This window comes from Myxococcus qinghaiensis, from assembly GCF_024198215.1.
GTDB classification, from domain to species: domain Bacteria; phylum Myxococcota; class Myxococcia; order Myxococcales; family Myxococcaceae; genus Myxococcus; species Myxococcus qinghaiensis.
This window is the reverse complement of the sequence record NZ_JAKCFA010000007.1, coordinates 230,687-288,357: the sequence shown is the minus strand read 5'-3', so window position 1 is coordinate 288,357 and position 57,671 is coordinate 230,687. Positions and strand designations below refer to the sequence as shown.

Annotated in this window: 43 protein-coding genes and 1 pseudogene (2 of these 44 running past the window's edge); 23 read left to right on the top strand and 21 right to left on the bottom strand. The window is 69.3% G+C overall.

The window, feature by feature from the left end:
* The 5 genes from lpdA to lipB all read left to right on the top strand — a co-directional run.
* Positions 1-566, top strand: the 3' end of a protein-coding gene (lpdA, locus tag LZ199_RS15140; protein ID WP_253994387.1) for a dihydrolipoyl dehydrogenase. It extends 832 nt beyond the left edge of the window; 566 of the gene's 1,398 nt are visible here — the last part of the coding sequence; its start codon lies beyond the left edge, outside the window; it ends in the stop codon at positions 564-566.
* A gap of 297 nt (positions 567-863) precedes the next feature.
* Positions 864-1,793, top strand: coding sequence for a lipoyl synthase (lipA, locus tag LZ199_RS15135; protein WP_253994386.1), 930 nt, complete (start codon positions 864-866; stop codon positions 1,791-1,793).
* 56 nt (positions 1,794-1,849) lie between these two features.
* A complete protein-coding gene (locus LZ199_RS15130) occupies positions 1,850-3,112 on the top strand; it encodes a dihydrolipoamide acetyltransferase family protein (RefSeq protein ID WP_253994385.1) in 1,263 nt (420 codons plus the stop codon).
* A gap of 162 nt (positions 3,113-3,274) precedes the next feature.
* Complete coding sequence (locus LZ199_RS15125) at positions 3,275-4,951, top strand: ClpX C4-type zinc finger protein (RefSeq protein ID WP_267145148.1); 1,677 nt, start codon at positions 3,275-3,277, stop codon at positions 4,949-4,951.
* The gene (lipB, locus tag LZ199_RS15120) at positions 4,948-6,033 is read left to right on the top strand and encodes a lipoyl(octanoyl) transferase LipB (protein WP_253994384.1); all 1,086 of its coding nucleotides are present in this window, start codon (positions 4,948-4,950) and stop codon (positions 6,031-6,033) included. The genes LZ199_RS15125 and lipB overlap by 4 nt, the downstream gene beginning before the upstream one ends.
* Positions 6,034-6,060: 27 nt before the next feature.
* Here the strand turns inward: lipB and LZ199_RS15115 are convergent, their stop codons facing one another.
* The 3 genes from LZ199_RS15115 to LZ199_RS15105 all read right to left on the bottom strand — a co-directional run bounded on the left by LZ199_RS15115 (position 6,061) and on the right by LZ199_RS15105 (position 8,967).
* Entirely contained in the window at positions 6,061-6,897 is an 837-nt protein-coding gene (locus LZ199_RS15115; protein ID WP_253994567.1) for an MBL fold metallo-hydrolase, read from the bottom strand.
* Between the two features lie 49 nt (positions 6,898-6,946).
* The gene (gene ribA / locus LZ199_RS15110; protein ID WP_253994383.1) at positions 6,947-7,621 is read right to left on the bottom strand and encodes a GTP cyclohydrolase II; all 675 of its coding nucleotides are present in this window, start codon (positions 7,619-7,621) and stop codon (positions 6,947-6,949) included.
* 113 nt (positions 7,622-7,734) lie between these two features.
* A complete protein-coding gene (locus LZ199_RS15105; protein ID WP_253994382.1) occupies positions 7,735-8,967 on the bottom strand; it encodes a molybdopterin molybdotransferase MoeA in 1,233 nt (410 codons plus the stop codon).
* A 175-nt stretch (positions 8,968-9,142) separates the two neighbouring features.
* Between LZ199_RS15105 and LZ199_RS15100 the strand changes: the two genes are divergently transcribed.
* The 4 genes from LZ199_RS15100 (at position 9,143) to LZ199_RS15085 (ending at position 16,005) form a co-directional block, all read left to right on the top strand.
* Positions 9,143-10,570 (top strand): protease inhibitor I42 family protein, encoded by a 1,428-nt coding sequence (locus tag LZ199_RS15100; protein WP_253994381.1) that lies wholly within the window; start codon positions 9,143-9,145, stop codon positions 10,568-10,570.
* A gap of 111 nt (positions 10,571-10,681) precedes the next feature.
* Positions 10,682-14,620 carry a ribonuclease R gene (rnr, locus tag LZ199_RS15095; protein ID WP_253994380.1) on the top strand — a complete coding sequence of 1,313 codons (3,939 nt, stop codon included), beginning with the start codon at positions 10,682-10,684 and terminating at the stop codon, positions 14,618-14,620.
* A gap of 289 nt (positions 14,621-14,909) precedes the next feature.
* Entirely contained in the window at positions 14,910-15,677 is a 768-nt protein-coding gene (locus tag LZ199_RS15090) for a hypothetical protein (RefSeq protein ID WP_253994379.1), read from the top strand.
* Positions 15,678-15,783: 106 nt separating this feature from the next.
* Complete coding sequence (locus LZ199_RS15085; RefSeq protein WP_253994378.1) at positions 15,784-16,005, top strand: DUF3185 family protein; 222 nt, start codon at positions 15,784-15,786, stop codon at positions 16,003-16,005.
* A gap of 18 nt (positions 16,006-16,023) precedes the next feature.
* Here the strand turns inward: LZ199_RS15085 and LZ199_RS15080 are convergent, their stop codons facing one another.
* The 6 genes from LZ199_RS15080 to LZ199_RS15055 all read right to left on the bottom strand — a co-directional run bounded on the left by LZ199_RS15080 (position 16,024) and on the right by LZ199_RS15055 (position 22,124).
* Positions 16,024-17,304, bottom strand: coding sequence for an MgtC/SapB family protein (locus tag LZ199_RS15080; protein ID WP_253994377.1), 1,281 nt, complete (start codon positions 17,302-17,304; stop codon positions 16,024-16,026).
* A gap of 34 nt (positions 17,305-17,338) precedes the next feature.
* A complete protein-coding gene (locus tag LZ199_RS15075) occupies positions 17,339-18,418 on the bottom strand; it encodes an aquaporin (RefSeq protein WP_253994376.1) in 1,080 nt (359 codons plus the stop codon).
* A gap of 159 nt (positions 18,419-18,577) precedes the next feature.
* Positions 18,578-19,426: an S-formylglutathione hydrolase gene (fghA, locus tag LZ199_RS15070; protein WP_253994566.1), complete on the bottom strand. Its 849-nt coding sequence runs from the start codon at positions 19,424-19,426 to the stop codon at positions 18,578-18,580.
* Positions 19,426-20,538: an S-(hydroxymethyl)glutathione dehydrogenase/class III alcohol dehydrogenase gene (locus LZ199_RS15065; protein ID WP_253994375.1), complete on the bottom strand. Its 1,113-nt coding sequence runs from the start codon at positions 20,536-20,538 to the stop codon at positions 19,426-19,428. The genes fghA and LZ199_RS15065 overlap by 1 nt, the downstream gene beginning before the upstream one ends.
* A 172-nt stretch (positions 20,539-20,710) precedes the next feature.
* Positions 20,711-21,499, bottom strand: coding sequence for a tetratricopeptide repeat protein (locus LZ199_RS15060; protein ID WP_253994374.1), 789 nt, complete (start codon positions 21,497-21,499; stop codon positions 20,711-20,713).
* A 319-nt stretch (positions 21,500-21,818) separates the two neighbouring features.
* Positions 21,819-22,124: a hypothetical protein gene (locus LZ199_RS15055; RefSeq protein WP_253994373.1), complete on the bottom strand. Its 306-nt coding sequence runs from the start codon at positions 22,122-22,124 to the stop codon at positions 21,819-21,821.
* Positions 22,125-22,196: 72 nt separating this feature from the next.
* Between LZ199_RS15055 and LZ199_RS15050 the strand changes: the two genes are divergently transcribed.
* A complete protein-coding gene (locus LZ199_RS15050; RefSeq protein WP_253994372.1) occupies positions 22,197-23,105 on the top strand; it encodes a sigma-70 family RNA polymerase sigma factor in 909 nt (302 codons plus the stop codon).
* Between the two features lie 39 nt (positions 23,106-23,144).
* Here the strand turns inward: LZ199_RS15050 and LZ199_RS15045 are convergent, their stop codons facing one another.
* Complete coding sequence (locus LZ199_RS15045) at positions 23,145-27,074, bottom strand: G8 domain-containing protein (protein WP_253994371.1); 3,930 nt, start codon at positions 27,072-27,074, stop codon at positions 23,145-23,147.
* A 205-nt stretch (positions 27,075-27,279) separates the two neighbouring features.
* Here LZ199_RS15045 and LZ199_RS15040 point away from each other — a divergent pair, with 205 nt between their 5' ends.
* Both LZ199_RS15040 and LZ199_RS15035 read left to right on the top strand, forming a co-directional pair.
* Positions 27,280-28,827, top strand: a complete 1,548-nt coding sequence (locus LZ199_RS15040; RefSeq protein WP_253994370.1) for an alkaline phosphatase D family protein — start codon at positions 27,280-27,282, stop codon at positions 28,825-28,827.
* Complete coding sequence (locus LZ199_RS15035) at positions 28,824-29,276, top strand: hypothetical protein (RefSeq protein WP_253994369.1); 453 nt, start codon at positions 28,824-28,826, stop codon at positions 29,274-29,276. The genes LZ199_RS15040 and LZ199_RS15035 overlap by 4 nt, the downstream gene beginning before the upstream one ends.
* 5 nt (positions 29,277-29,281) lie before the next feature.
* On the opposite strand, the gene LZ199_RS15030 is transcribed toward LZ199_RS15035, so the two are convergent.
* Positions 29,282-30,511, bottom strand: coding sequence for a metallophosphoesterase (locus LZ199_RS15030; RefSeq protein ID WP_253994368.1), 1,230 nt, complete (start codon positions 30,509-30,511; stop codon positions 29,282-29,284).
* A 176-nt stretch (positions 30,512-30,687) separates the two neighbouring features.
* Here LZ199_RS15030 and LZ199_RS15025 point away from each other — a divergent pair, with 176 nt between their 5' ends.
* Positions 30,688-31,458, top strand: coding sequence for an SDR family oxidoreductase (locus LZ199_RS15025; RefSeq protein ID WP_253994367.1), 771 nt, complete (start codon positions 30,688-30,690; stop codon positions 31,456-31,458).
* Positions 31,459-31,503: 45 nt separating this feature from the next.
* Here the strand turns inward: LZ199_RS15025 and LZ199_RS15020 are convergent, their stop codons facing one another.
* From LZ199_RS15020 to LZ199_RS15005, 4 genes are read right to left on the bottom strand one after another with little or no spacing between them, the layout of a single operon-like run.
* Positions 31,504-32,709, bottom strand: a complete 1,206-nt coding sequence (locus LZ199_RS15020; protein ID WP_253994366.1) for an ABC transporter permease — start codon at positions 32,707-32,709, stop codon at positions 31,504-31,506.
* Between the two features lie 29 nt (positions 32,710-32,738).
* The gene (locus LZ199_RS15015; protein ID WP_253994365.1) at positions 32,739-34,211 is read right to left on the bottom strand and encodes an efflux RND transporter periplasmic adaptor subunit; all 1,473 of its coding nucleotides are present in this window, start codon (positions 34,209-34,211) and stop codon (positions 32,739-32,741) included.
* A gap of 43 nt (positions 34,212-34,254) precedes the next feature.
* Positions 34,255-34,974 carry an ABC transporter ATP-binding protein gene (locus tag LZ199_RS15010; protein ID WP_253994565.1) on the bottom strand — a complete coding sequence of 240 codons (720 nt, stop codon included), beginning with the start codon at positions 34,972-34,974 and terminating at the stop codon, positions 34,255-34,257.
* A gap of 8 nt (positions 34,975-34,982) precedes the next feature.
* On the bottom strand, positions 34,983-36,491 hold the full coding sequence (locus LZ199_RS15005) for a TolC family protein (protein WP_253994364.1): 1,509 nt from the start codon (positions 36,489-36,491) through the stop codon (positions 34,983-34,985).
* 509 nt (positions 36,492-37,000) lie between these two features.
* Here LZ199_RS15005 and LZ199_RS15000 point away from each other — a divergent pair.
* Positions 37,001-38,284, top strand: coding sequence for a sensor histidine kinase (locus LZ199_RS15000; protein WP_253994363.1), 1,284 nt, complete (start codon positions 37,001-37,003; stop codon positions 38,282-38,284).
* A gap of 3 nt (positions 38,285-38,287) precedes the next feature.
* A complete protein-coding gene (locus tag LZ199_RS14995) occupies positions 38,288-39,637 on the top strand; it encodes a sigma-54-dependent transcriptional regulator (RefSeq protein ID WP_253994362.1) in 1,350 nt (449 codons plus the stop codon).
* A gap of 49 nt (positions 39,638-39,686) precedes the next feature.
* Here the strand turns inward: LZ199_RS14995 and LZ199_RS14990 are convergent, their stop codons facing one another.
* Positions 39,687-40,277, bottom strand: coding sequence for a hypothetical protein (locus LZ199_RS14990; protein ID WP_253994361.1), 591 nt, complete (start codon positions 40,275-40,277; stop codon positions 39,687-39,689).
* A 98-nt stretch (positions 40,278-40,375) separates the two neighbouring features.
* Between LZ199_RS14990 and LZ199_RS14985 the strand changes: the two genes are divergently transcribed.
* Entirely contained in the window at positions 40,376-40,837 is a 462-nt protein-coding gene (locus tag LZ199_RS14985; protein WP_253994360.1) for a tetratricopeptide repeat protein, read from the top strand.
* Positions 40,838-40,847: 10 nt separating this feature from the next.
* Here the strand turns inward: LZ199_RS14985 and LZ199_RS14980 are convergent, their stop codons facing one another.
* Both LZ199_RS14980 and LZ199_RS14975 read right to left on the bottom strand, forming a co-directional pair.
* Positions 40,848-41,243 (bottom strand): VOC family protein, encoded by a 396-nt coding sequence (locus tag LZ199_RS14980; RefSeq protein WP_253994359.1) that lies wholly within the window; start codon positions 41,241-41,243, stop codon positions 40,848-40,850.
* A gap of 149 nt (positions 41,244-41,392) precedes the next feature.
* The gene (locus tag LZ199_RS14975; protein ID WP_253994358.1) at positions 41,393-43,564 is read right to left on the bottom strand and encodes a M4 family metallopeptidase; all 2,172 of its coding nucleotides are present in this window, start codon (positions 43,562-43,564) and stop codon (positions 41,393-41,395) included.
* A gap of 243 nt (positions 43,565-43,807) precedes the next feature.
* Between LZ199_RS14975 and LZ199_RS14970 the strand changes: the two genes are divergently transcribed.
* Together LZ199_RS14970 and LZ199_RS14965 are read left to right on the top strand one after the other, a co-directional pair.
* Positions 43,808-45,532, top strand: coding sequence for a phosphatidylinositol-specific phospholipase C (locus LZ199_RS14970; protein WP_253994357.1), 1,725 nt, complete (start codon positions 43,808-43,810; stop codon positions 45,530-45,532).
* A gap of 196 nt (positions 45,533-45,728) precedes the next feature.
* Positions 45,729-47,300: pseudogene (locus LZ199_RS14965) on the top strand (hydroxymethylglutaryl-CoA reductase).
* 64 nt (positions 47,301-47,364) lie between these two features.
* Here the strand turns inward: LZ199_RS14965 and LZ199_RS14960 are convergent.
* Both LZ199_RS14960 and LZ199_RS14955 read right to left on the bottom strand, forming a co-directional pair.
* On the bottom strand, positions 47,365-48,132 hold the full coding sequence (locus LZ199_RS14960; protein ID WP_253994356.1) for an ATP-grasp domain-containing protein: 768 nt from the start codon (positions 48,130-48,132) through the stop codon (positions 47,365-47,367).
* Between the two features lie 146 nt (positions 48,133-48,278).
* Positions 48,279-50,684: an endonuclease MutS2 gene (locus tag LZ199_RS14955; RefSeq protein WP_253994564.1), complete on the bottom strand. Its 2,406-nt coding sequence runs from the start codon at positions 50,682-50,684 to the stop codon at positions 48,279-48,281.
* A gap of 75 nt (positions 50,685-50,759) precedes the next feature.
* Between LZ199_RS14955 and LZ199_RS14950 the strand changes: the two genes are divergently transcribed.
* The 5 genes from LZ199_RS14950 (at position 50,760) to nadD (ending at position 55,360) form a co-directional block, all read left to right on the top strand.
* Positions 50,760-51,506 carry a tetratricopeptide repeat protein gene (locus LZ199_RS14950; RefSeq protein ID WP_253994563.1) on the top strand — a complete coding sequence of 249 codons (747 nt, stop codon included), beginning with the start codon at positions 50,760-50,762 and terminating at the stop codon, positions 51,504-51,506.
* Between the two features lie 65 nt (positions 51,507-51,571).
* Positions 51,572-52,876 (top strand): adenylate/guanylate cyclase domain-containing protein, encoded by a 1,305-nt coding sequence (locus tag LZ199_RS14945; protein ID WP_253994355.1) that lies wholly within the window; start codon positions 51,572-51,574, stop codon positions 52,874-52,876.
* 39 nt (positions 52,877-52,915) lie between these two features.
* Complete coding sequence (locus LZ199_RS14940; protein WP_253994354.1) at positions 52,916-54,097, top strand: exo-beta-N-acetylmuramidase NamZ family protein; 1,182 nt, start codon at positions 52,916-52,918, stop codon at positions 54,095-54,097.
* Positions 54,098-54,113: 16 nt separating this feature from the next.
* Positions 54,114-54,785: a hypothetical protein gene (locus LZ199_RS14935; RefSeq protein ID WP_253994353.1), complete on the top strand. Its 672-nt coding sequence runs from the start codon at positions 54,114-54,116 to the stop codon at positions 54,783-54,785.
* Between the two features lie 14 nt (positions 54,786-54,799).
* A complete protein-coding gene (gene nadD, locus LZ199_RS14930; protein ID WP_323389670.1) occupies positions 54,800-55,360 on the top strand; it encodes a nicotinate (nicotinamide) nucleotide adenylyltransferase in 561 nt (186 codons plus the stop codon).
* Between the two features lie 7 nt (positions 55,361-55,367).
* Here the strand turns inward: nadD and LZ199_RS14925 are convergent, their stop codons facing one another.
* Positions 55,368-57,671, bottom strand: the 3' portion of a protein-coding gene (locus tag LZ199_RS14925; RefSeq protein ID WP_253994352.1) for a hypothetical protein. 1,179 nt of this gene lie beyond the right edge of the window; 2,304 of the gene's 3,483 nt are visible here — the last part of the coding sequence; the start codon falls outside the window, past its right edge; it ends in the stop codon at positions 55,368-55,370.

The window sequence follows — 57,671 nt, the reverse complement described above, 5'->3', positions numbered from 1 at the left end:
ACGTGGGCCTGGACAAGACGTCCATCAAGACCGAGCGCGGCTACATCAAGGTCGACACCATGCTGCGCACCAGCGAGCCCAACGTCTACGCGGTGGGCGACGTCATCCCCACGCCGATGCTCGCCCACATGGCCAGCTCCGAGTGCGTGCTCGCGGTGGAGCACATCGCCGGGAAGAACCCGCAGCCCATCAACTACGACCTCACCCCGTCCGCCACGTACTGCTACCCCGAGGTCGCCTCGGTGGGCCTGACGGAGAAGAAGGCCAAGGAGCGCGGCTACGACGTCAAGATCGGCAACGCCCCGTTCGGCGCGGTGACGAAGTCGGCCATCACCAATGAGTCCACCGGCCTCATCAAGATCGTCTCCGACAAGAAGTACGACGAGGTGCTGGGCATCCACATCATCGGGCCGCACGCCACGGAGCTGCTCGCCGAGGCCTGCGTCGCGCTGAAGCTGGAGATCACCACCGAGGAGCTGGCGGGCACCATCCACGCCCACCCGACGCTCTCGGAGATCGTCCACGAGGGCGCCGAGGCCACGCTGGGCCACCCGCGCCACTTCTAGGCCGCGTGTGAGTCCTGGGCTCCTCATGGGAGCCCGCTCAGGCCGTCCCGGAGCCGCGTCTCCGAGGACGGCCTTTTCGTGTCCGGGCGCTCGGAAGCACGGGTGGACGCCTGGGGGGCGGGCCCGCTGAAGGGAGCCGGGGTTGGCCGGCCCGAGGCGCTCCCCAGGGCTGCCCGGCCGGAGCGGGAGCATTAGTAGGAAGACGACGCGCGCGAAGGGCCTGCCAGAGCTGACGCCTCGCGTTAGAGGCTTCAGGCTTGAACGTCTTCCGCCCAAACCATAGAAGGCCCGCGACCCATGGCGACTCCTGATCGGTTCCCGCTGCCCCAGGTGACTGAGACCACCCGCAAGCCGGACTGGCTGAAGGTCCGCCTGCCGCATGGCGAAGGGTACGAGCGGGTCAAGGCCATCGTGAAGCGCACGAAGCTGGCCACCGTCTGCGAGGAGGCCCGCTGCCCGAACATCGCCGAGTGCTGGGGCGGTGGCACGGCCACGGTGATGTTGATGGGCGAGGTGTGCACGCGCGCGTGCCGCTTCTGCCACGTGAAGGTGGGGGCGCCCCCGCCGTTGGACCCGATGGAGCCCATCCACCTGGCCCAGGCCGTCAAGGAGATGGACCTGGAGTACATCGTCGTCACGTCGGTGAACCGGGATGACCGGCCCGACGGCGGCGCCAGCCACTTCGCCTCCGCCATCCGCGAGCTGCGCCGGGAGAGCCCGCGCACCATCGTCGAGGTGCTCATCCCCGACTTCAAGGGCGTGGAGCAGGACCTGACCACGGTGGCCGAGGCGAAGCCGCACGTCGTCGCCCACAACGTGGAGACGGTGGAGCGCCTCACCCCGACGGTGAGAGATCGCCGCGCGAAGTACGCCCAGTCGCTGCGGGTGCTCGAGTATTTGAAGAGCCGTCCCGAGGGCCTCTACACCAAGACGTCCGTCATGGTGGGCCTGGGTGAGACGGACGAGGAGCTGGAGCAGACCTTCAAGGACCTGCGTGGGGTGGGCGTGGACGTGCTCACGCTGGGCCAGTACCTGCAGCCCTCGCAGTACCACCTGCGGGTGGAGCGCTTCGTCACCCCGGCGCAGTTCGAGTCGTACAAGAAGCTGGCCGAGTCCTATGGCTTCCTCTACGTGGCCTCGGGTCCGCTGGTGCGCTCCAGCTACCGCGCCGCCGAGTTCTTCATGAAGGGCCTGATGGAGCGCGAGCGCCTCGAGCGGCTCGCCTGACCGGGCCTTCATTCGTGGCTTGACGCAACCCCCGTTCCTCTCGGAAAGACACCCCCATGGCAACCTTCGAATTCAAGCTCCCCGACCTCGGTGAAGGCGTGATGGAGGGCGAGCTGGTCAAGTGGCACGTCAAGGCTGGCGACGTCGTCAAGGAAGACCAGGTGCTCGCCGAGGTGATGACGGACAAGGCCACCGTCACCGTCCCCAGCCCGAAGGCCGGGCGCGTCGTGTCGACGCACGGAAAGGAAGGGGACATCGCGAAGGTCCACCACCCCCTCGTCACGCTGGAGATCGAAGGCGCGGCTCCCACGCAGGCCTCGGGCCATGGTGCTCCGGCCCCCGCGCAGGCGACGGCTCCCGCGCAGGCCCAGGCGGCGGCTCCGGCCGCGGGCGCTTCGGTGCAGGCCTCGAAGGTGCTGGCCACGCCGGTGACCCGGCGCATGGCGCGCGAGCACGGGCTGGACCTGGCGACCATCCCCGGCAGCGGTCCGCAGGGGCGGGTGACGAAGGCGGACGTGGTGGCGGCGCTGGAGGGGGGCGGGGAGCAGAAGAACGTGGTGGCGACTCCCGCGCAGGCGCGTCCCGCGGCGCCGGCCGTGTCGTCTGGGCGTGCGGACGAGCGCGTTCCCTTGCGCGGCCTTCGCAAGAAGATCGCCGAGAAGATGGTGCGCTCGAAGTTCACGATGCCGCACTTCGCGTTCGTGGAGGAAGTGGACGCGACGGACCTGGTGGCGCTGCGCACCCGGCTCAACGCTCAGCTCGCGGCGTCGGGTGACACGACGAAGCTGAACTACCTGCCGTTCATCATCAAGGCGACCATCGCCGCGCTGAAGAAGTTCCCGCACCTGAACGCCAACTTCGACGAGGCGGCGCAGGAGCTGGTGGTTCGCGGCGAGTACAACATCGGCATGGCGGTGGCGACGCCGGACGGCCTCACGGTGGCGGTGGTGAAGGACGCGGACCGGCTGACGCTGGCGGAGATTGCTCGCGAGACGGCGCGGCTGGGCGCGGCGGCCAAGGAGCGCAAGCTGAAGCTGGAGGAGCTGACGGGCGGCACCTTCACCATCACCTCGCTGGGGCAGAGCGGCGGCCTGTTCGCCACGCCCATCATCAACCACCCCGAGGTGGGCATCATGGGCGTGCACAAGCTCAAGAAGCGCCCGGCCGTGGTGAAGGACCAGATCGTCATCCGCGACATGATGAACCTGTCGCTCTCGTGCGATCACCGCGTCATCGACGGCTCGGTGGCCGCGGACTTCGTCTACGAAGTCATCAAGTACCTGGAGAAGCCGGACCTGCTGTTCCTCGCCATGGCGTGACGTCACGCCGCGCGGTCCCGGGCGGAAGGTTCGTCCGGGTTCCGGGGGCTGGGAAGGCCCCTGGGCCGCTGGGGAGAGGGCTGACCGCTCGCCGGGCATTCCGTCCGGCGGCATGCGTCGAGGCCGGGCGGTGGTCCACCAAGACGGTTAGGCTCTGTCCGTATGGCCGAGAACCCTCGCGAGCTGATCCGCGCCGCGCAGTCCGCCGAGCTGCGGGGTGACGTGACTCGCGCCGTGGAGTGCCTCCAGAAGGCGGCGGCGCACTACCGGAGCGCGGGCAATGCCCCCCGGGCCCTCCAGTTGCTGCGCCATGCGCGCCGGCTGGACACGAGCCGCCTGGATATCCTCGAGGAGGTGAATCGCCTGGAGGGGATGTCGGGGACGGCGTTGTCCTCGGAGGACGAGGACTCTCGCCTGGCGGATGAGGTGGTTCGCTCCATCGAGGCAGTGCCGCTCCCGGAGCTCGCTCGTCGGCAACGGTTGATGGACGAGGCGCTGCGCGACGTGGAGTCGCAGCCTTCGACGAAGTCCCCCGAGCTTGAGGCCTGGGTGCTGGACACGGACGTGAGCGAAGACCTCCAGCGATTGGAGACCCAGCTCGCTCGCGTCGCGGCCTCCGTGGAGCCAGGGCCTTCCGAGGGGCACAGTGCTTCGGTGGCGCTGCCCTTCCGCGCTTCGGAGTTCGTGCGTGCGGAGCGCCCGCGCGGCGCCGTGGATGATCAGCTCTTCGAGACGGCATGGAGGCCAGGAGCGCCGGAGGGAGAGGAGTCCCTCGGAGGAGACCTGGTGCTCGCGTCGACGGGGCAGGCCGATGCGCGTGGCTTGGACTCGGATGCGGAGGGCCTCGGTACGAATGTGTCGGAGGAAGCCACGCCGAGACGACGGCGCGGACCTCGCATCATCGAGCGTGGACCCACTCGCGCGGATGCGGCGCTTGATGCGTGGTGCTCGTTCTGTTGCCGCCCGCGAGCGGAGGTCGGCGACCTGGTCGCGGGACCCGCCGGGGCCTTCATCTGCAAGGCGTGTCTGACGGAGTCCGCCTCTCTGCTCGGGGACGTGGACCCTGTTCCTCGCCCGATGGAGCAGCCGGTTTCGCCGGTGCGCTCCGAACCCGCGGTCCAGTTCGTGGGGCAGCCGGGTTCGCCGGTGCGCTCCGAGCCCGCAGTGGAGTTCGTGGGGCAGCCCGAGGTCCGTGTCGCGCTGGAGCGGGCGCTTCAATCGGGTGCTTGCTGCATCCTGCTCGTGGGCGCCGAGGGTTGGGGGAAGAGCATCCTCCTCCAGACGCTCCAGCGACAGGGCAGGGGAGCCGTCACTCCGGTGGCCTCGCTCACGGAGACCTCATCGACCTCGCCTGTGTTCATCGAGGACGTGGAGCGCCTGGGCGCCGAAGACGCTTCCGTGCTCTCCACCTTCCTGGCCCGTGAGGTGCGTCCCCGCGTGGTGCTCAGCGCGCGAGGACTCGCCGCCGAGCCGGGGAAGCTCCTCCTGCGCGGAGGCGAAGAGCGCCTCGCCGTGCCCACGACGGAGGCTCTGTCGCGCGCGGTGCGCGGGCTCATCCCCGTGGGCATCCTGGAGCACGTCCAGGTGCTGCTCTGCCTGCGTCAGCCCACGCGCGCGGACTACGTGGAGATGGCTCGCGCGCGACTGTCGCTGCGTGAGCCCAAGACAGTGCTGTCCGACAGCGTCCTCATGGCCTTCGCCGCCGAGGCCGAGCGCTCACCCCGCGCTGGCCACGAGATGCGGGCCCTCCTCCAGCGGGTTCCCCCAGGGACGTGGGAACTCGAGAACGTGACGAAGCCGACGCCCCCTCGAAAGGGCCGGCGGAAGGGAACGTCGTGAACACCATCACCGTCTACCGGCTCGGCCGGGTGGAGTACGAGGACGGCCTCAACCTGATGCGCCTCTTCGGCGACTCGCGTCGAGAGGGGCTGAGCGGCGACGTGCTGCTCCTGCTGGAGCACCCCCCCATCCTGACCCTGGGTCGGGGCGCGAAGCGGGAGAACATCACCGCCTCCGACGCGAGCCTCGCCGCCGAGGCCGTGAATGTCTTCGAGACCAATCGGGGAGGCGACGTCACGTACCACGGGCCCGGACAGATTGTCGGCTACCCCATCTTCCTGCTCCCGGAAACGCGCCGCGACGTCCGCCGCTACGTGCGCGATGTCGAGCGCTCCATCATGGAAGTGCTGGCCGAGTGGGGCATCAACGCGGGCCCCATCCCCAAGTGGCCCGGCGTCTGGATTGGTGAAGATGGCGCGCCCGACACGCGGAAGATCGCCGCCATCGGTGTCCACCTTTCCCGGTGGCTGACGACGCACGGCTTCGCGCTCAATGTGAATACGAAGATGGAGCACTTCCGCTTCATCGTGCCCTGTGGAATCCGCGAGGCCGGCGTCACCTCCATGCAACGCGAGCTCGGGCACCCCGTGCCTGTCCCGGACGTTGAAGAGGCGCTCGCCCGGAGCTTCAGCGGGGTGTTCGACAGCGAGCGCGTGGATGCGCCGCCGCCCCTGCGCACCATCAGCATCGCCGTCGTCCGAGGCCACGGTCCGGAGGCGCGCGTGCTGCTCGGGCGACGTCGCCCCGAGCGCGGCGGCTTCTGGCAGATCCTCACCGGCCGCGTGGAGCAGGGCGAGTCACCCGCTCAGGCCGCCAGCCGCGAGCTGGAGGAGGAGACGGGCCTGCGGCTTCCCACGGAGGACCTGGCCTACCGCCATTCGTTCGCCATCGGCGAGACACTGCCGCCCGTCATCGCCGAGGAGAGCGCCTTCGCCGTCCACGCCCCGCCAGACGCCGAGGTCCGCCTGGGCCCCGAGCACGAGGACTTCGAGTGGGTGGACGTGCCCACCGCGCTGGAGCGCCTGCCCTTCGTCGGGCTGCGCGAGGCGGTGAAGCGCGCGGTGTCGCGGCGCGGCGCCTGAGTCCAGGGCCGCGCCCACGTCGCGCGGCTACAGCTTGAGGACCATCGCTTCCTTGGCGGCGATGGCTTCCGGGCGGTGCTTGCGCACCTGCCGCAGCAGCTTGTCCATGGCCGCGTCGTCGCGCCCCGGGTCGTGGTGGAAGAGCACCAGTGTCTTCACCTGCGCGGCATCCGCGGCGGCCACGGCGGCCTGCCACGTGGAGTGGCCCCAGCCCGTGCGCGCCGGCCCACAGCGGCCGTGGTACTCGTCCTCCGTGTACATGGAGTCGTAGATGAGCAGGTCCGCGCCGCGCGCGAACTCGAACATCACCGGGTCCAGCTCACTGCCGTGCTCCACGTCCGTGGCGTAAACCACGGAGCGGCCACCGCACTCCACGCGGTACCCCAGGCTGCCTCCCGGGTGGTTCAGCTCCAGCCACCGCACCTCGGCCGGGCCTATCTGGAGCGTCCCACCCGGCGACAAGTCCCTGTACGTGAGCTTCGCGCGGAAGGTCCCCTCCGCCGTCACCGGGAAGTAGGGCTGAACCATCTGCCCGCTCAGCAGCTCCCGCGTGGTGCGCCCGTTTCGCGACGGCCCGTTCACGGTCAGGTCGCTCGTGGGGATGAAGATGGGCGCGAAGAAGGGAAGGCCCTGCAGGTGGTCGTAGTGGTAGTGCGAGATGAAGATGTTGCCGCTCACCGGACCCGAGCCCGGCGTGAGCAGCGAGTCGCCCAGCGCCCGCGCTCCCGAGCCCAGGTCGAAGATCAGCAGCTCGTCCCCACACCGCACCTCCACGCACGGCGTGTTGCCGCCATAGCGTTGGGTCTGCGGACCGGGGGAGGGGATGGAGCCGCGCACTCCCCAGAAGCGCACCTCGAAGGGCACGCGGGCCTGATTGCGCACGACGGCGTTGCGCCGCCGCGCTGGCGTCTTCTCAGCCGGCCTTGGCTTCCGTGTCGTCGTCCTCGGCGAAGAGCTCAATCAGGTGCCCCGTACGCTCGCGCTTCGTCCTCAAATAGTCGAGGTTATGCGGATTGTGCTCGGTCCGGGAAGGGATTCGACGCAGGACGGGAATGCCTTCCTCCACCATCCCCGCGATCTTCAGGGGGTTGTTGGTGATGAGATCCACCGAGCGTACGTCCAGCGAGCGCAGCATCTCCGCCGCGATGTCGTAGCTGCGCAAATCATCCGCGAAGCCGAGCTGACGGTTCGCCTCGTACGTGTCCAGCCCCTTGGACTGGAGGGCGTACGCCTTGATCTTGTTCCCCAGGCCGATGCCCCGGCCCTCCTGACGCAGGTACAGCACCACGCCCAGCTTCTGCTGCGTGATGAAGTCCAGCGCCCGGTCCAGCTGCTCGCGGCAGTCGCACTTCAGGCTGCCAAAGACTTCGCTCGTCAGGCACTCAGAGTGGATTCGCACCGGCACCCCCTCCACGCCCGACACGTTGCCCGCGACCAGCGCGACGTGCTCCCGGCCATTGCGGCGATCCCTGAACACGATGGTCCGCAAGGGCCCCCGCTGCGTGGGGATGTCCGCTTCCGAGAACCGCTCCAGGTGCTGCGTGGGCTTTCGGGTCGGAAGAACCTGGGGTGAGCGAATGTCCGACATGTTGTTTCAGTCTCCAGATGCGAGGCCCCCTGTTTGGTGCCCCCATGAGCGCAAGTCAAGGCGGACTCACCTGACGTTCCCCGAAGAGATGCACGACGGGCGGATCCGGTTTCTCAAGACCCCCAGGAGAGGGGTAGCAATTCCACCGCGTCCCCATGAGACAAGCTGCTGGCTTCCCTCCCAAAGTGCAGCAGGTGGGTGGCGGCGGCAGCGGAGCGGAGCACCCCCGACGTCTGCGTGGCCAGGGGGCGGGCCCAGAGGTTGCCGTCCTTCCAGGCGGCCGTCACCCGGACGAAATGCGCCAGCCCCGGAGGCTTGGACAGCCGACCGTCCAGGCGCCCGGGAACTCGCGCGGGCTCCACGTCCATGTGGCCGAGCAGTCGGCGGATCGCCGGCCGGACGAACAGCTCGAAGGTCACCAGCGAGGAGGTGGGGTTGCCGGGGAGCCCGAAGAACAGGGTGCTGCCGCGCTTGCCCACCACCAGCGGCTTGCCGGGTTTGATGGCCACGCGCCACAGGTGCTGCTGCACGCCGATGGCGGCGAGGACCTCCTTCACGTAGTCGCGCTCGCCCACGGACACGCCCGCGCTGGTGAGCACCACGTCGAAGCCCTGGGCCCGCGCCAGGAACTCGCCCACGGAGTCGCGGGTGTCCTGGGCGATGCCCAGCAGGGATGGCTGCCCGCCCGCGCGGCGGACCGCCAGGGCCAGCGACGGGGCGTTGGTGTCGACGATGCGGCCCCGGGGCGGCTCGTCCGCGCGGCACAGCTCGTCGCCGGTGGAGAGGATGGCCACCCGGGGGGCGCGGGGGACGGGCGCGGACAGGATGCCCTGGGCCCAGAGCAGCCCCAGCTCGGGGATGCCCAGGGGCGTGCCCCGGGCCAGCAGCAGCGCCCCTTCCTTCGCGTCCTCGCCCCGAGGCCGCACGTGCTGGCCGGGCTCCACGGCCTCCAGGATGTCCACCTGATCCGCGCCCCCGTCCGGCACCGGCCGGGCCCGCTCGCGCATGACCACGGCGTCCGCGCCCTGGGGGAGGGGAGCACCGGTCATGATCCGCACGCAGGTGCCCGGGCGGACCTCCTGGCGCGGCGTGCCGCCCGCGTAGACGGTCTCCAACACCGGCAGTCTCACCGGCAGGGGGCCCGCCAGGTCTCCGGCGCGCACCGCGTAGCCGTCCATCGCCGAGTTGTCCCAGGGCGGCAGCGTGCGCTGGGCGAGCACGTCCTCCGCGAGCGTCCGGCCCAGGCCCTCATCGAGGGCCAGCCACTCAGCGGACAGCGGCGTGGCCAGGGCCAGCACCCGGGCTCGGGCCTCGTCTTCCGGAAGCAGCGTCGCGGCGTCGTTCATGAGCGTCATCTTCAGCCCGGTTCGCACCGAAAGTCCGAGAGAAAATCAAGTGTTAGTTTGACAGCCCATCTGATCATCGTTACAAGCTTCAATCATCGCGAAGCCTGCCAGTCCTCCTGGGGGTGGCGTGGCAACCCGTTGAAAGTACACGGGAACTCTCAAGGAGACAGCGTCGATGGCCAAGCCCAAGTCCGGGGCCAAGAAGGCGACTCCCGCTGGAAAGACTGGCGCGAAGTCCGCCGCGAAGAAGGATAAATCCGCCCGGCTGGACCTGATCAAGAACGCGTCCAAGCGGGTCGCTACTTCGACGACGAAGGTGGTGAAGGCGGTCGGGGAATCAGTGGCGAAGGGCGCGAAGGCTTTGAAGAAGGCGGCCGCCGAGACCGCTCCCGACAAGGAGAAGGTCGTCGAAAAGGACAAGGCTGTCGAGAAGGAGAAGGTCGCTGAGAAGGCGCCTTCCAAGAAGTCAGCGGCGAAGCCCGCTCCTGCGGCGAAGTCCGCCACGGCGAAGCAGCCCGCTGCTCCCGCCGCCAAGGCTCCCGCTGGGACGAAGGGGGCGCCGGGCAAGGGTTCCAAGGCCTCCGCTCCCGCGGTGCCCGCCGTGGAGAAGCCGAAGCCGCGCGCCACCAAGCTGCCGCCCCCGGGCGAGCCGCTCACCAAGCGTGAGATGGAGCAGCTGCTCACCGCCGGCGAGGGCCGCGGCGTGATGGGCGAGGGCAGCCTCAAGGGCCGCCTCGTCGTCCTCAACGAGCTGCCCAACCTGGTGGTGGTGGGACGCGACAAGCGAGAGCTCACCTTCCTGCTCCAAGGGCCGGATCAGGAGGTCCTCCCGGCCTACGTGAATCACAAGGTCTCCGTCAGCGGGATGATCCGCAAGACGACCAACCACGGCGGCGTGGTGGACGTGCGCAAGTACTCCGCCAAGAAGCCGGAGACGGAAGTCGTCGAGGCGCCGCCCGCGGACACCGAGCCCCGGCTGCGTTACCTGTCGCCCGGCGAGGTCTCCATGGTGACGGCGGCCGGCATGGGCGCGGGCATCAAGGGCTTCGCGGCCGTGCGTGGCAACCTCGAGATGAACGGCGAGGAGTTCATCCTCGTCGTCTCCAACGGCGGCACGCGCCAGCAGGTGTCCTTCCTCATCGAGGGCAAGGCCGCCGTCAAGAGCCTGCGCAAGAACGTGGGCCACACGCTGCAGGTCATGGGCGTGGTGGACAAGCTCTCCGGCTGGGGTGGTCGCATCACCGCGGAGAACGTGGAGCCGCGTCCGTCGGAAGCGCGTGCGGTGTCTCGCGACGAGATGGAGATGGTCCATATCGAGGGCGAGGTGCCCACGTCCGTGGACGTGAAGCTCAACCACGGCCTCACGGTGCGCCTGCCCGAGCAGCCTGGGTTCACCTGGGCCATCGAGCCCACGGCGGCCAAGCGCGTGGGCCTGCGCGAAGCCAATTTCGAGCCGGGTCCCAACGGCGGTCCGGCGACCCGCGAGTTCTTCTTCACTCCCCGAAACCCGGGGACTTTCGAGGTGGAGTTCTTCCTGGCCAAGGCGCTGACGCCGGGCCTGGTGGACCGCTCCTTCAAGATCAACGTCACGGTCAAGCCCTGAAGAACGTCGCTTCCCGGAGGAAGGCTCTGGGAAGCAGTCGGTTGCCGGGGGGTTCCCGCCCGGCCGCTTCGGGCTTACCCGTTCCCGTAGCGGCCGAGCCGCGACCCCACCGTGAGCATTTCTTCAGACCTTCTCCAGCAGATCCTCTCCGAAGCCGACCACCCGCTGGGCATCAAGGAGCTCCTGCGACTTGCGGGCCTGCACCCTGGCCAGCAGACCGAGCTCAAGCGCTCCCTCCGGGAGCTGGTGCGCCAGGGCCACGTCGTCAAGGAGGGCAAGCGCTTCCTGCGCTCCGGTCCTCGCCGTGACGACGGCTTGGCCGTGCCTCCGCCGGTTGTCCCTGACGTGCCGGAGGTCGCCGTCCGCGCCGACCACCGGCCCCGTCATGAGCGGGCCGGTCCCCATACCCCCTCCACGCGCGAGCGCCTCACGGGGCATGGTGCCCGAGGCCAGGAAGGCGGCTTCAAGGGCCGTGCTCCCGACGCCCGTGGCGCGCGCGACTTCGGCCGCGCGGACGGCGCCCGAGGGCGCGAGCGTCGGGACTTCAACAAGCCGGGCTCTTCGCGCCGCGAAGAGGGGCGTGAGCGCTTCGGCCATCGAGGCCCGCGTCGCGCGGCCTTCGGCGAGGTGCTGGACACGGTGGAGGGCATCCTCCACGTCCACCGCGACGGCTTCGGCTTCGTGCATCCCGTGGGCGGAGAGGGCGAGAACATCTTCCTGCCCCCGGCCGAGGCGCAGCGCGCGCTCGACAATGACCGGGTGGTGGTGGAGGTGGCGGGTCGGCCCGGCCGGTACGAGGGGCGCCTGGTGCGCGTCGTCGACCGTCGCCGCGAGCTGGCGGTAGGCGTCTACACGACGCAGGGCCGCCACGCGCTGGTGCTGCCCACCGACACCAGCCTTCCCGGCCCCATCCGCGTGCCGCAGACGCAGATGGCCCAGGAAGGAGACTTGGTGAAGGTGCGCCTGGGCGTGGGCGCGAACCTGTTGGAGCCGGGCCGCGGGCTCTTCGGCGAGGTGGCCGGCTCGCTCGGCAAGCCGGGGACTCCGAGCTCCGAGGTGATTGGCATCGCCTACTCGCAGGGCTTCTCGGATGAGTTCCCTCCGGAGGTCATGGACGAGGCGGACCGCTACGCCGTGACGGTGTCGGCGGAGGAGGCGAGCGGGGAGGAGCGCAAGGACCTGCGCTCGATGCAGCTCGTCACCATCGACGGCGAGGACGCGCGCGACTTCGACGACGCGGTGTACGTGGAGGACGTGGCGGGCGGGTGGCGACTGGTGGTCGCCATCGCGGACGTGACGCACTACGTGCGCGAGCGCAGCGCGCTCGACGCGGAGGCCTTGCGCCGCGCGACGTCCGTGTACCTGCCGGACCGCGTGCTGCCCATGCTGCCGGAGCGGCTCAGCAACGGCATCTGCTCCCTGCGGCCGGACGAAGACCGGCTGTGCATGGTGGCGGACATGACGTTCGACGCCCAGGGCCAGCGGCGCTCGTCCACGCTGTACCCGGCGGTGATGCGCAGCGCGGCGCGCTGCACGTACAACGAGGTGCAGGACGTCCTGGATGGCAAGGACGTGCCGCACCGCAACGCCTTCAAGCCGCACTTCGAGAAGATGATGTCGCTGGCCCGCGCGCTGATGAAGATGCGCAAGGAGCGGGGCGCCATCGACTTCGACATTCCCGAGCACAAGGTGGTGCTGGGCAAGGACGGCCTGCCCGAGCGCATGGACAAGCGCGAGCGCAAGGACAGCCACCGGCTCATCGAGGAGTGCATGCTCGCCGCCAACGAGGCGGTGGCGCGCTTCTTCCAGGACGAAGGCCTGCCCACGGTGTACCGGTTCCATGGCGAGCCGGACCCGGAGAAGCTGGCCGCCTTCGGGGCGCTGGCGCAGGCGTACGGCTTCAAGCTGCAGATTGATGACGGCGTGTCCTCGAAGGAGCTGGATGCGTTCATCAGTCAGCTCACGGGGCACCCGGAGCAGCGGGCGCTGAACCAGCTCCTGCTGCGCTCGATGATGCAGGCCGTGTACACGCCGTCGAAGGTGGGCCACTACGGGCTCGCGGCGGAGCACTACCTGCACTTCACCTCGCCCATCCGGCGATATCCGGACCTGTTGGTGCACCGGCTGCTGAAGGCGCACTGGGCACGGCAGGGGCGCAAGCCGTCGCTGGCGATGCTGGACCGCGAGGAGGAGAAGCTCGAGGACATGGCGATGCAGTGCTCCGACAGGGAGCGCGCGGCCATGCAGGTGGAGCGGGAGGTGGTGTCCTTCTACGCGACCCTGATGATGAAGGACCGGGTCGGCGAGGAGTTCGCGGCGACCGTGGCGGCCATCACCGACTTCGGGTTCTTCGTCGAACTGGACGCAGAGCACGTCGAGGGGCTGGTGAAGGCGGAGACGCTGGGGCCGGGCTCGAAGCTGGACAAGCAGACGCACTCGCTGGTGTATCCGAACGGGCGACGCGTGCGCGTGGGACAGAAGCTCCGCGTGCGGCTGCTGTCGGCGAATCCGACGGCGCGGAAGATCGACTTCGACGCGCTCCAGTTCGCGGGCGAGGCGCCGCTGACGCGTCATGAGGGCGCTGCACCCGCGCGTCGTCGCCCCGAGCCGCGCGAGCAGCAGCTGCCGTACGGCAAGCCCAAGCCGGGCAAGCCTGGACAGTGGGAGCGCGACACGACGCAGGGCGCACCGGCTCGTTCCTGGGCCGCGCGTGAGGAGCCCTCGCGTCCTCGTGGGCGCTTCGTGCGAGAGGGGCGTCGCGAAGAGGCCGCCGTGCCTTCACGTGGTGAGCCTGCGTTCAAGAAGCCCTGGAAGGACGACGCGGCGAAGACGCAGTCTGGTCCTCGGTCCGCGGGCGACGCGCAGGGGCCGAAGCGGCGGATGTTCGTGCGGCCGGAGCAGGCCGCTGGCTCGGACGCGAGCAGCGTGCCCGTGCAGGAGGCCCAGGAGGTCCGTGAGGAGGCCGTGCCCGAGGTGCCCGCCACGCCGACGTGGTCGGGGCCTGACGCGAGCGAGAGCGCGGGGTCGTCGCCGCATCCCGGGTTCGACCGGCTGCGTGCGTTGGCCGCGCAGGGCCAGCCCGCGAAGAAGGGTGGCCGGCCTTCGCAGCCCCAGTCGCGGCATGGGCAGGGGCATGGCGGACATGGCGGCAAGCCTTCGTCGAAGGACAGTCGCTTCAACCGCCCCGCGTCCGTCATCGTGCCGCCGAAGCCGCCCGCGGAGGTGAAGCCCGAGTTCGCTCCGGAGAACTGGCAGCCTTCCGTTCCGCCCGAGCCTCCGGCGAAGCCGCCGGTTCGCGAGCAGCAGGAGCCCGTGGCGCACTCGACGCCCGACGTGGCGGCGGCGCGGACGGCGGAGGTTCCCTCGAAGCCGTCTGTGCATGTGTCGACTCCGGCTGAAACAGTCAGCGCTCCGCCTGCGGCCCAGCCGCTGGTGGCTCGGCCCGCCGTGGTCTCCACCCAGTCACGGCCCGAGAGCGTCACGCCTGTGCCCGAGAAGGCGCCGACTCGTGCGAAGCGGGCGGCAGCCGTCAAGCGCGATGTGGCCACTGCGCCCTCGAAGGCTGCCTCGACGAAGGTGGCGGCCAATGTCGCCTCGGCGTCGCGCACTTCGACTGCGAAACCGAAGGCAACGGTTGATGTTGCCTCGGCGTCGCGTAAGCCGACCGCGAAACCTAAGGCGACGGTTGATGTTGCCTCGGCGTCGCGCACTCCGGCCACGAAACCGAAGGCGGTGGGCAAGATGCCTGTCGTGCTGACTCCTGCGAAGCGAGCTGCTTCGGCCAAGGCGCCTGCGAAGAAGGCTGCTCCCGCGAAGCCGTCACGCGCCAAGGTGCCCAAGGCTCAGCCGCCGAAGACCAAGGTGTCCACGGCCAAGGCCAAGGCTCCAAAGGCCTCGGCGTCCAAGTCCCAGGCGAAGGCGCCGAAGGCAAAGCCCGTGAAGGCTGCTGCCGCCAAGGCGAAGTCGCCCAAGAGCCAGCCGAAGCGCCCGGCCAAGGCCTCCAAATCGTCGACGTCCGGAGGCAAGGGGAAGGGGAGCGCGAAGCGCTGAGGTTCGGCGGTCGCGCGCATCTCCGCGTCGGCTGCCGTGTGCGGCAGGGGAGCGCGAATCGCCGAGGTTCGGCGTTCGCGCGCATCCCTATGTCGGCGGAAAGCCCCTGCTCGGGAGCGCAGGGAACGTCGCGAGTGAATTTTTCTCCGCGGACCTCGTCCTGAGCGTGCCGTGCCGATGGACCTTGGGTGTCCTCGGCCAGGCATCCTGCTCATCCCCCGGAGATCACATGTATTCGCGCGCCCTTGTCTCAGCCCTCGTTGCCTTGGCCTTCACTGGTTGTGCCGGCATGACCGTCACCACGACCTCGACGGGGCTCGACGGCAAGACGACCGTGCGCAGCTCCGACCCGGCAGAGCAGGCCCGCATCGACGCGAGGGAGCGTGAGAAGGAGGACTACGCCAAGGCCATCGCCGAAGCGCCGCGTCGCTCGCCCCAGGACCCCATCCAGGTCGCCGTGTTCGAGACGACCGTCGCCGAAGCGCTCTCCAAGTCGCTCGACCGGAAGCAGTTCGATGAATCTCTGCGACGCGAACTCTCCGCCGACCCCCTGTTGCGCATCGTGCCGGTGAAGGGCCTGCCTGCCAGCGCGACGCGAGTCGGGGCGTCGGACGAGGAGCGCATCTCCGCCGCCCGTGAGAAGGGTATCTCTCCGGATGTGTGGGTCCTGCCGCATGTCATGTTGGAGGACGCAGTGGGGACAAGCGGCGGAAAGCTCGTCTCGATGAAGGCCTTCACGCTCCGCAGTGGCGTGGTGTCCGCGTACGGCACCGGCACGTCGCGGCCCGAGGCGCAGGGCTCCATCTTCCAGAACGAGCAGGTGGTGAAGAACGCGGCGATGAGGATTCGTTCCGCCGTCGTGGGTGAGCTCGGGCCGAACCTCCCCGACCACGAAGCGGTGGCCACGCTGCAGGAGGAGCGTCAGCGGAAGGCGGCGGACTCCATCGCGGAGCAGGCCGGCATCCTTCCCGAGGACGACACCGCGACCCGGATGAGGAAGCTCATGGACCTGGCGAAGCAGCCCAAGCAGCCGGCCCAGTCGTCCGTGCAGGAGTAGACGACACCTCCAGGGGAGGCTCCTCCCAGCGTCACGCCGCCCCTCATTTCCACCGAGGGCCTTCCTGGGGCGCTATAACGCTCCAGGTTCAACTCGAGGAGTCTCCGTGGGAATCATCCGGTTGGTGGGAGTGATGCTCGCCGTCGCGGGCGGCGTGTTGCTGTGGACGGGGCTGAATGCGCGCGAGTCGCTGACCGAGCGCGCGTCACAGGTCCTCACGGGCAAGTACAGCGAGAACACCACGCTGTACATCGCGGGCGGTGGCGCCGCGCTGGCGGGCGGCATCCTCCTCGCCCTGTTCGGTGGCGGCTCGCGCAAGCGTCGTTAGGCCCGGAACCTCCGGGGCTCAGGGGAGCAGTCCCCCGATTCGGGTCTGGACGAAGGCCCCGGCGAGCCCCAGGGCGAACACCGTCCCGAGCGCCCAGCCCAGTCGCACGGTGAGCGCCCGCTGTCCGGACACGCGTGCCACCACCACGAAGCTGACGGCGGCGCTCGCGAGTGACGCGATGGTGGCGCCGACTCCCGCGGTGGTCGGTGACAGCGACCCATGCGAACTCAGTGACGCGGCCGAGGCCACCGCGGATGCGCTCGACACCAAGCCTCCCAGCGCGCTCACCGCATAGAAACCCGCGTGGCCCAGCAGGCTCTGTCCCACCGTGCCCACGACCTGGAACAAGAGCAACATCACTCCGAACTTGAGCGCGGACGTGAGCGAGAAGGGGCTCTCCAGAGGCAGCGACGGCGGGGCGGCGGCGCTGCTCGGGACCTGACGGGCCCTCACCAGCGCGAGCCCCATGCTCGACAGCAGGATGAGCACGAGCGGCACCACGGAGTTCACCAGCGCGCGATACGACAGGATGCCGAGCAGGACGGCATTGCGCAGCGCCATCGCCGCCGTGGCCAGCATGACGCCTCGGTACGCGACGTCCTGGAGCCGGCCGTCCGTCTCCTTCACTCGATAGGCCAGCTCCGTCACCGTGACAGTGCTGTTGACGAGCCCGCCCAGGAACCCCGTCACCTCCACGCCGCGCGTGCCGAAGAGCTTGAGCAACACGTAGTTCACGAACCCCATCGCCGCGATGAGGATGACCGTCACCCACGCCACGCGGGGCACGATGAGCCCCCAGGGGTCCACGGGCTCGGTCGGCAACACCGGGTAGATGGCGAAGGCGAGGATGGCCAGCAGGATGGCGGAGCGCAGCTCCTCGGCGGTGATCTTGCTGCTGAAGCCCGCCAGTCGCTCCTTCCACGTGAGCAGCCCCGCGCTCGTCACGGCCACCGCGGCCGGCGTCACCACGTGCCCCAGGCCGCACAGCACGCCCGTGAAGCCGGTGACGAGCAGCGCGGCGGAGGTGGTCAGCTCCGCGCCCTCGTTCGCGCGCAGCGACTGCCAGTTCAGGAAGCCCACCAGCACGCCCAGCAGGGCCACGGCGGTGATGGCGAACGGAGTGCCCAGCAGCCCGCCCATGGCCCCCAGCAACGATGCGAAGCCGAAGGTGCGCAGGCCGGCCTCCTTGCCACGCCACTCGCGCTCCAGCCCCACGAACAGGCCCACGCCCAGGGCGAGGGTCAGGCGCATCAACGTCTGGAGCGGCGGCCACGCAACGGCCGGCGGAAGTCCTTCCATCAAGGGGGTGCCTCTCCTTCGTGGAGCGAAGTCTTCAAGTGGTGTGGCGCGGCGCCTCGTGCGCGGCATCGCCGACGGCATGCAGCCGGGACCATCCCCGCTCACGCAACAGCCGCTGGATGGGCTCTCGCAGCGACGCCCGGAGGCGCTGCGTGGCGTCCGGAGTCCCGTCCTCGCTCACGGGCACCCGCCAGGACGCGCCCCCCTCCAACAGCGGCTCCTCCTCACCGGGCAGGAGGAGTCGCACCACGAGCGGCGGAAGGCCCTGCGCGGCGCCTTCACCGGCGGCGCCATCCACCGTGGCCCGGGCCCGGTCCTGTGCGGAGAGGCCATTGAAGACGGTGACGGCCTGCTCGGCCACCGTGGGACGCGAGCACTGGAAGATGACGCACCAGGGGCGTTGCGCGGGCTTCTCCGTGGGCACCATCAGCCAGCGGAAGAGCAGCACGGCGAGCGTGGCGCCCAACATCTGCGCGGCGACGAAGGACTCGACATCCATCGCATGCAGCGCACTGGCGCGAGTGCTCACCGCGCGCGCGAGGATGAGCGCGGGATTGGCGAGCGAGCGCGAGTCGGTGAACCAGACGGTGGCGGCGACATAGCTCGCGACGACCAGGGGCGTCGCGGACGGACGGCTGCGCACGCACCCGCGCACCACCACCAGCAGCCCGAAGGTGGCCACCAGCTCCGTGAGGAACTGCGCGGAGCTGGCGGAGGGAGCGCGCGTCGCGATGAGCAGGGGCTCGCCGCACATGAGGTGCGCCACCAGCCGTCCGACCAGGCCGCCGCCGAGCTGGGCGAGCACGTAGCGAGGCACGTCCTTCCACGGCGTGCCGTCCTCCAGCGCGTCAGCGAAGGTGAGGGCGGGGTTGAAGTGCGCCCCGGATAACGGCTGGAGCACCAGCGTGAGACAGGCGAGGACGACGCCCGCGGCCAGGGACATGAAGAGGCGCCCGTCGGTGGCGCTCACGCCCAGGTGCTCCGCGCCATGGTGGGCGCCCTCGAGTGCCACCACGAGCAGCCCGCAGCCGAGCGCTTCGACCGCGAGCCGGCGGGGCCGGTTCAGGCGCCCCGTACCGGACGGTGTCGTCGTGGATGGAAGTGCACCCGTCATCGCCCGGCCCTCCAGCGGATCTCCCACCCTATGCCTCGACGAAAGGGCCGTCAAAGCCGGGCGCGAGGGCCCGAGCGAAAGCCCACGAGCGGACAGACAGGCTCGCTCGCGGGGGCCCGGACGTGTGCGTCACCGGACCCCCGCGCGGTGTCCGCGAGGCTACGCGTTCAGCGCCGCGGCGTGGTGCCGCAGGTGGTCCTCCATGAACGTGGAGATGAAGTAGTAGCCGTGGTCATACCCCTCATGGATGCGCAGCGTGAGCGGCTGCCCCGTGGCGTCGCACGCCTCCTTCAGCAGCTCTGGCTTGAGCTGCTCATTGAGGAACTTGTCGCCCGTGCCCTGGTCCACCAGCAGCGGGGGAAGCGGCGTCTTCGCGGCGCGGATGAGCTCCGTGGCGTCGTACTCGCGCCACGTGGCCGTGTCCTCGCCCAGGTAGCCCTTGAACGCCTTCTGTCCCCAGGGCACGCGCATGGGCGCGACGATGGGCGCGAAGGCGGACACGGAGCGGTAGCGCTCCGGATTTCGCAGCGCGCACACCAGCGCGCCATGGCCGCCCATGGAGTGCCCGAAGATGCCCTGACGGTCCTCCCGGGCGGGGAAGTGCTCGGCGATGAGCGCGGGCAGCTCCCGGGTGACGTACGTGCCCATGCGATAGCGCGCGGACCAGGGCGCCTGGGTGGCGTCCAGGTAGAAGCCCGCGCCCACGCCGAAGTCCCAGGAGGCGTCCTCGCCGGGATAACCCGCGCCGCGCGGACTGGTGTCCGGTGCCACCAGCATCAGCCCCAGCTCGGAGGCCACGCGCTGCGCGCCCCCCTTGATGAGGAAGGTGTCCTCCGTGCACGTGAGGCCGGCGAGGTAGTAGAGCACCGGTACCTTGCGCTCCCGCGCCTGCGGCGGGACGAAGACACCGAAGCGCACCTCACCCCCGCACGCCTCGGACCCGTGCTTGTAGAAGCCGACGGTGCCGTCGAAGCAGCGGTGCTGGCTCAGCAGTGTGGGGGCCGCCATCATGAGTACTTCACCACGCTGCGGATGGACTCGCCCCGGTGCATCAGGTCGAAGCCCTGGTTGATGTCCTCCAGCTTCAGCGTGTGGGTGATGAGGTCGTCGACGTTGATCTTCCCGTTCATGTACCAGTCGACAATCTGCGGCACGTCAGTCCGGCCGCGCGCGCCACCGAACGCGCTGCCCTTCCACACGCGCCCCGTGACGAGCTGGAACGGCCGCGTCTTGATCTCCTGCCCGGCCCCCGCCACGCCGATGACGATGCTCTCGCCCCAGCCCCGGTGGCAGCACTCGAGCGCCTGGCGCATCGTGTTCACGTTGCCGATGCACTCGAAGCTGTAGTCCGCGCCGCCGTTCGTCAGGTTGACGAGGTAGGGCACCAGATCCCCCTCGACCTCCTTCGGGTTGACGAAGTGGGTGAGGCCGAACTTCTCCGCCATGGCCTTGCGCGCGGGGTTGATGTCCACGCCGACAATCTGGTCAGCGCCCACCATGCGCGCGGCCTGCACCACGTTGAGGCCGATTCCGCCGAGCCCGAAGACGACGACGCGCGCGCCCGCCTCCACCTTCGCCGTGTACACCACCGCGCCGATGCCCGTCGTCACGCCGCAGCCGATGTAGCAGACCTTGTCGAACGGGGCGTCCTCGCGAATCTTCGCGACCGCTATCTCCGGCAGCACGGTGAACTGCGCGAAGGTGGACGTGCCCATGTAGTGGTGCACGCTCTGCTTGCCCAACCGGAAGCGACTGGTGCCGTCCGGCATCAGCCCCTTGCCCTGCGTCGCGCGGATGGCGGTACACAGGTTCGTCTTGCGCGACAGGCACGACCTACACTGCCGGCACTCCGGCGTGTACAGCGGGATGACGTGGTCGCCCTTGCGCAGCGTCGTCACGCCCGGCCCCACGTCCACCACCACGCCCGCTCCCTCATGCCCGAGGATGGCGGGGAACAAGCCCTCCGGGTCCTGCCCGGAGAGCGTGAACTCGTCCGTGTGGCAGATGCCGGTGGCCTTCAGCTCGATGAGCACCTCTCCCGCCTTGGGCCCCTCGAGGTGAACCGTCTCGATGCTCAACGGCTTTCCCGCCTCGAGCGCCACCGCCGCGCGCACGTCCATACACGAGCCTCCCTGTGAAGTTTGAGGCCCCAGCGTAATGCGCGCGGTGCCCCCGGGGCACGACGGAATCACCGCGTGACACCCAGGAAACGCTTCTGCCTGGCGAGAAAAGAAGAAGGGCCTGGAACCGGTGCGCGGTTCCAGGCCCTGGAGCTTCACGAAGGCGAGGGGACTACGGCGTGCCCGCCGCGGCCTGGGCCTTGGTGGCCTTCTGCGCCTCGCTGAACTTCTTGGTCATCTCCGCGAACTGGACCTGGAAATCGTCCATGCGCTTCTGGTGCTCGGCGGCGCGGGCGTTCGCCTCGGCGACGACGGCCGGGTCCTTCGCGTTCTCGGTGGCCTCCGACAGCGCCATCTCCTTCTGCTGCCGCTCGTACTCCATGAGGCGGCCCATCACCACGCGCTTGTTGAGGTACGTGTTGGCGGAGTTGGGGTTGATGGCGATGACCTGGTCGTAATAGCTGATCGACTTCTCCAGGTCGGCCTTGACGATGGGCGCCACCATGGAGCGCGCGCCACCGCGCTGGGCGTAGATTTCAGCAATCCACCCGAGGGACGCTTCGTCCTTCGGCTCCAGCTTCAGGGCCTCGTTGAAGTACTTCTCGGCCGCTTCCGTGGCGCCGCCCTGCATGTTCATGCTGGCGAGCGTCCGGTACGTCTCGGCCTTCTCCGCCGGCGTGGTCTTCATCTCGAGGATCTTCAGGACGGACTCACTCGCCTTGTCGATCTCCCCGAGCTGGAGGTGGGCGAACGCCTTCTTCTCCCAGACCTTCTCCTGCTTGGGGTCCGCCTGGAGGGAAAGCGCGTACGCCGCGGCGGCCTCCTTGTACTCCTTCTTGCTCAGGTGATTGCTGCCCTTGATGCGTTCCGCCTTGCCGACGTCCTCCTCGCCTTTACAGGCCACCGTGCCGCCCAGGGCGAGAACTCCGAACACCAGACCGACTCGTGCCAGTCGCTTCATGTGTATGAACCTTTCGAGCGGGCCTGGGGAGTCGACCCCGGCCCCATCCATCCTGCTTGTCCGCGCATCGTGTGGGACCCGGCCTCACGGGTCCGAAAGCCGGACAAGCATACCCGAAGTCCAGGTCCCGGCACCCAGGGCAAGCGAGCTTGCCCTCCAAGCATCCGGCCTCCCTCCGGATTGCCATGCCTCGCCCCGGGTCCAGCCCGGGCGGTGACTCGGGGTACGGGTGGGGGTGGCTCCTCGGCTCCACGCCGGGACTTACGCCACGCGCCACCTGGGCGTGAGGCGGGACTTCAATCGGTCGTCTCGGGTTCCCTCACGGAACGATGCCGTATGCGCCGATGCGCTCGACGGCTTGCGGCTTCGGCGGCTCTCCCACGGCCCATCGGGCCACGGCGGCTTGGAGCGCCCGGGCCGCTTCGATTCCAAACAGGGGGTTCTCGATGCCCTCGTCCAGCTCCACCAGTGCGATGAACTCGGTGCTGCCCGCACGATGAAAATATGAAAATCGGAGGCCCTTGGGACGTTGTGCCCTCACGGCCTCGAACGCGGTCTGGACCGCTTGGGTCACCTCCGCGACACCTTGTTCCGCCACCTGGTAACGCACCATCAGTACAGGCATGACCGGCTCCTTGTTCTCGCGTCGTTCATCGCGTCTCTCGCTATGATGAATGGCGCGGATGAAAGGTGACCGATGGCGAATCACTCCGAGTTGGCCGAGCAGTTCGACCGGTCCCGACGCCACCTGAGGGCGGTCGCGTTTCGCATGCTCGGATCCACGGACGAGGCGGACGACGCGGTGCAGGAGACCTGGCTTCGAGCCAGCCGCTTCGATGCCCGTACCGTCGTCAACGTGACGGGCTGGTTGACCACGGTTGTCGCCCGGGTGTGCCTGGAGTGGCTGCGCTCGCGCCAGCGACGGGGTGAGGAGTTGCTCGACCTGGCCGAACTCGACCGCGTCATCGCCCACGACGCCGGGGCTCATCCGGAGGACGACCTGGTGATGGCGGAGTCCGTCGGACTCGCGCTGCTCGTGGTGCTCGACACGTTGGGGCCCGCCGAGCGCATCGCCTTCGTGCTGCATGACTTGTTCGGCGTGCCCTTCGAGGAGATCGCCGAGATTGTCGAGCGCTCCCCTGTCGCCGCGAAGAAGCTGGCGAGCCGTGCCCGCCATCGGGTGCAGGGCAAGCCCTCGGTTTCCGCCGCCGAGCTTCGCGCTCAGCGTGAGGTCATCGACGCCTTTCTTGCCGCCTCGCGCGCGGGCGATCTGGAGGCCCTCCTCGCCGTGCTGGCGCCGGATGTCGTGCGCCGTGCGGACCGTGCCGCGCTGGGAGGCGAGGAGGAGACCGAGATTCGGGGTGCCCGCCGCGTCGCGGAGGAGACGCTCACCAACTCCGGCCGAGCGCGCTTCGCTCGACCGGTCCTCGTGAATGGCGCCCTGGGCGTCGTCGTCGCGCCACTCGGGCGACCCCTGCTCGTCCTCGAAATCGAGCTCCGAGGCGACCGTGTCGCGGCGTTCAACGTCATCAGCAACCGGGCGCGTCTCCGTCAGGTTCGACTCTCCGTCGTCGACCTCGCGTCCACCTGGGCACCTCCTGCGTGAGCTGCCCAGGTGGGGGCCCTCTCCTGGGGCGGCGGAGCGCTACGGCGCCGTCGCGCGAATCCAGTCGATGTCGAACGCGATGCCCGCGCCCGACACCGGGTCCAGGCGCAGGTCGGTGATGGTCCCGTTCCATCCAGAGACGCCCTGCATGTTGAACGTGAGCGTCTGGTAGGTGCCGCCGCCGGGGTGGCCCACGGTCGCCACGCGCGTGCCGGAGAACCCGGGCTGGGTGTCGGTGGCGAAGAACAACTGGACGCCGGTGGGCGCGAAGGACCGCATGTGGACGCGCAGGGTCGCCACGCGGGTGGCGTCGAAGTCGTAGTCGCTGTTCACGAGGATGGCGTCGGCGCTGCTGGATGTTCCGGTCAGCACTCCGCCGCTCACCGCCTGCCCGGCGATGTGGGTGCCCACCCAGCCTTCCGTGTCACCCAGCGTGTTGAACTCCACGGAGAGGTCCGAGGCATCGAAGGCATGCCGGCCCGCGCGAATCTCCACGGAGTCCGGCATCAGGTCTCCGTCCGTGTCGAGCGGCGGCACCACGAAGTTCGTCGCCCAGGAGATGACGAACGCCTGGTACCTGCCCGTGGCCACCGCCTTGATGCTCAGGTCTCCACCCGGCTGCACGTAGTACCCCGTGGAACTGGCGGCACGGAGCGCGGCGAGGGATGGGTAGGGAGGGAAGCTCCCTTGATTGGAGAAGTACGAGAGCCCACCCAGCTTTCCGAAGTCCTTGAAGTGGGCGATGTACGAGTCGCCCGCGGTGGCGTCCTCCATCTGCATCAGCACCGACTTCGTCGGCGGGAGGGACTCGTAGGCATAGGTGTATTCATAGCCCTCACTGACGATGACCGGCAGCTGATGCCATTCGCGGTACCCGTCGACGTAGTAGACGTGCTCGGTGGGAGTCCCCGCCTTCCTGCGCGTGCAGGTGAGGTTGGGGCTCAGGTGCAGGTTGTTGTCGTCGTAGTAGGAGAGCCGGGAGAGCGCGAAGCGGTGGTCGCTCCGGTACGCGTACTCCCAGTTGGGCGGCTGGTACTCGTCTCCCACGCGCATGAACGGATGGTTGGACACGATGGCCGTGTTGGGCTTGCCGGTGATGGTTCCCGTGAGGTCCCGCAACACGGTGGACCAGACTCGAGGGTGCCTGGGATGATTGGCGTCGGTGCCCGGTGTGGGCTTGCCCGTGGCGTCACACAGCGCGCCCGATTCGTCGCAGAAGCGGATGCGGGGCGGTCCGGCGGGGGCCATCGTGTTCCGGAGGAACGTGTGGTTGGGGTGCTTGACGGCCGCGCCCGTGTTCATGAGGAAGTTGGCGTTGGCCGCGGTCCACCCGACGAAGTGGGAGTCGCGGACCTGTCCCGCGCCGTCATAGACGCGGTAGGCGGTCCGCTCGCCGCCCACGAGGTTCTCTCCCGAGTCCGCCACGAACAGGCTCTGTTCGACGACGCTGTAGCTGGCCAGCATGGTGCCGACGGTGTTGTCGACCAGGATGTTGTCGCGGAAGACGAGGTTGTCCGTCGGTCCGCCGGCGCCAATCCCCGTGTAGAGCGCCAGCGCGTTCGCGTACCACGTCCCGCCCTCGATGACGTGGAGGTCCGGGTTCAACCAGCCGTGGTTCGGCTCGATTCGATGGTCAGGGCTCAGCCTGTCGAAGATGTCGAACCCGCTCATGGTGCTGTGGGCGCTGTTGCCCTTGAACGAAATCAACGGGAGCGTCCGGACGGGCATGTCCTTGAAGCGGTCCACTTCCGCTGACAGGCCCATGGGCTTGTCGGGGAACGCGAACCAGAAGCCCGTTCCCTCGGTTCCCGCCGCGACATTGTCCTCGAAGGTGTTCTGGGGATTGGTGATCCAATAGCTGGCCGGCGTGCGGTTCTGCACGTTGTTGAGCTGGTTGTCGGACGGAGTGACCTCTTGTCCGGACGCGGGACGTCGGGTGAGCAGCGTCACGTTGCGCTTGATGACGTTGAAGCGCTCGCTGCCGTCCTCCAGGAACACGCCGTGGCCGATGTGGTCATGGAAGAAGTTGTTCTCCACCAGCGTGCTCTCGGTCCCGTGGATGGTGATGGCGCGGTTGTAGGAGTGGTGGATGCTGGAGTTCTTGAAGTACTGCCCGGCGCCCTCGGCGCCCAGCATGTGCCAGTGGAACGGATAGCGCCCCCGCTTCGCCTTCTGGCCCATGTTGTAGAGCTCGACACCGCTGATGTGCGCGCGCGAGCTGTCCATGATCATCACGTGTCCGCCGAACCCGCTGGCCTCGGACGCGGAATCTCCCTGCACCTTGATGTTGTGCGTGAGCAGGCCCACCTGGGCACGCAGGTCCGCGGTCCACGTGCGCGAGCCGTTGGAGTAGGTCTTCTGCACGCCGGTATGGCCGTAGGTCAGCGGGCTCGTCAGGGTGAGTCGCGTGCTGGTGGCGTCGAGGGACTGGATGACGCGCTGCTCGGCCTCGTTCCAGTTCCGGGTGCTGGACACGATGACGATGACGTCGTTCGGCCGCCAGTTCACGGGCTGCTTCAGGACGAGGCTGTTGCTTCCCGCGCTCACACTTCCCTGGAGCTGTGTCCAGCTCACCCGCTCCTCACCATGCAGCCGGAGGGTGGCGTTGCCCATGGCGCCGAGGAACTTGTTGCCCATCTCCATCACGTCGAGCGTGGGGTCGGACGCGTTGAGGGTGATGACGGCGGTGCTGGGGTAGGGCGTCAGCTCCTGACCCAACTCGAACAGGGAGCCTGGGCCCATCACCATCACGTACCGCGTGGTGAGGGACACGGGCCGGTTCTGGACGCCGAGCACCTCACCGTTCACCACGACGGCCCCCGGGGTGAGCGTGCCCTGGAGGCTGACCGCGCTGCCGACGCCCACGGTGGCGCTGTCGCCCGCCGTCGGCACCGTGCCGCCCCAGACGTAGGCGTCATTCCAGTCGTGGACCATCTCCATCCGGAGGTCATCCACCAGCCCCGTGTGGTCTCCCGGGGACGTGTCCTCACCGACGACACTCACCGTGACGGGCCCGGCGTTCAGCGCGAGCACCGTGGAGACGTGCTCGGTGTACTGGATGCTTCCGAGGCGGAAGTGGCCGACCTCGGTGCCGTTGATGGTGACGCGGACGTCCTTGGCCGGCGGCTGGGTCGGGTCATTGGCGCGCAGGGCGGCCCTCAGCCGGAAGCGGTAGTGGCCCGTGCGCGGGATGGTGACGGCGGTGGTGGCGGTGGCCGGGCCTTGGAGGAAGAGGACCTGCGCGCCCTCGGGCGCGGCGGGATTGGCGACGGTGAAGGCACTGCCGTTGCGCGCGAGGCCCGCGCCGGCGGAGAGGCTCCACGGGCCTCCGGTGGGCGCATAGACAAAGCCGGGGCTGGTGGGAATGGCGGGAGACTCGAAGCCGCTGATGCTGATGTCCCTCACGCGCGAGGCCCTGAAGTCATCCACGAAGGCGGTGTCCCCGCCCTGGGTCTTCAGCCCGCGCAGCTCGACGGTGTGGGGCCCTGAGGCGAGCAGCACCGGTCCGGCCGTGAGCCGTTGGTACGTCGCGCCGACGGGGCTCGCGGTCAGGAGGGCCGTGCCGTCGACGAGCAACTGGACGCTCTGGGCGCTGGTCGGGTCGTTTCCGCGCTGCGCCGTGGAGAAGCTGAAGACGTAGTAGCCCGCCGTGAAGTTGAACGCGCGTGACGCCGTTCCCCCGGACTGGAGGACGAGCACCTGCGCGCCTTCGGGCGCGTTGGGATTTCCCGAGGTGAAGGCCGTGGCGTTCCGAGAGAGGCCCGCGCCGCTGGCCATCGTCCAGCCAGAGCCCGCGGGGGCGTACGCGTACCCAGGCGAGGCGGGGAGGGCGGGCACCTCGAAGGTTCCGTTGGGCACCGTGAACGCGGTGGACGATGCGGAGCTCAAGGCCGCGGCGCTGGCTTCCAGCGCGAAGCACAGCGTCAATGAGAGAAACAGCGCTCTCTGTGAAATCGTGAATTTCGACATGAGCGGATTTATGACTGTCATCAAGGGGAGCCGTCAAATGGGTGGGGCGTCGTCGCGAGTGCGGGCTGGAATCCACCTTCTGAATCCGCGATTTCGTCCGGCGGCCTCATTCATGCGTGGCTTCCGGGGGGCGGCGGTGGTGCTGGATGCGCGGTGGAAGGGGCCTTAGTGTGAAGGCCGGTTCCTTCCTCGGAGCGTGCGCACCTTGACTGTCCTCACTCGACGAACCGTGCTCCAGGGGCTCGCCATCACCGCCGCGGGCTGCGCCTCGACGCGGCCGATTCGCGCGCCGCGTCCCGGGCCATCGCTGCCCCTGGGCGCGCAGCTGGGCGACGTGCGCACCGGTGCCGTCACCGTCTGGGGCAAGGCGGACCGGGCCTCGCGGCTGGTGGTGGAGTGGAGCGAGGACTCCCGGCTCGTGAAGGGTGTGCACCGCGTGGAGGGCGCCGCGCTCACCGAGGCCTCGGACTACACCGGCGTGGTGGACCTCACCGGCCTGCCAGCGGGGCGCGAGGTCTTCGTGCGCGTGCTCGCGGAGGACGGTGGCGTCACGGGCGAGGAGTGGCGTGGGCGGTTCCTCACGTCACCGGACTCGGCCCGGGACGTGTGCTTCGCGTGGAGCGCGGACGTGTGTGGCCAGGGTTGGGGAATCAACCCGGAGTGGGGCGGGTACCGGGGCTTCGCGGCGGTGCACGCCTTGCGTCCCGACTTCTTCCTGCACGTCGGCGATGCCATCTACGCCGACAACCCGTTGCTCCCGGAGGTCGTCCTCCCGGATGGGCGCGTGTGGCGCAACCGCGTGACGCCCGCGAAGTCGAAGGTCGCCGAGACGCTGGAGGAGCTGCGCGGGAACTTCGCCTACAACTTCCTGGACGACTCGCTGCGGGCCCTCGCGAAGGACGTGCCCATCGCCTACCAGTGGGATGACCACGAGGTGCGCAACAACTGGTATCCGGGGCGCAGCCTCGCCGGAGACCCTCGGTATACGCGGGTCGCGGACGAGGCGGTGCTCGGCGCTCGGGCGCGACAGGCTTTCTTCGAGTACTCGCCCGTGGGCGGCGCCGCGCGGGCGGAGGGACGCATCCATCGGCAGCTCTCGCAGGGGCCGCTCCTGGACGTGTTCATCCCGGACGTGCGCGCCTTCCGGGCGCCGAACTCCATCAACCGTCAGGAGCAGCAGGGACCGGAGACGGCGTTCCTCGGGCGAGCGCAGCTCGACGGGCTCAAGCAGGCGCTGGCGGCGTCCCGAGCCACGTGGAAGGTGATTGCGACCAGCATGCCGCTGGGGCTCATCATCCCGGCGGAGAAGCTGCCGGACGGGGCTCACATCATGGAGGCGTGGGCCAACGGCCCGGGTGCGCCGCTGGGTCGCGAGCTGGAGCTGGCGGAGCTGCTGTCCTTCTTGAAGGAGCGGAAGGTGCGCAACGTGGTGTTCGTCACGGCGGACGTGCACTACCCGGCGATGCATCACTACCACCCGGACCGGGCGCGCTTCCGCGACTTCGACCCGTTCTGGGAGTTCGTCGCGGGGCCGCTCAACGCGGGCACGTTCGGTCCGAGCCCGCTCGATGAGACCTTCGGTCCGGAGGTGAAGTGGCACCGGCCTGCGACGGTGATGAACGCGGCGCCGTGGGAAGGCCAGCAGTACTTCGGCAGCGTCCGCATCCAGGGGGCCAGCGGCGTGATGACCGTCGCCATCCATGATTTGACGGGCAAGGCGCTGCACTCCGTGGAACTGGAGCCGAACCGATGACGCTCCTGCTCATCGTCGTGTTGGTGGGATTGGGCGTGGCCTCGGCCCTCTTCATCTCAGCGAAGAGTCCGTTGGTCCCCCCGGGGCCGAAGCGCTCGGAGCTGGAGGTCTGCAACCACTGCGGTCAGGCGCGGACGCTGCTCGATGAGGAGCTGGACGACGTCCATCTGAATGACGAGCAGCGCCGGCAGGAGCAGAGCGGCGCCGTCGACTATCACGTCTGGTGGTGTGGCTACTGCGAGGACGGTGTGGTGACGCGCAATGCCCGGTTCGTCCAGACGGTGGGCGTGTGTCGTGCGTGCAGCGGTCGCGCGGAGCAGTCCATGAAGACCGTCGTTCCCGCCACGGCGACCCGTGGCGGAGAGCTTCAGGTGGAGCTGGCCTGCCAGAGCTGTGGCCACCTCCAGCGCTTCTGGCGCTACACGCCCCGCGCCACGCTGGCGAAGTGAGCCCGCTACGTCGTGAGCACCAGTTTGACGAGCTCCGGAGGACTCCCGACGCGCATGGGAGGACCCCAGAAGCCGCAGCCCCGGCTCACGTAGATGTGCGAGTCCTGGTGCTGGTAGAGCCCCGCCGCGTGCTCCCACGCGAAGCCGATGAACAGCGTCATCGGGACGAGCTGCCCGCCGTGGGTGTGGCCTGAAATCTGGAGGTCCATCCCTCGCTCCGCGGCCACCTTGAAGTTCGCGGGCTGGTGCGCGAGCAGTACCGCCGCCCGGTCCGGCGCTCGTCCCGCGAGCGCCAGGTCCAGGTCGTAGCCCTTCTGGTTGCGCCGTCTCCAGCCGCTCCAGTCGTCCACGCCGACCAGGTCCAGTGAGGCGCCCGCGTCGCCGATTCGCACATGGCGATTGCGCAGCGTCTGGATGTCGAGCGACTGGAGGAACGCCGTCCACTCCTCGTCACCGGAGTAGTAGTCGTGATTGCCGGTGACGAAATAGCTGCCATAGCGCGAGCGCAGCCCTCGGAGCGCGGCGACGGCGCCTCCCAGCGTGGGCACGTCACCGTCCACCAGGTCACCGGTGATGGCGACCAGGTCCGGCTTGAGGGCGTTCGTCTGCCGCACCAGCTCGTCCATGTAGCGGCGCTCGATGAAGGGGCCCACGTGGATGTCCGTGAGCTGGACGATGGAGAGCCCATCCAGCTCGCGCGGCAGCTTGGGAATCCGGATGGCCAGCTCCGTCACCAGCGGCGGTGCGAAGGCCCGCCAGTGTCCATACGACGCCAGCCCTCCGCCCGCGAGCGCCGCGCCTCCCGCGAGCGCGCGTCCGAGGAACCTCCTGCGCTCCTCGTCCACGAGCGGCTCGACAGGTGACGGAGTCTCCTGAACGGAAGTCGTGAGCGCGGACGGGGCGGCTGTGGCTCTCCGCCGTTGGACCCAGCGGCCCAGCCCGAGCAGGGCCCGGAGCAGGTCCATGGCCAGGAGCGCGAGCACCAGGCAGAGGGCCACGCCCATCCACGTGTACGTGGCCACCGTCACGGTGCGCTCCAGTCCCTCCGGAAGCGCATCCAGCAAGGTGCGCCGCATGCCCAGCAGCAGCGTCAGGAGCCCCAGCACGATGATGGCCACGAAGCGGGCCGCGCGTCCCCGCACCAGCTCCCGGACCAGCCGTCGGTAGAGGTACAGGTGGCCCAGCACCGCGCCGAGTCCGATGAGCATCGAGAAGGAGAAGATCCGGAACGGCATGCGCGAGCGACCCGAGGCGAGAACGGAAGGGAAGGGTAACACGGTGCCCGTGCTGGGACTGCTCTGTCGACAGGACGTCTCCTGAGCCCTGACGATTGAACAGAGTCGCCTCCAGGTCCGCGCCAGGCGGGTAGATTCCGCGGGCACGACAAGCGGGCATCCAGGAGGGGACACGCATGGACAAGGTCATCGTCATCACAGGGGCGAGTGGAGGCATCGGCGCGGAGCTGGCTCGCGTGGCGGGGGCGCGTGGGGCGAAGCTGGTGCTGGCCGCTCGCCGTCAGGCCGAGCTGGAGGTCGTCGCCAATCGCTCCGGTCGCGACTCGCTCGCCGTCGTCACCGACGTGACGTCCCGCGCGCAGGTGGAGCGGCTTCGCGACGCGGCGCTCAAGCGCTTCGGACACATCGACGTCTGGGTGAACAACGCCGGACGCGGCATCACCCGCTCCGTGGCCGAGCTCACCGACGAGGACCTGGAGTCGATGTGGCACGCCAACGTCCACAGCGCGCTCTACGGCATGCAGGCCGTCCTGCCGCACTTCCAGGCGCGCAACGCCGGACAGATTCTCAACATCTCCAGCACCCTGGGGCGCCTTCCTGTCGTGCCCCACCGCTCGGCGTACAGCGCGGCCAAGCACGCGTTGAACGCGCTGAGCGCCTGTCTCCGACAGGAGCTGCGCCAGACGCACCCGGGAATCTCCGTCACGGTGGTGATGCCCGGCGTGGTGGCCACGGAGTTCGGATCGAATGCGCTGGGCGGTGGGCCGGACTCCCGCGCGCTGCCCGGAGCCCAGCCCGTCGAGGAGGCCGTGGAGGTCATCCTCGACGCCATCGCCCACCCGCGTCCGGAGGTCTTCACGAAGGCGTCCACGCACGCCGAAGTGGAGCGCTACTACCACGACGTCGCCGCGTTCGAGGCGGACCCGGGCCTGCGTCCCGGGCGCTGAGCGTGGCGTGACGCCCGGGAGTCGCGGTGCTCCCGGGCGCGGGCGTCACTCGTAGCGGAGCGACTCGATGGGGGCCAGGCTCGCGGCACGGCGCGCGGGCCAGATGCCGAAGAACACGCCCACGGAGGCGGAGAAGGCGATGGCCACCACGATGGCCTCGGGGGCCACCACCATGGTCCACCCCATGAGCTTCTGGAGCACCGCCGCGCCTCCCACGCCCAAGATGAGGCCGAGCGTGCCACCAGCCAGACACAGCACCAGGGACTCGACGAGGAACTGGAGCAGGATGTCCGTGCCCGTGGCGCCCAGCGCCTTGCGCAGACCAATCTCGCGCGTCCGCTCCGTCACGGAGACGAGCATGATGTTCATGATGCCAATGCCTCCCACCAACAGGGAGATGGCGGCGATTCCGGCGAGCAGCAGCGAGAAGGTCTGCGTCGTCTCCTGCACCGTCGCGAGCAGCGAGGCCTGGTCCCGGATGTTGAAGTCGGCCTGCTCCTCTGGGCGGAGCCGGTGCTCCCGGCGCAGCTTGAGGTCGATTTCGGCCATCGCGTCATCCATGCCCTTGTCGGTGGCGGCCTGCACGGCGATGGAGCGGATGCGGTCGCTGCCCATCACCCGGAACTGCGCGGTGGACAGCGGGATGTAGAGGCTCTCGTCGGGGTTGGAGAAGCCCTGCGAGCCCTTCTCCGCGAGTACGCCGATGACCTCGAAGGGGATGCCTCGGATGCGCACCGTCTCGCCCACCAACGCAGCGGAGTCCCGCAGGCCGAGCTGCGCGCCCGCGAGCGCGCCGAGCACCACCACGCGTCGGCGGCCCCGGTCCTCCGCATCGGTGAACAGCCGGCCCGCCACGATGTTGGACTCGTTGATGCCGAAGTAGGCGGGCCACGTGCCCACCACCGACAGGTTCGCGTTGCCCGCGCCGTACTCCACCTGGAAGCGCGATTCGATTTCCGGCGCCACGGCCTGGATGTGCTTGGCGTTGGTGCGCAGCGCCTCCGCGTCGTCGATGGTCATCGTCGCCTGACCTCGACCCAGGCCTCCCGAGAAGGACTGTCCGGGACGCACCGTCAGGACGTTCGTCCCGAGCGTCTTCAGGCGCTGCTCCACCGAGCGCTGGGCTCCCTCGCCCAGCGCCACCATGGTGATGACCGCCGCGATGCCGATGACGATGCCGAGCATGGTCAACAGCGAGCGCAGCTTGTTGGCGAGGACCGCGTCGAACGCGACCCGGATGATTTCACCCATGACCTGCCTCCTCCTCCACCGACTGCCGACTAACGACCGCCGCGCCCACCACCCGGACCACCCATGCCCGGCATCATTCCGCCCGTCGCCGCCTTCATCCGCTCGTTGCGCTGCTGCTGTTGCTGCTGGAGCTGCGCCACCGACACGAGCAGCACCTGCTCGCCCGCCTCCAGCCCGCTGACGACCTCCGAGCTCTCCCAGTCACTCAGGCCCAGCATCACCTTGCGCGGCTCCGGCCCCTTCGGCCCCTGCACGAAGACGAGCCCCGGCCGCGTGTCACCCGTCGCCTGCCCGCCTTCGCGCCCGCCCCGGTTGCGCCGCCCCTCGCCTGGGCCTTCCTGCGCTCCGGCCGTCGCCGGCGTCGCCACGTTCACCGGAGTGACTGTTCCCGCGCCCACGGCGCCCTTGTCTCCGGCCGGCGGCGTGCCCTCGGCGCCGGCCGTCGGCGCCGCGCTCGTGCCACCCGTGCCCGAGCCACCCCGGCCACGGCCCTCGCCGGAGCCTCCCGCCGGACGCATCAGCGAGCGCACCGAGTCCTCCGTGAGTCCCACCGCCAGCGCCGCGGCGCGCGCATCCCGCAGGCTGACCACCGCGGAGTTGGGGACGGTGATGGCGTCGCGGCGGCGGGAGATTTCAATGGCCACCTCCGCGTTCATGCCCGGGCGCAGCAGGCCGTCCGGGTTGTCCAGGCGCACCAGCACCGGGAAGAGGGTGACGTTCTGCTCCACCAGCGCCTGGGGTTCGATCTTCACGACCTCACCGACGAACGTCTTGCCCGGGTACGCCTCCATCGTCACGCGCGCCTTGAGGCCCGCCTTGAGCTGGCCCACGTCCGTCTCGTCCACCTTGGCGCGCACCTGCATGACGGACAGGTCCGCCATCTTGAACAGCGTGCTGCCACCGGACACGTTGGAGGTGGCCGACGCGATGATCACCCCGGGCTGGATGGTCCGCTCCAGCAGCGTCCCGGCGCTGGGGGCGCGGATGGTGACGTCGCGGCTGCGCTCCTTGGCGAGCTGGAGGTTCGTCTCCGCGCGCACCTTGGCCGCCTGCGCGGTGGCGTAGGCGTCCACCGTCGTCTCGAACTCCTGCTGGGTGACGTAGCCGGACTGGCGCAGCGTCTCCATGCGCTGGCGCTGGGCCGACGTCGTGCTCAGCCGCACCCGCGCGGACTCCAAATCCGCCTGGGCCTGGGCCAGCGCGTTCTGCACGTCGCGCGGGTCTATCTCCGCGAGCAGCGCGTCCTTCTCCACCTTGTCGCCGGTGTCGAACATCACGCGCAGCACCTCACCGGAGGCCTTGGACTTCACCTCCACCACGCGCAGCGGCTCCACCAGGCCGGCGGACTCCGCGACGACCTCCATGTCCCGGCGCTCCACCACCGCCACGGCGGCCGAGCGCTCCGGCGTCTTGGGCTCCGTGCTCCGCTGGGTGACCCAGACGCCCGCTCCAATCAGGACCGCCGCGACACCCGTGATGATGATCTTCTTCGCCTTGCTCACGACGTCCTCCAGGTCTTCGTGGCCGCGCCAGGCGCGGTCCGGCTCAATTCCGCTTCAGCTCGTCCCGCTCGATGACGCCGTCCTTCAAGAACAGCACCCGCTGCGCGTACGCCGCGATGTCCGACTCGTGCGTGACGACCATCAACGTCTGGCCCTGGGAGTGCAGCTCCCCGAAGAGGGCCATGATCTCCTCACCCGTCTTGCTGTCGAGCGCGCCCGTGGGCTCGTCCGCCAGCAGCAGCGCCGGCTGCGTCACCAGGGCGCGGGCAATGGCCACGCGCTGGCGCTGACCGCCGGACAGCTCGTTGGGCCGGTGGTCCTTGCGTGCGCCCAGGCCCACCTTCTCCAGCATCGCCGCCGCGCGCTCCAGGCGGATCTTCTTGGGCACGCGCGCGTACACCAGCGGCAGCGCCACGTTGTCCAGCGCGGAGGCGCGAGGCAGCAGGTTGAAGCTCTGGAACACGAAGCCCAGCTCGCGGTTGCGGATGCGCGCCAGCGCGTTCTCCGTCATGCCCGAGACGGGCTGGCCGTTGAGCCAGTACTGCCCGCCGCTCGGCACGTCCAGGCAGCCGATGAGGTTCATGAACGTGGACTTGCCAGAGCCCGAGGGGCCCATGACGGCCACGTACTCGTTGCGGCGGATGGTGACGTCCACGCCGCGCAGCGCGCGCACCACCTCCGAGCCCATCGTGTAGTCCTTGCGCAGGCCCTCCGCGCGGATGACCACGTCCGAGATGTCCCGCGTCGGCGCGTTGCTCTCCATGGCGGTGCTCACAGCGGCCTCCCAGCGAGCGCTTCCAGCTCCGCGCGCGCGATGCGGTAGTCGAACCGAGACGACACGAGGTTGATCTCCGCCTGGACCAGGTTCTCCTGGGACGTCAGCAGCTCCAGGATGGTGGTCGCGCCCAGACGGTAGCGCTCTTCCTGCACCTTGAGGTCCTCGCGCGCCACTTCCACGGACTGCTCGGACAGGGTGATGCGGTCCGCCGAGAGGCGAAGCTGGGCGAGCGCCTGGCTGGCCCCCGACCTCACCGCGCGCCGCGTGTCCGCGAGCTGCGCCATGGACGTGACTTCCTGCGTCCTGGCCCGCTGCACCCGCTCCTCGCGCAGGAAGCCGTCGAAGATGGGGTAGGACAGGCCCAGGCGCACCGACCAGCTCGTCCTGCCACCGGTGAAGCTCGGGTCCTGGTTGAGCCAGTCATAGCCGGCCGTCAGGCGCACGTTCGGCAGGTAGGTCGCCTTCGCGACACTCACGCCCGCCTCGGAGGCGCGCAGCGTGGAGGCCGCGGCCAGCACCGCGGGCGCGTTGGACTCCAGCTCGGTGATGAGCGCCGTCTCCGTGAGGGTGAACGGCTTGGGGCCCAGGTTCTCGTCGGCCTTGGCCTGGGCCGGACCGTCCTCGCCAATGAGGCGTCCCAGCGACAGGGCCGCCGAGGTGCGCTGGGTCTCCGCCGTGCGCAGCGCCTCGCGGGCCGTGGTGTGGTCCAGCTTTGCCCGCAGCAGGTCAGAGCGCGTCGCCGAGCCCACCGCGAGCCGCCGCTCCGCCGCATCCTCGTTCTGCTTGGCCCGCTCGATGCGCGAGCGCGCCACTTCTTCCAGGCCCGTAGCCCGGAGGACCTCGTAGAAGGAGCGCTGGACGTCGAGCACCGCGCTGGCGCGCTGCGCGGTGAGCTGGGCCCCCGCCGCACCGGTTTGCGCGCGGGTCTGCTTGCGCGTGGCGCTCCGCTGCCCGCCGGTGAAGACGTTCCACGACGTGGAGAGGCCCGCGCCGTACGTGTCACTGGAGCCGGAGACGACGGTGCCCGTGTCGCCCAGGATGCGCTGGCTGCTCGAGAGCGCGCCAGACGCGCTCGCCGAGAGGGATGGGATGTAGGCGCCCACCGCGCTCAGCTCCGCGGCCTCGGCGTTGGTGACGGAGCCCTCGGCCTGCACCACCGCTGGATTCGTCTTGAGCGCCCGCGCGATGGCCTCCTCCAGCGTGACAGTCACGCCTTCGGCGGCGATCTGGGCCGTGAGGCTCTGCGCGGGGTTCGGCGCCTGCGCGCCGTCCTGGGGCGCGGCCTGGGCCGCCGCGGGGGCATCCTTCTGGGCCGCCTTCTGGGTGGGCGCATCGGCCGGAGCCTTCTGCGTCTGGGCGGTGTTCTGCTCCGTGCCGGTGGTGGGCGTGGGCGCCTGCGCCGCGCCCATTCCCGGCGTCGCGACGAGGCCCAGCAGGCTCAGCGTCAGCGCCGTCATCCGGTGGGGCCGTCTCTTGAACCACGCTCTCTTGAGCATCGTCATCGCAGCCTTGTCCCGTTGAGGGCCGGTGCGCATCTGGCGCGTCCGGCCGTTCCGAAGCAGGGTGACTGCATGCGCCTTGCCAGTTTTCAACACATCGAAATCTCAGGGGAAACCCGCGCCGGGCCCGCGAGAAGCGCCGCACGAGTGCGGATTCCGCATGCGGTCCGCACGGCCTGGGCCGGCCTCGGCCGCGCGGCGCGGGGTCCGCGCTCCATGAAGGGGGGCACGTGCGCCGCGTGAAGGTTGGGCCTCGTGCTTGCACAAGGAGGCCGCGTCGGGTGAGCGCGGCTCGCGTCGCGGCCTGCTCGACCTCCATTGCCGCGGCCCCCTCGCCGCGCCCACCCTCGGGAAGACATGCACATGGGCTCGACAGCAACCAGCCAAGAGGTCGCCCGCGTGGCGCCGCGCCATGAGAGAAGGAAGTGCGGATTCCGCACCGTGCATGCAGAGTTCGCAGCGAGCGGAGGCACCTCATGGAGTGGGATTCACCTCGAGAAGGGGCATCGTCGATGAGCGGCGCGTCCCGTTGGAGGCCGCGCGGTCCCTGGATGCCCTGGGTGGCGGCGGGGCTGATGTGCGCGGTGCTCCTGTCCGCGGTGCTCTTCATCCGAAGGTCCGCGATGGAGTCGTCCTCGCTGGTGGTGCGAGGCATGGCCAACGTCCTGATGCTCGCCGGGTTGGAGGCCTTCCGGGAGGGCACCGGTGTTCCGAGCCAGCAATCCCTGGATGCCTTCCTGGAAGCGAACCGGGAAGGGGGCCTGCGCTACGTGGCCATCATCGAGGATGGCAAGGTGCTGGAGTCGGCGGGTGAGGGCTCGCTGGGAGAAATCCAGGACGGCCCCTTGCTGCGCATCGAGGCGGGCCGGGGCCGCTTCATCCATCGACTGCGCAAGCCCAAGCCGGAGGCAGCCGTCGCGACGAACGGCGGCGAGCCCAGTGCCGTGGATGCGGCGACTCCTCAGGAGCCGCGCCGCAACCTGCGCATCGGCTACGAGTACGAGCCTGTCACCGCGCTGGAGCTGACGGACCGCGCGCAGCGCCTGCTGTTCATCGCCGCGGTGTCGTGCGTGGGAATCCTGGGCCTGGCCTTCGCCTTCTCGCGCTCCCTGGCGCAGCGCGAGGCCCTGGCGGCGGAGCTGGAGCGCGGGCGGAGGCTCGCCGCGCTGGGCACCATGTCCGCGGTGCTGGCGCACGAGCTGCGCAACCCGCTGGCCTCACTCAAGGGACACGCGCAGCTGCTCGCGGAGCGCGTGGAGCGGGACGAGGTGCTGCGTCCCAAGGCGGACCGCATCGTCGGCGAGGCGGTGCGGCTGGAGCAGTTGATGAATGACCTGCTGTCCTTCGTGCGCAGCGGAGAGCTGCGGCGCACCGGGACGGACCCCAACGAGGTGTTGCGCGCGGCGGTGGAGGCCACGGGCGAGGCCAGCGTGAATGCGCACTACCTGCCGGCCCACGCGCAGTGGGAGCTGGACCCCGGGCGCTTCCAGCAGGCGCTGGAGAACGTGCTGCGCAACGCGGTGCAGGTGAGCCCGGCCGGGCAGCCGGTGGAGGTGGACGTGGCGCAGGAGGGCCAGTCGCTCGTGTTCATCGTGAGGGACCATGGGCCGGGCATTCCGAAGGGCGACGAGGAGCGCATCTTCGAGCCCTTCGTCACCGGACGGCTGCGCGGCGTGGGGCTGGGGCTGGCCATCACCCGCCGAATCGTGGAGCTGCATGGCGGCTCCGTGAGCGCGAAGACTCACTCTGGCGGCGGCGCGGAGTTCCGGCTCACCGTCCCGGCGAGGGGGACCTGAGCCATGGCGCGCATCCTGGTGGCGGATGACGAGGAGGGCGTGCGCTCGTTCATCGCGGAGGCGCTGGAGGTCGAAGGCCACGTGGTGACGCAGGCGGCGGACGGCGAAGAGGCCGCGCGGCTCCTGGCGAAGCAGGGCGTGGACCTGTTGGTGACGGACCTGCGGATGCCGGGGATGGACGGGCTGACGCTGCTGCGCAAGGTGCGCGAGGAGCAGCCGGACGTGGAGGTCGTCGTCCTCACCGCGGTGGGCTCGGTGGAGAGCGCGGTGTCGGCGATGAAGGCCGGCGCCTTCGAGTACCTCCTCAAGCCCGTGGGCAGCCCGGCCGAGCTGCGGCTGACGGTGGCGCGGGCCCTGGAGCGCCGCGCGCTCTTGAACCTGAAGACGGAGGTGCGCCAGTCCACCAGCGAGGTGGTGTTGAGCTGGGGCGCGCCGTCGATGGAGCCGGTGGTGGAGGCGCTGCGCAAGGTGTCACCCACGCAGGCCACCGTGTTGCTGGTGGGGGAGAGCGGCACGGGCAAGGAGGTCGCCGCGCGAGCGCTGCACCAGTGGAGTGAGCGCTCGGAGGGGCCCTTCGTCGCGGTCAACTGCGCGGCCCTGACGGAGACGCTGCTGGAGAGCGAGCTGTTCGGCCACGAGAAGGGCGCCTTCACCGGCGCGGTGGCGCAGCGGCGCGGTCGCATCGAGCTGGCCCAGGGCGGGACGTTCTTCCTGGATGAAGTGGGCGAGCTGAAGGCGGAGCTGCAGGCCAAGCTCCTGCGCGTGCTCCAGGAGCGGCGCTTCGAGCGCGTGGGCGGCACGCGGACGCTGGAGGCGGACGTGCGCTGGGTGGCGGCGACCAACCGCGACCTCAAGACGATGATGGCCCACGGCGAGTTCCGCGAGGACCTCTACCACCGGCTGGCGGTGTTTCCCATCCGGATGCCCTCGCTGCGTGAGCGCCGCGAGGACCTGCGTCCCCTGTCGGAGCTGCTGTTGCGCCGCATTGGCGACGAGCTGGGGCGCCCGGGGCTGAAGTTGTCTCCAGAGGCGTCCGAGCGATTGGAGGCCTTCTCCTGGCCAGGCAACGTGCGCGAGCTGCGCAATGCCCTGGAGCGCGCGGCCATCCTCGCGGACGGCGCGGTGGTGGAGTCGCGTCACCTGTGGCTGGACCCCACGAGCGCGCCGGCGACGACGGTCCAGCCCACCTCGGGCACCGTGCGCCTGCCGGACAAGACGCTGGAGGAGCTGGAGCGGATGGCGATTGACCAGGCCATCGCGGACGAGGGCGGCAACCGGAAGCGCGCCGCGCAGCGGCTGGGCATCGGGTTGCGCACGCTCTACGACAAGCTGCGGCGCTACGGAATGCAGTGAAGCCAGGGGGGCGCGAGCGACAACAGCCGCCGCGCCCCTCTGCCTGACGTCACGGAGGGCCGTAGCCCTGCACGCGGGAGTTCAGCTCCACCGCGGTGGCGTAGATCTGCGCCCACGTCTTGAACTTCAGCTTGTCGCCGAAGCCCTTCTGGTCATTGGCGTAGTTGAAGAGGTCCTTGCGGAACAGGGCGTCGGCCGCCTTGCGCGCGCTGCCGTCCAGGGGCGTGCCCTTGCGGTCGTAGTAGCGCAGCAGGTCATAGCCGTAGTCGTGCGTCTTCGCGGCCGGGTCGAACTCCTTGTCCGGGCCAATCTTGCCGGGCGCGGACGCGGAGCCGTGCGGGTCCTGCATGCGCTGACCGTGCTTCGTCTGGATGGCGTAGGGCTTGTAGCCCATGACCTTCTCGAAGTCGGCCGGGGGAGGACGAGCACCCGTCAGGTACTCGTTCATCAGCTTGCCGTGGTCCCCGGCGGGAGCGGCGCCGACCTTGGCCGTGCGCTCCGTCGCGCTGGTGCCGCGAGCGAAGGTGTCCTGGGTGTTCGGCCGGACCGGAACCGCCGTGTTGGCGCGCTCGGCGGTCGGCGTCTCAGCGCTGTTGGAGAGCGGGCGGCGGGGGGCGACGGGGGGATTGCGTACGAGCATGGAGGACCCGGGGGAAAGCTTCTCTTGGTTTGTCGCACTCTGTAGGGTGGAAGTTGCGTCCTTGGGATTAACGCACCGCATTGTGAGAAGGAGGGCTTGTGGGCACGGACCTGTATCGCGACGGAGTGGCGCGGCTGGAGGCGGGGGATGGGAAGGAGGCGAAGCGGCTGCTGGAGGCCGCGCTCCATGAGGCCCCGGGGGATGCGGGGGTGATGCACGCGCTGTCACGGGCGCTGGAGGTGGTGGGGGAGCGCGCGAGGGCGGAGGAGCTGCTGGAGCTGGTCCACGCGAAGGCCCCCACGGAGCCCGGCCCGGCGTGCGATTTGGCGATTGCCCTGCTGGAGCGAGGGGAGGACGCGCGCGCGGCGCAGGTGCTGGCGCCGGTGCTGGAGGCGCACCCCGACCATCCGCGAGCGAACCTGGACCTGGCGTTGGCGCTGGCGAAGACGGAGCCGGAACGGGCGAAGGTTCACGCCCAGCGCGCGGGCCGGAGCTCGAATGCCGAAGAGCGCGAGCAGGCGGCCGCGCTGGAGCGGGTGCTGTCCGGACAGGCGCCCTGAGGCAGCGGCGTCACGTCTCCCGGACGCAGGCCTCGATGTTGTTGCCGTCCGGGTCCAACAGGAAGGCCGCGTAGTACGTGAAGGCGCCGACGCGAGGCCCGGGTGCGCCATTGTCCCGGCCTCCCGCGGCCAGCCCGCGCCGGTGGAACGCGTCCACCTCCGCGCGGTCCGTCGTGGAGAAGGCCATGTGGAGGGGGCTGCGTCCCGGCCCGTGCTGGTCCGTCCAGGTCTCCGGTATCAGCGTGCCTATCCAGAGGAAGGGCGACTTCGCGTCGGTGCCGAACAGCGCGAACCCGTCGCCGCCTTCCATGAGGCGAAGTCCCAGCGGAGCCAGGCACGCCTCGTAGAAGCGCACGCTCTTCTCCAGGTCCTTCGTCACGAAGCCGAAGTGGTCGAGCTTGAGCATGCGGGCAGGATGGGAACGCGCAAGCACCCACGACAAGGGGGGCTCCGGCGGCCCATGCGCTCGTCCTCCTGCTCGCCCGAGCACAACGCACGACGGGCGGCCTCCCGAGGGAAGCCGCCCGCCGTGTGAGGCTCAGCGTGAAGCCGGTGCTACGGCTTCGTGTAGTTGATGGTCAGGTTGTACGTCGCGGCCTGGTTGCTGGCGCCGCGCACCATGACGTGGGCCGCCGTCTGGCCCGCGGGCACGGTGAGCGTGCACGTCTCCGTCGCTCCCGACAGGTTCGGCCGGCAGTCGTAGGCGCTGGTGGTGGGCTGCGAGCCGAAGCGGACGTACAGGTTGGGGTTGCGCGTGCCCGTCATCGCCACGGAGAACGTGGTGCCCGGCACGACGGTGTACGGGCCGTAGCGCACGTTCGTGTTGCGCGCCACCGAGCCCGTCGCCATCTCCGTGGTGGGCGTGCCGCCACCGCCACCGCCCGAGTACGTGCCCGTCAGCGTCAGACCGGAGTAGGCCGTGTAGCCGTTGACCATGACGTACCAGGTGCCCGCCTGCGGATTGTTGATGGTGCACGTCTCCGCGTTGCCGCTGGTGTACGGGCGGCAGTCGTAGGTGCCGGAGTTGGGCGCGGCGCCGAAGCGCACGTACAGGTCCGCGTCACCGGTGCCACCCGTGGTGGTGACGACCAGCGAGGCGCGGCCCGCGGGGACCTCCAGCGTGTAGTACTTCTTGTTGCCGGAGCTGCCGGACAGGCCCGTCACCGGCACGCCGTTGCTCAGCGGCGACGTCACCGGGGGCGGGGGCGGCACACCGACGGCCACCCACGCGTCCGTCACGGCCTGCACAATCGCCGCGTTGTAGCCCAGGTCCTGCGCGGCCTGGACGGTGTACGCCTTGGCCTGCTCGAACGTGGTGCTCGGGGTGAAGAGGTCCGTGTTGGCCTTGTAGAAGATGCGGCCGGCCGCTTCCGGGCCAATGGCGGCGACGACGTTCGTCGTCTTGCCGCGCGGGTGGGTGCCACCCTTGGAGAGCAGGGCGAAGACGAGGTTGCTGATGCCGGAGCTGTAGTGCACGTCCACGCCGGACGAGTAGTCGCCGTAGAAGTCCAGCGACACGTCATCCTTGGCCGGGTCGTCCATGTAGCGCAGGGCATCGTTGGCGACGCCCGGCGTCCAGATGTCCTCGCCCACCATGAACACGTCCGCGTCCGTGGCCCAGCTGCGCGTCCAGCTCTCGCACACGCCGGAGAAGATGTCGGACATGGACTCGTTGAGGCCGCCGGACTCACCCGAGTAGATGAGGTCCGACTCGGTGTCCGTCACCGCGTGGGTCAGCTCGTGGACGGTGACGTCCAGGTCCTTGCCCAGCTCGATGGAATTCACCCCGTCGCCGTCGCCGTACACCATCTGGGTGCCGTCCCAGTACGCGTTCACGTAGTTGCTGCCGTAGTGGACGGTGCTGATGAGCGCGGCGCCCGCGTTGTCGTACGAGTCGCGGCCGAACAGCGTCTGGTAGCAGTTGTACGTCGTCCCCAACTGGTCGTAATTCATGTCCACGTGGGCATCGCCCGTGGCCGCCTGGCCCTCGCTGCGACGGAGGGTTCCCGGCGTGGTGCTGCCGTTGTTGGCGCTGTGCACCCGGCGGTTGAGCGCCGCGTGAATCTGGGGATGCGTGGCCAGCACGCCGCCGCGCTGCGCGTCGACGTAGACCAGGTCATCGGCCTTCATTCCCTCGCGGGTGCCCACCAGGCGCACCTGCCACGACAGGCGGAGCTCCTCGGTGCCCTCGGGACGCAGGAACACCAGCGTGGGAGCGCCCTCGGCGTTGGCGCCTTCGACGGACGTGCCGGCGAGCGCGGCCGTGAGCGCGGCCTCCGAGGCCACCGACGCCTTCGCTGAGGGCGCCGTACCACCGCGAGCCGAGCCGTTGGCCGCGTAGATGAGACCCTGCGGGTCCGCGTGGAGCACCAGCTCACCGCCCACCACGGGCAGGCCCTGCTCCAGCTGCCGGAAGCGCAGGTGCTTGCGACCCTGCGCGTCCACCGTGGCGCGGCGGAACACCAGGTCGTCGTTGCGCAGGCGGAAGGCGGAGGCGATCTCCGCCAGGGCCTCGCGCGCCTCGGCGCCCGAGTCGGAGCGGGCCCGCTGCGCGGACACACCGTCCGTCGCCAGGCGCCCCAGCTCACCGCGAATCAGGAACGGGACTCCTTCCTGCTGTCCGACCACCTCGACTTCCGGCAGTCGCGCCAGCGCGGCCTGGACGTCCGCGTCCTTGGCCTCCGCTGGGGGTGCTTCACCTTCCGGCTGCACTGAACCGCAAGCCATGAGACCGGCGCCAACCCACGCCGCGCAGAACGTCCTCCAGACATTGCCTCTCAAGAGCACGACCTTTCTAAAGAAGGGGGCTCTTTCATTGCACCACGTTTATTCGTGTTTCAAGCGGTTTTGATATATAAGTTGGTTTTCCTGTTTTAGAGTTGTTTTACACGCAGCCCTCATTTCTGGTGTGTCCATTCGTGGGTAAGGGTGTGTTGCCGCCGCTTGCTCACACGTCAACGAGAGACATCCATGTCCACGCTGTCTTTACCTGTCGCGGGTCTTCGTTCCCTGGCGTTCCTGGTGGCCCTGGGGCTGGTCGTCGGTGCGGCGCCCGCCTTGGCGAGAGGGCGGTACTACAACCACTCCGGAGGAATCGAGACGAGTCATCCCTCGTGGATGAGCTGGGTTCCCAGCTCGACGGGGCTGGGCGCCCTGTCGTTGCCTGGGACTCACGACACCATGGCCTATCAATCCTATGGGGGAGATCTGACGCAGACGCAGTCGCTGGGGCTGCGACAGCAGCTGGACGCGGGCATCCGGGCGCTGGATATCCGCTGTCGGCACATCGGCGACCGTTTCACCATCCACCACGGCGTCGTCTATCTGCATGTCAACTTCGACGATGTCCTCCAGACGACCATCCAGTTCCTCAACGAACATCCCACCGAGACGGTGGTGATGCGGGTGAAGCGGGAGCACACCGAGGAGGACAATACGCGCGGCTTCGCGCAGACCTTCGAGTGGTATCGCGACCAGCCTGCCTACAGTCCCTATCTCTGGCGGGGCTCGCATGTGCCCACGCTGGGCGAGGTGCGCGGTAGGATTGTGATTGTCGACGACTTCGCCGGAGGGACGTACGGCATTCCCTGGGGCGCGGTGAACCTCCAGGATGACTGGACGGTGTCGCAGCTCGGGGATATCGACGACAAGTGGAACAAGGTCCGGGCGCACCTGGACAGGACGCAGGGCGCCTCGCCGTCCACCCTGTCCATCAACTTCCTGAGTGGTTCGTCCGCCATGGCCTATCCCTTACATGTGGCGGGAGGAATCAACATCCTGGGTATCAATTATCGCGGCGTGAATGATTATGCCATCGACCACCTGGTGGGCGGGTGGGCGCAGCGCGCGGGCATCATGATGATGGACTTCCCGGGTGCGGGATTGATTGACGCCATCCTGTCGCTCAACGTCCGGCTGCTGCCGTCCTCCCAGGGACTGCCGGCGGACTTCGGCCCCATCTTCCGGAACACGGCGTACACGGTGGGCGGCGACGCGGAGTCGCGCTGGCATGGGATGCAGGCGTTCCTCCAGAACGCCGCGCCCGGACGCAATTGGCATGTGATGGCGCTGAAGCGGGAGTGGGGCGGGTGGATGCACCACGAGGGCGCGTTCTTCCAGTCCGACTCCATGGATGACTACACGCACGTGGCCTTCCCGACGCGCACGGTGACAAGCGTGGTGGGCCCCGGGTATCTGGCCAGCTACGTGAACGGGCAGCTCGGTGGGTTGTCCGGAGGCTCGGGCGACAGGGCGTCTCAGCTCCATTCGCGGCTGAGCTCGCGGTTCCCGTTCCAGCTCTGGTCCGTGGTGGTGAAGCGCGCTCCGGGCGGGCTCTCCAATTGGGCGTACTCGGACTTCGGGCGGGGCTACAAGACGTCGTCGGGTGACTACACATACGCGGTCCAGGGCTACTCGGCCTACGACGGCGTGTATCTGCACGAGCACATCAACCAGGAGGGGAACGTCGTCCGACTGACGTCGAGCGTCGGCTGGCTGAGTGATGTCGGCTTCGATGACTCGCTGAGCTCCGTCACCGTGCTGGGCCCGTATCAGGCGACGCTGTGCGAGCACCCGAACCAGACGGGTCGGTGTTTCACCACGTCCTCGAGCGTGCGGGAGGTCAACGCCGTGCCCGGTGGACCGTGGAATGATCAAATCTCCTCGGTCTCCGTGAGCCGGGTGGGACTGCACTGAGTGTTGAGACGAGGCCCACCCAGATGGACGAGTGCGCCTCATCACCCGGCTCGGACTGCCTCATGGGGCGGGCCGCTGTCACCTGTCGGATGGCGGAACATCCAGTGAAACAAGTTTAGGATGGAAACCATCAAAAGCCGCGCTGGCTCCGAGTCAAGCCAAGGGAGGGTGCGTATTGGGTGGGCCAGGGGGAGCAATGGCCAACGACGCGGTTGTTTCAACGGGGAATGTCGGGAGCAACACGGGGGAGGCGCGGTGCCTGAGGAATCGGCGCGGCGCGGTGGAACTCGAGCTGAGCAATCACCTGGCGGACCTGCGGCTCATCGGGCTCGGCGTAGTTCGGGTGGATGGGAAGGAAGTTCCGCTGGAGCAGGTCGTGCTGGTGTCGGTCGAGGGCCCCGTGTGGCGCGGCGAGCGACTGTCGCGGGAGTGCCCGGTTGCCTTCGAGCAGCGCGGGACGCTGTGTCTGCGCGCCGAGATTCCGCCGCTCGGGGAGGGGGAGCACCGGGTAGAGGTGGAGCTGGAGTGTGGACTTCACGGCCTCGTGAGTCTGCATGTGACGGAGGCCATCGAGGAGGCACATCCGGAGCCCGACAGTCGCATCCCGCGCAGTCCGGAGGATGACTTCACGGAGGACATCGTCCGGGCGCGGCGGGACTACGTGGAGTCGTGGACGGGGGCTCGGCTGGAGCATGTGGCGCGTCACTCGTTCGACGCCGGTCATGCGAGGAACTCCTGCGAGCACTTCATGGGCGTGGCCCAGGTGCCGATGGGCATCGCCGGGCCTCTCACCATCATGGGAGAGCATGCTCACGGCGCGTACCTCATCCCCCTGGCTACGACAGAGGGGGCGATGGTGGCGAGCTACAACCGGGGCATCAAGGTCCTCAACGAGGCTGGAGGGGCGACCTGCACGGTGCTGGACGACGCCATGCAACGCGCGCCGGTCTTTGTCTTCGCGAGCGCGAAGGCGGGGCGTGAATTCACGACATGGGTGGAGGCAAACCATGCGGCCATCGCCGAGCAGGCGGAGGCGACGAGCCACGTGGCGAAGCTCCAGCGCATCGAGTCCTACCAGGTGCATCGGATGGTCTTCCTGCGCTTCAACTTCTCGACGGGGGATGCGGCGGGGCAGAACATGGTGGGCAAGGCCGTGTTCGCCGCGCTCCTCTGGATTCGAGAGCGGTACCCGGCCATCCGCGCCAGCTTCCTGGATGGGAACATCGACACGGACAAGAAGTCCTCCCGACTGAACATCCTGCGGACCTGAGGCAAGCGCGTGGTCGCGGACGCGGTCGTTCCGAAGGAGTTGCTCCTATCGCGGATGCGCACGCACGTGCGCCAGTTGGTGCTGGTGCAGCGACTCACCACGGAAGGAGCGAATCTCGCGGGCTCGCACAACAACGGCTGTCAGTCCGCCAATGCGCTCGCGGCGCTGTTCATCGCGACGGGACAGGATGTGGCGGCCCTGGCGGAGTCCTCCGCCGCGCACCTCTTCATGGAGGAGACTCCGGAAGGTGACCTCTATATCTCCGTCACCTTGCCGTCGCTCGTGTTGGCCACTCACGGTGGTGGCACGGGCCTGCCCACGCAGCGCGAGTGTCTCGAGTTGATGGACTGTTACGGAGGCGGCAGGGTGCGCCGGCTGGCGGAGATTGTCGCGGGGGTCGTCCTCGCCGGGGAGCTGTCGCTCGGGTGCGCCCTGGCCTCGACGATGGGCTCGGAGGAGTGGGTGTCCAGCCACGAGAAGCTGGGGCGCAATCGCTAGCGCTCCTGGGACTTCGCTCTCGGTGGGCTGCTGGCTCGCGACCCCCTCCGGGTCGTGAGCCAGCTCAGAAACGCATCGCTTCGAGTGCCGCCACCATCTTCCCGACGTCGTATCCGTAGAAGCCCGCGGAGTTGAGCGTGTTGATCTCCCCGACGTAGGGCCGCTGCTCGTGGACGAAGACGTCCAGCGCATAGGCCCGGTCCGGTCCCCAACGGTCCGCCATTCGCTGGGCGAAGGTCCACACGTCCGGCTCGACTTCCGGCGAGGAGAAGACCCGGTCCCCCAGCTTGTAGCGCGTGCCCGTGACGACGCGGCCGTCCACGACGACCATGCGGTACTCGCTCTGGATGTGCCGGAGCGCGCTGACGGCCACCCACGTGTCCGCGGTGACCTGGGTGTTCTCGGGCTCCGCCAGGGCGCTCTCGCGCCAGCGCTCGAAGTCCTCCCAGGAGGTCACCATGCCGGAGAACGACTTGTCGTCCAGGCACGGCCGGATGAAGAACGGCGTCGCCTGCACAGGCACGTCGCCGAAGCGGCACACGTGCGCGTCGCCGTTCAACAGGTGCTCGCCCAGGTGCTCGCGCCACACGCGAAAGTCGAACCGCTCGTTGAGGAACGCGCCCGGCGTCCATCCCCGGGCCTTCGCGTAGCGCGCCAGGCTGAGTGAGCCCATGACGACGACGGGCCCCGTCACGTCGACGGTGGGCTCCACGCCCCCATCGAAGGGAATCACCTTCACCAGGGTGTGGGGCATGCCTCCGCGCTCCAGGGCCTGCATCAGGTCATGGAAGCCGCGCTCGTTGAACAGATTGTCCTGAACGACCCAGTGCATATGCCTCCCTCCGTGCGAAGCGGTGGGCCGGGGACGCTCGGCCCGGGGTGGGGCTGACGACGGAGCCTCGGTGGAAACGGGAAGGGCCCGGCATGCCTGGGTCTCCCCAGCGCGTCCGGGCCCTCCTGTTGACCTGCAGCCTTCGCTCAGGCGCGCAGGGCCACCACGGTGACGCCGTCACCGCCCTCGTGGGCCTCGCCCGGCCGGTACATCCGGATGTACGGCGAGTTCGCCAGGTAGTCGCGCAGCGCCTGCTTCAGCGCGCCCGTGCCGTGGCCATGGACGATGAGCGCGGCTTCCTCTCCGCTGCGCATGCCCCGGTCCAGGAACGACTCCACCTCCGCGAGCGCGTCGTCCGCGCGCATGCCGCGCACGTCGCAGCGGAAGTTGGTCGCCTCCACCTGCGCCGGCGCCGCCGAGGCCGCCCGCTTCAGCGACGCATCCTGCTTCTGCCGCTCCGGGAACTTCGCCTGCTGCGGCTTGCGCGTGCGGGGACCCGACAGCTCCGACGTGGGGACGCGCATCTTCATCGCCCCACCGGCGGACACCACCGCGTGGCCCTCCGCCAGCTCCAGGATTTCGACATCCCGGCTGAGTCCCGAGTGGTGCACCCACGCGCCCACCTTGAGGTTCGCGGGCCCGGCGGCCTCCACCTGGAACAGCTCCGCCTTCGCCGCCAGGGCGCGCTTCTGGGCGTCCTCCGCCCGCTGCTGGAGCTGCATCCGCGCTTCCGACAGCGTCTTCTCGTTCTGCTCGGAGCGCAGCTTCGCCAGCAGCTCTCGCACTTCCGCCGCCGCGTGCTCGCTGGCCGCGTGCACGTCCTCGTTGAACTGCATCATCTTCGCGCGGCGCTCCCGCTCGAAGGTCTGCTTCTGCTTCTCCAGCTCGGTGCGCAGCGCCTCGGCTTCCTTCGCCGCCACGCGCGCCCGCTCCAGCTCCTCGGACAGCTTGCGGCGCTCTTCCTCGGCCGCCGCCAGCGCCTGGGAGAGGGGACCGCCCGCGTTCAGCGTCAGCTCCCGCGCGCGCTCACATACCCGCTCGGGCAGGCCCACCCGGACCGCCATGTCGATGGCGGAGGACTGTCCCGCCGCGCCCATCTGGAGCCGGTACGTCGGCGCCATCCGCTTCGAGTCGAAGCCCACCCGCGCGTTGAGGAAGCGCGGGTCCATGTGCGCCAGCGCCTTGAGCTCCTCCAGGTGCGTGGTGACGAGCGCCACGGCGCCCTTGGCGAGCAGCTCCTCGAGCACGGCGATTGCGATGGCCGCGCCCTCGCGCGGGTCCGTGTCCGCGGCGATTTCGTCGATCATCACCAGCGAGCCCTCGCTCGCCTCCGCGATGATGTCGCGCAGCATCACCACGTGCGCGCTGAACGTGGACAGGCCCTGCGTCAGGTCCTGCGCGTCGCCCACGGTGGAGTGCACGGAGCCGTACAGAGGCATCCGCGAGCCTTCCGCCACCGGAACGGGCAGGCCCGCGCGCAACATCAACGCGCACAGCCCCACGCCCGTCAGCGTCACCGTCTTGCCGCCCGCGTTGGGGCCCGACACGACGAGCGCCTTGGCGCCGCCATTGAGCGTCACGTCGTTGGCGACGACTTCCGTGCCCTTGAGCACCAGTCGCGGGTGACGCAACAGCCGCAGCTGGAGGTCCGTCACCCCGACGAACTCGGGCGTCGTGGCCTCCAGGTCCGCGGAGAGGATGGCCACCGCCTCCGCCTCGTCCAGCTCCGCCACCGCGTCCAGGCCTTCCAGGACGCGGTCCGACTCCCGGCCGAGCTGCTCGCTCAGATTCTGGAGCACCCGCCGCTCCTCCTCCGTCACCACCGACTGGGCGATGGCCAGGTCGTTGCCCAGGCCCACCATCGCCTGCGGCTCCATGAAGAGCGTCTGGCCCGTCTGGCTGGCGTTGTGGACGATGCCGTCCACTTCCGAGCGGTAGTTCGACACCACCGGCACCACGTACCGGCCGTTGCGCAGGGTGTAGTAGTTCTCGCGCAGCTTGGGGATGAACGCCTCGTCATGGAGCAGCTCGTCCAGCCGCGCCTTGATGCGGCGGTGGAGGCCCCGGGCCCTGTCACGCGCCTCGCGCAGCTCCGGACTGGCGCGGTCGGAAATCTCTCCGTCCGGTTCGAAGCACTGGTCGATGCGCCGCGCCAGTGACTCCAGCATGGGCAGCCGGCGCGCCAGCTCCATCAGCCGGGGGACGCGCTCCTTGCGTTCCTCCAGCGCCTCCCGGGTGCGGACGAAGGCGAACAGGAGCTGCGCCGAGTCGATGAGCTGCCGGGGCTCCAGCATTCCGCCCTTGGCCGCGTGGCCCACGGCGATTCGCAGGTCCACCACGCCGCCCAGCGGCAGGGAGAATTGTTCCTGGGACAGGGAGCGCGCCTCGCCCACCAGGGCCAGGGCCTCCGCGACCTGCTCGGCCGAGTCGAGGAACGGCCGGGCGAGCACCCGCTCCCTTCCTGGCTCCGTCCGACACCGCTGCGTCAGCGCGCGAAGTACTTCCGCGAATCCGAGGTCTTCCAGCGTCTTTTGGGATATCTGCACGGTCATGGGTTTCATGCGCGGCCGTCTGGTCGTCAAGAGGATCTATTGAGGAGTCCCGCTCGGCTCTGCTATCTGCCGCGCATGCACTGGGTCTTCCTGGTGGCTTTCCTGGCGGGCGCCTCCGACGCCGCGGAGCCATCCACCCTGACGGTGGCGCAGTCCCGACCCGTGTCCCCGGCTCCCCCTCCCATGTCCCTCACGGACGCGCTCGCGCTGGAGGCGGGAGGGGATGACACCGGCGCGCTCCAGGCCGTGGAGGCCCTGGTCCGCTCCAAGCCCGAGTGGGAGTTGCCCCGGCTGGAGGCCGCCCGGCTGCTGCTCAAGGTGGGAGGCTCCGTGGAGCAGGCCGAGGGCCACCTGGAGGTCGCCATGCGGGTGGCCCCCACCAACCCTCGGGCCTGGTACCTGCGAGGTCTGCTCTGGGAGGAGAAGGGCAACGCATTCCAGGCCGCCCGGGCCTACGAGACGGCGGTGCAGCACCGGGCGTCGTACGAAGAGGCGCGCTTCCGGCTCGGGGGCCTCTGGGTCTCCCTGGGAGATTTGCTCAAGGCGGAGCTGCACTATCGCTACCTGGCCCGCGCCAAACCGGAGTGGGTGCAGGTACGCCTTCAGCTCGCGGACGTGCTGGAGAAGCAGGAGCGACTGCTGGACGCGGAGACGGAGCTGCTGGCGGCGCGGAGCGTGCAGCCGGACAGCCATCTGGTGCTCCGCAAGCTGGCCGACTTCTACGACAGGACAGAGCGGCCCCAGCTCGCGGCGAAGGTGCGCAAGTCCCTGGAGCCACAAGAGAAGCGGCGCATGCGAGCGCTCAAGCCGTCGCGTCGCTGACGGAAGACGTCGCGGTGCGTCGTGGCGATTGCGCCTCCGGGCGTGGCGCATAGACTGCGCGCGCCTTGAAGACCGCCAACCTCGCCATCGTCTTCACCGACATCAAGGGCTTCACCGAGCGGACCAGTCGGCAGACGCTGGAAGAGAACCAGCGACTGCTGCGGGTCCACGGTGCCTTGCTGTCGCCGCTCGTCAAGGCGTTCGACGGACGCATCATCAAGTCCATCGGTGATGCGCTGCTGTTGACGTTCGAGTCCCCCACGCAGGCGGTGCTCTGCGGCATCGCCGTTCAAGACCGGCTGTGGCACCACAACCGCACCGTGGCGGAGTCGGAGCAGCTCCATGTCCGCTTCGCCATCAACGTGGGCGAGGTGCGGCTGGACAACAACGACATCTTCGGCGAGCCGGTGAACATCGCCGCGCGCGTGCAGGGACTGGCCGAGGCGGGTGAGGTGTACTTCACCGAGGCCGTCTACCTGGCGATGAACAAGGCGGAGCTTCCTTCGCGGGAGGTGGGCGCCTTCGAGCTGAAGGGCATCCCCGGGAAGATTCGCGTCTTCCAGGTGCCGCGCGCGCCGTACCGCGTGGAGGCGCCTTCCGCGGGCGCCATCGCCGAGGCGCCGGGCTCGGAGTCGATGCCGCCGTATGGCAACCTGGGCCTGTCGCGCGTGCCGGAGTCCGTGCTGCAGGAAGGGCCCGTGGATGTGGCCCTGCTGGGACAGCGGGCAGCGGAGCTGGGACAGCGGGCCGCCGCGGGCGCGGTGGTGCTGGGACGTCAGGCGTCGCGCGCGGGGCGCTCGTTCTTCGCGCGGATGCGGGACGCGATGCCGCCAGGCGGACTCCCGGCCGTGGCGCGGAGACTGGGCGAGCACCGCCGCGTGCTGTTGATGGTCGGAGCGCTGGCCATCGTCCTCGGCGTGGGAGTGGTGGCCTTCGGCGGCACTCCGGCGACGAGGGCCATCGACGCGGTGGAGAGCGCGCCCAAGAGCGAGCGCGAGCCGCTGGCCAAGGAAGCGCGGAGGCTCATCGGCGACGAGAAGGACACGGGGCGGCGTCACTTCCTCCAGGGGCGGCTGGACGAGGCGCTGGAGGAGCCCCGGCGTGCCCTCGGCGATTACGCGCGCGCGGTGAAGGCGGGCAGCTCCGACGCGGAGAAACGCATTACTCAGTTGCTGTCGCATCCCAAGTGCGATGTGCGCGCTTCGGCCGCGGAGACGGTCCGCTCCCTCAAGCTGGCGAGCGCGGTGGGAGCGCTGGAGGACCTGGCGGAGGACGGTGGGGAGGATGACGGCTCCGGCGGCGTCCTCGGATTTGGGAAGTGCGACTCGAAGCTGTCCGCCCAGAGCGCGCTCAAGAGCTTCAAGGATTGACGACGGGCCCGCGAGGCCTGTTGCGAGGAAGGAAGCGCCGTGACGAAGGTGAAGACGGGACTGGACGTATGGGTGGAGCAGGGCTTCTCGGCGCTGAAGGGCAAGCGCGTGGGCGCCATCGTCAATCCCACCAGCGTGGACTCGAAGTTCCGCCACCTGGCGGACCTGCTGTCCCAGGCGTCGGGCGTGACGCTGGGCGCGCTGTTCGGACCGGAGCACGGCGTGCGCGGCGAGGCGCAGTACATGGTGGCCGTGGGTGAGGCGAAGGACCGCCGCACCGGCGTGCCCGTGCACAGCCTCTACGGCTCCACCTTCGAGTCGCTGTCCCCGCGCGTCGAGTGGCTCAAGGGTCTGGACGCGCTCGTGTTCGACATCCAGGACGTGGGCAGCCGCTACTACACCTACGTCTACACCATGGCGCTGGCCATGAAGGTGGCCGCCAGGGCGGGCGTGCCCTTCTACGTGTTGGACCGGCCCAATCCCCTCAACGGCCAGGCGATGGAGGGCAATCTGGTGGGGGAGGGTTTCCGCTCCTTCGTGGGCCTGTACGCGCTGCCCAACCGCCACGGCATGACGGCGGGAGAGCTGGCCCGGCTGTTCAACGCGCAGGAGGGCTTCGGCTGCGCGCTGACGGTGGTGCCCTGCGAGGGCTGGCGCCGCGAGCACTTCTGGTCCGACACGGACCTGCCCTTCATCTCCCCGTCGCCCAACATGCCCACGCCGGACACGGCGCTGGTGTATCCGGGCATGTGCCTGGGGGAGGGGACCAACGTCTCCGAGGGCCGTGGGACGTGCCGCCCCTTCGAACAGTTCGGCGCGCCGTGGGTGGACACGGACGCGCTGCTGGCGCGGCTGGCGAAGGAGGACCTGCCGGGCGTGGCGTTCCGCGCCGTGGGCTTCACTCCGACGTTCGACAAGTACCGGGGCGAGTCCTGCAACGGGGCCTTCATCCACGTCACGGACCGGCGGGCGTTCCTTCCGCTGCGCACCGGCGTGGCCATCTTCCAGGCCCTGCACGACATCGGCCCGGGGAAGTTCGACTGGCGGGCGGACGCGTACGAGTTCGTCGAGGACGTCCCGGCGTTCGATTTGCTGTGCGGGACGGACCAGGTGCGCCGGGGAATCGAGGCGGGCTGGAGCCTGGAAAGGCTGATGGAGGGGTTCTCCGCCCAGGCGGAGCGCTTCGCCGGACACAGGGAGCCCTACCTGCTGTACGCTTGAGCGTGGGACTTTCCACGTGATTGGTGTCTTCTCCGACAGCCACGGCGACCTGCAAGCCTTCGACGCGGCCTATGCGCTGCTGCGCTCCCTGGGCGCGCGCCGCTTCCTCTTCACGGGCGCGCGCTACACGGACCTGGACGAGTGGTTGCTCTGGCGGCGGCAGAAGAGCCGGGGCGGCCGGGAGTACTCGGACGCGGACTTCCTTGCGGACGTGAGCCAGTGGCTCGGAAGCCAGGATGCGCTGCCACGCACTCCCTCGCGGGGCGCGGCGCCGGCGGACGTGGCCTCCGAGGAGGACCGGCGCCTGGTCATGGAGCGCTTCGTGCGGGTGCCGGAGCGCGAGTCGCTCCAGTACAGAGACCCTTCCATCAACAACAAGGCGATGGACCTGCTGGGCGACACGCTGTGCTGCGTGGTGCACGACAAGAACGACTTGACGCGCGAGGACCTCCTCAACGCGCTCGTGTTCGTCCACGGCAAGGACCCGGAGCCGAAAGTGGTCCAGATTGGTCCTCGCTACTTCCTGACGCCGGGACGATTGGTGGGCGCAGCGGAGCAGACGTGCGCGTTGCTGGAGAAGGTGGACCGGGACTTGCGCTTCTCCGCGTACCGGCTGGACGGGCACGTGGTGCTGGAGCCGCAGGTGCTGGTGCTGGACAAGAAGTCCCCGAAGCTGACCTTGAAGTGACGTGAGGCCCTGACGTGCAGGTCGCGCTCCTTGGAGGCTCGTTCAATCCGCCGCACGTGGGGCATCTGATGGCGGCCTCGTACGTGCACGCGACGCAAGGCGTGGACGAGGTGTGGGTGATGCCGTCCGCGCAACACCCGTTCGGCAAGCAGATGGAGGCGTTCGAGCACCGGGTCGCCATGTGCGACGCCATGTGCCGCGAGACGTCGGGCTGGATGAAGACGACGCGTGTGGAGAGCGAGCCCGGACTGACGGGGCGCACGGTGGATACGCTCGCGTTGCTGGTGGAGCGGCACCCGAGCGTGCGCTGGTCGCTCATCATTGGCAGCGACATCCTGAGGGACTTGCCCCACTGGAAGGACTTCCACCGCATCCAGGAGATGTCGCGCGTCATCGTGCTGTACCGCGCGGGCTACCCGGCGCCGGACACGGTGGGCCCGCCCCTGGCCGAGGTGTCCTCCACCGTGATTCGCGAGCTGCTGGCGCGGGGCGCGGAGCCGTCGGACCTGGTGCCTTCCGGCGTGTTGGCGCATGCCCGCGCCGCCGGCCTCTATGGCCTGGGGCGCGGGAGGTAGCGCGGGCCTAGAGGCCGACTCCGAACAGGTGCAGGTCGCCCAGGCCATCGTCGTAGCGACGGGCGAACTGGTAGAAGAGGGAGAAGGGCACGGCCTGCCCGATGGTGAACTGGAGTGACATGGCCGCGCCGAACGCGCCGTGGTTGTCCCGGTTGTCCGTGCGCGCCAGCGTCGCGAAGAGGTCCAGCTCCGCGTTGCGTACGAAGAGCGAGGGCAGCAGCCACAGCGTGGACGCCCAGCCGTGGTCGATGATGAGTCGGTACTTGTACGTCGCGCCGCCAATCAGCGCGTTCTTCGCGCGAATCGTGATGTCTTCATAGCCGCGCAGGTACTCACTGAAGGCGATGCCCGGCTGGAGCTGAAGCGGAAGGCGAGCCGTCTCCGTCGAGCTTCGGTTGCTGTACCAGACCTGCCCCGCGCTGAACCCGCCCACCTCGAGCAGTCCCTCGGGTGCCCCCGGAAGGTAGCGCCCCACCGCCGTGAGCTGGATGTTGTCCGTTCCGCTCCAGGGCCCGCCGAAGAAGCCGTCCAGGCCCACGCGGACGTCGCCCACCGTCGAGTCGAGCGCGAACGCTCCGGGATACACGGCGCCACTCACGGAGATTCCCAGGCCGCGCTGGAGGCCACCGTAGGACGTGCTGTCACCCGCGAAGTAGGACGCGGAGACCTCCGGGCCGATCAACCGCGTGATGAGGCGGGGGAACCTGCCGAAGGCGTCGAACTCGCGCCGCAGCGCCAAGACGCCAATGGTCACCGGCGTCGTCCAGAACGTGCGGGACGCGTAGGCCAGTGCCTGGAGGTCCGTGCGGTCGTTGTCCCGCACTCGTGCGACGGAGGCCTGCAGGTACCAGGGCGCCAATTGCGCGTTGCCGTACGCGAGCGACACGTTGGGCTCTTCGTCCTGCGTACTGTAGGTGAAGTTCAGCGCGTAGGCGTGGAAGCCGAGCCGATCCTGTCCCGCGAGTGACAACCCACCGCTGAACAACAAGTCATCCGAGTCCTCGTTCTCCGTGCTCTCCGTCGCGACCCACAGATACGGGAGTCGGAACTCGGGGATGAGGAAGCCCTCCAGCGTCGAGTAGGGCTCGTCGGTGAGCACCGTCACCGGCTTGCCCGGGTCGGGAGGCGGCGCGACGACGGGCGCTTCGAGAGCTCCCTCGGCCACTGCGATGGGCTCCACCGGAGGGGTGGTCGCGAGCGGTGAGGCCACTGGCGCGGGTGCAACGGGCGCGTCCGTGGACTCCGGCGGGAAGGCGGTGAAGCCTCCCGGTGCTGTTTCAGAAGTGCCCGGACCCTGGGCCGTTGCCCCGGAGTCCGGTGCGCCCGTGTCCTGTCCCGCCGTGGCGCTGGTGCCCGGGCGAGCATCGGGCGAGGTGCCCCCATCCTGTCCACCTGAAGGGCCCATGTCCGGGCGCACCGCGAGCGTGTCGGGCGATGCTCCCGCATCCGGGGTGCTCGACGAGGGCGTGGCGGGGAATGCCGACAGTGCCTCGGGCGACATGCCTGTGTTCGGCCCTCCAGGCGGCGGGGTGCCAGGGAAGCTTGAAAGCTCCTCGGGCGGAGGCGTCGTCGGGTCCGTCGGTGTCACGACAGCGGGCGCGGCGGTGAGCGGCGGCGGGCTCACCGGCGCCGTGTCTGTCCGCGAGGGCAGGGGGGCTTCGATACCGGGCGGGGCGGGAGGTGCGTCCGTGCTGGACGGCGCCACCGCGTTGCTCACCACCTGCTCCGTCATCGCCACCACGGGCGAGCGGTCGATGGTGAAGGACGTCCCGGCACGGTTCAGGAAGAGCACTTCGCCCGTGCCCACGGGGTTCACGTCCATCACCAGGTGTGGCGCATCGGTGATTCGCGCCAGCTCCCTCGTGGAGACCGTCATCACGTGTGCCTGGAGTCGTCCGGTGTCCTCGCGCAGGAACACGATGCGGTCCGCGTCCAGCCAGCGTGGCGAGTAGTTGAACAGCCCATCTCGCGTCAGCCAGCGCAGGCTTCCATCCTCCTCGCGCACCACCAGGTCCCAACCCTGGCTCCCCGCCATGGGGAACACCATCCGCTTCCCATCCGGTGACACCGCCGGAGGGCCCAGAGGGGCGCTCGCATCGAACTGGGTGAGCGGCTCCTGCTTCCCCGTCTCCAGCTCCAGCCGCCGCAGGTTCGCTGTGTCCCCCTCGACGCGGACATAGACATACGCCGCGCCATCCGGGGTGATGCTCCCGCCCATTCCCTTCACGTCATCCCAGACGCGCACGACCTCACCCGTGTGAGCGTCCACGCGCCACAGCTTCGCGTCGTACGCCCCCACCGCGTTCAGGTC

Coding starts and splice junctions, on each gene's coding strand:
- lipA (WP_253994386.1), top strand. CDS start 864: ATGGCGACTCCTGATCGGTTCCCGCTGCCCCAGGTGACTGAGACCACC.
- LZ199_RS15130 (WP_253994385.1), top strand. CDS start 1,850: ATGGCAACCTTCGAATTCAAGCTCCCCGACCTCGGTGAAGGCGTGATG.
- LZ199_RS15125 (WP_267145148.1), top strand. CDS start 3,275: ATGGCCGAGAACCCTCGCGAGCTGATCCGCGCCGCGCAGTCCGCCGAG.
- ribA (WP_253994383.1), bottom strand. CDS start 7,621: ATGTCGGACATTCGCTCACCCCAGGTTCTTCCGACCCGAAAGCCCACG.
- LZ199_RS15105 (WP_253994382.1), bottom strand. CDS start 8,967: ATGAACGACGCCGCGACGCTGCTTCCGGAAGACGAGGCCCGAGCCCGG.
- LZ199_RS15100 (WP_253994381.1), top strand. CDS start 9,143: ATGGCCAAGCCCAAGTCCGGGGCCAAGAAGGCGACTCCCGCTGGAAAG.
- LZ199_RS15090 (WP_253994379.1), top strand. CDS start 14,910: ATGACCGTCACCACGACCTCGACGGGGCTCGACGGCAAGACGACCGTG.
- LZ199_RS15080 (WP_253994377.1), bottom strand. CDS start 17,304: ATGGAAGGACTTCCGCCGGCCGTTGCGTGGCCGCCGCTCCAGACGTTG.
- LZ199_RS15075 (WP_253994376.1), bottom strand. CDS start 18,418: ATGACGGGTGCACTTCCATCCACGACGACACCGTCCGGTACGGGGCGC.
- fghA (WP_253994566.1), bottom strand. CDS start 19,426: ATGGCGGCCCCCACACTGCTGAGCCAGCACCGCTGCTTCGACGGCACC.
- LZ199_RS15065 (WP_253994375.1), bottom strand. CDS start 20,538: ATGGACGTGCGCGCGGCGGTGGCGCTCGAGGCGGGAAAGCCGTTGAGC.
- LZ199_RS15060 (WP_253994374.1), bottom strand. CDS start 21,499: ATGAAGCGACTGGCACGAGTCGGTCTGGTGTTCGGAGTTCTCGCCCTG.
- LZ199_RS15055 (WP_253994373.1), bottom strand. CDS start 22,124: ATGCCTGTACTGATGGTGCGTTACCAGGTGGCGGAACAAGGTGTCGCG.
- LZ199_RS15050 (WP_253994372.1), top strand. CDS start 22,197: ATGGCGAATCACTCCGAGTTGGCCGAGCAGTTCGACCGGTCCCGACGC.
- LZ199_RS15045 (WP_253994371.1), bottom strand. CDS start 27,074: ATGTCGAAATTCACGATTTCACAGAGAGCGCTGTTTCTCTCATTGACG.
- LZ199_RS15035 (WP_253994369.1), top strand. CDS start 28,824: ATGACGCTCCTGCTCATCGTCGTGTTGGTGGGATTGGGCGTGGCCTCG.
- LZ199_RS15030 (WP_253994368.1), bottom strand. CDS start 30,511: ATGCCGTTCCGGATCTTCTCCTTCTCGATGCTCATCGGACTCGGCGCG.
- LZ199_RS15025 (WP_253994367.1), top strand. CDS start 30,688: ATGGACAAGGTCATCGTCATCACAGGGGCGAGTGGAGGCATCGGCGCG.
- LZ199_RS15020 (WP_253994366.1), bottom strand. CDS start 32,709: ATGGGTGAAATCATCCGGGTCGCGTTCGACGCGGTCCTCGCCAACAAG.
- LZ199_RS15010 (WP_253994565.1), bottom strand. CDS start 34,974: ATGGAGAGCAACGCGCCGACGCGGGACATCTCGGACGTGGTCATCCGC.
- LZ199_RS15005 (WP_253994364.1), bottom strand. CDS start 36,491: ATGACGATGCTCAAGAGAGCGTGGTTCAAGAGACGGCCCCACCGGATG.
- LZ199_RS15000 (WP_253994363.1), top strand. CDS start 37,001: ATGAGCGGCGCGTCCCGTTGGAGGCCGCGCGGTCCCTGGATGCCCTGG.
- LZ199_RS14995 (WP_253994362.1), top strand. CDS start 38,288: ATGGCGCGCATCCTGGTGGCGGATGACGAGGAGGGCGTGCGCTCGTTC.
- LZ199_RS14990 (WP_253994361.1), bottom strand. CDS start 40,277: ATGCTCGTACGCAATCCCCCCGTCGCCCCCCGCCGCCCGCTCTCCAAC.
- LZ199_RS14980 (WP_253994359.1), bottom strand. CDS start 41,243: ATGCTCAAGCTCGACCACTTCGGCTTCGTGACGAAGGACCTGGAGAAG.
- LZ199_RS14975 (WP_253994358.1), bottom strand. CDS start 43,564: ATGGCTTGCGGTTCAGTGCAGCCGGAAGGTGAAGCACCCCCAGCGGAG.
- LZ199_RS14970 (WP_253994357.1), top strand. CDS start 43,808: ATGTCCACGCTGTCTTTACCTGTCGCGGGTCTTCGTTCCCTGGCGTTC.
- LZ199_RS14960 (WP_253994356.1), bottom strand. CDS start 48,132: ATGCACTGGGTCGTTCAGGACAATCTGTTCAACGAGCGCGGCTTCCAT.
- LZ199_RS14955 (WP_253994564.1), bottom strand. CDS start 50,684: ATGACCGTGCAGATATCCCAAAAGACGCTGGAAGACCTCGGATTCGCG.
- LZ199_RS14950 (WP_253994563.1), top strand. CDS start 50,760: ATGCACTGGGTCTTCCTGGTGGCTTTCCTGGCGGGCGCCTCCGACGCC.